The sequence below is a fragment of the Caenimonas sp. SL110 genome (assembly GCF_001044395.1).
In the GTDB taxonomy this organism is placed as follows: Bacteria; Pseudomonadota; Gammaproteobacteria; order Burkholderiales; family Burkholderiaceae_C; genus Ramlibacter.
In genome coordinates, this window is sequence record NZ_JANU01000004.1 from 1 (window position 1) to 56,378 (window position 56,378).

Genomic DNA, 56,378 nt, shown 5'->3' on the forward strand with positions numbered 1-56,378 from the left:
ACGACGGCTACCGGCACGGCGATCACCGCCTACAGCCAGGGCACCGTGGTCGGTGGCTGGAAGTGCGGCCCAGGCGCTACCAACGGCATCACCGCCAAGTACCTGCCGGGTTCTTGCCGCGGCTAAGCCAAACACTGGCAACTGTGTATGAAACGAGCGGCTTCGGCCGCTCGTTTTATTTTGGAGGCATGCTTGGCATGATGCCTTCCTCCCTGATGCTTGCTCAATGACAGCCGACGCCAACGCCGCCCCGGAACTCACCATCCTGATGCCGTGCCTGAACGAGGCGCGAACGGTCGTCCAGTGCATTCATGCGGCGCGCAGCTTTTTTGACAGCCGCGCGATCTCGGGCGAAGTTCTGGTCGCTGACAACGGCTCCAGCGATGGTTCGCGCGACCTTGCAATCGCAGCTGGCGCACGCGTCGTCGAAGTGCCGCAGCGCGGCTACGGCGCGGCGCTGATGGCTGGTATCGCCGCTGCACGCGGTCGCTATATCGTCATGGGCGATGCCGACTCCAGCTACGACTTTTCGAGCCTTGACGGATTCCTGGAGCGCCTTCGCGCCGGAGCACAGCTCGTCATGGGCAATCGCTTCCGAGGCGGCATCGAGCCTGGCGCCATGCCGTTGCTGCACCGCTACCTCGGCAACCCTGTCTTGAGCTTCATCGGACGCCTGTTTTTCCGGGTGCCTATCGGCGACTTTCATTGCGGCCTTCGCGGCTTCTCGCGCGAAGCCATCCAGTCGCTCGGACTGGTGACGCCCGGCATGGAGTTCGCCAGCGAGATGGTGGCGAAGTCGGCGATGGCGGGGCTCAGGATCGAAGAAGTGCCCACCGTGCTGCGCCCGGACGGACGCGGTCGTCCTTCTCACTTGCGCACCTGGCGCGATGGCTGGCGGCACCTTCGGTTTTTGCTTTTGTTCTGCCCGCGCTGGCTCTTTTTCTATCCGGGCTTGCTGCTTTTGGGTGTCGGACTGGCGGGCTTCCTGGTGCTGGGCCGAGGGCCGCTGAACTTTGTGGCGATCGGCTTTGACGTGCACTCGCTGCTGTACATGGGCGGCGCGACGATTCTGGGCATGCAGCTCATACAGTTGGCACTTCTCACCAAGTGGATGGGGGTGCTCGCCGGGCTGGTACCCACGCCGCGCTGGCTGGACCGGTCCCAATCGTTACTCAGTGTCGAAGCCGGCCTGATCGCTGGGGCCGTGATGCTGTTGGGCGGCCTGGCCTGGTCGGCGGGACTGGTGCTGGACTGGCGCGACTCCGGATTCGGGGCGCTGGATCCGCGAGAAATGATGCGCTCGGCAATCCCGGCCGTGACCCTGATGGTGGTGGGCATGCAGGCCGCTGCAGGCGCCTTGTTTGCAGGTGCGTTGCTGTCGTGCTGGCGCTCCGGTACACGCGCGCCATGATGCGCAACAGGCTCGCGGCCATCCGGTTCGGCGGGCCCGCGGAGATGGCGGTCATGGTCCTGCTGGCATGGCTCGCACTGGTCTCGATCCCGATCTGGTTCGCCCCCATGGGGCTGTCGTGGGACGCGCTGAACCACCACATCTACCTGGGCTGGATGGCGCAGCACTCGCGCCTTGACCAGGACTTTCTTGCGGCCGGCTACCAGACCCTGACCTATCCCTACCTGTATTGGCCTGTCTACAAACTGGCAGCTTCTGGCGCAGGGCCGCAACTGGCAGGCGCGGTGCTGGCCAGCCTTCATGTCATCACTGTGCCGGCGGTCTGGCTGATCGCACGCGCCTGCATGCCGGGCACTTCGGCGTTCGATGCCGCCATGCGTGCGATGGCCGTGCTGCTCGCCTTCCTGAGCGGCGTGATGCTGTCGCAACTGGATTCGAGCTCCAACGATCTGCTGGCCGCATCGCCCCTGGTGTGGGCTGTCGCTCTGTCCCTGGAGGCTTTGCGCCCGGAGCGCGTCGGTGCGAGGCGATCGCTGCTTCTGTTGTCGGGCCTGCTGGCCGGCGTGTCAGTGGCTTTCAAGCTGAGCAACGGACCGATCGCGATGCTCATGCCGCTGCTGTGGATCTTCGCCGGCGGCGGCATCCGCGAGCGACTGACCAACACGGCACTGGCCTGCCTGTGCACGCTGGCAGGATGCCTGATGGCGTACGGCCATTGGGGCTGGCAGCTCTGGACGCGCTATGGCAACCCGATTTATCCGTTCTACGACGCAGCCTTCACACCGCTGCGAGCCATGCAGGGGTGGACACCGTGAACCGCTTCGTGCCCGACACGCTGCGCGATGCGATCTGGCGGCCGATCTCCATGGCCGTGCCCGATGCGGGCCTGTACATCGAAATCCTCGCGCCTGACCTGCGGTTTGCCATCCTGATCGTGCTGATGGTGGTGACCGCCGTCATCGCCATCCGGCGGCGGCCCGCGCCCGGCTTTTCGCCGACGTGGCTGCTGATCGCATTCGCCTGGCTGGCCTTCATCCCCTGGCTCGCCACTACCGGGAACGGGCGCTATTTCATTGCGGTGCTGCTGCTGGCAGGGCCGCTGTGCATGGCCCTCATCCACCGGTTGCCGATGACTGCGGGATTTCGCATTTGCGCCGCATTGATCGTGATCGCCGCGCAAGTCATGGTGATCGCGCAAAGCAATCCCTGGGGGCGCTGGCCGCTCGCCTTCTGGTCGACGCCGTACTTCGACCTGCCGCTGGGCGAAGACGAGCGCAGCAAGCCGGCAGCCTACATCACCATCACCAGCATCTCCTACTCGCTGATTGCGCCCCTGTTCGCGCCCGGCTCACGCTGGATGAACATCGCGAGTCTCACCGGCGAGCCCGAGATCAATATCGACGACCGCCGTGCCCAGGCGTTCCTGCAACGCGTCCAGCGCGACGCGCTGCCCCTGAAAGTGGTCGCGCCCACCGTGCCGATGTTCAGGCAGGCCGATGGCCAGCCCACCGACGCCATGCGCAATGAGATCAACCGCCTGATCGGCCGCCACGGCATGCGGCTGGTTGCCGGCCAGCGCTGCAAGGTGGTCCTGTCGCGCACGATGGCGGCGATGGCCACGAGCAAGTACGACGAGATCGCTGCGTCCGAACTCGCCAAGTACGGCATGTGGATCTGCGACCTGGAGTATCCCGTGGAGCGCCCGCCTCGCACATCCACACAGCCTGAAAACGAACTCGCTGCGCGCGTGTTCAGCAAGCTCGAGGCTGCGTGCCCGCGCATCTTTCCGCCGGGCCAGGGCGTCAGTTCCCGAGTCGGCGATGGCGTCGCGCGCGGCTACGGAAGCTCGGACACCAAGGCCTATGTGCTCGACGACGGCACCGTGGTCTACAAATATTGGCGAGCGCTCAATCCGGCCCGTGTGGGCACGGTTGATGAAGTGCTGGCACCCGGATTCAGGATGGACTGCAACGCGATACGCGGCCGGTCGGGGCTGCCCTGGGAGAAAGAGATTTGACCTGGTGGGTTGACGTCAGCTACACCCGCACGCAAGCGGGCTCGGACATCGGCATCACGCGCACGGTGCGCCGCCTGCTGGGCGAGCTGCGCACGGCAGGGCGCGACTGCGAAGCCGTGGCGTTTCACGCATCGGGCTTCAGGCGGGTGGATTTCGACACCGCACCGCAACGTTCAAGTGCCGCCGCAACACCAGCAGGCGCCACTGCCGCACAGCCCAGGGGTCGCCTGTTCCGGCTCATCACCGGTACTGTTGCGCGGCGGCTGGTGCCGATCGCCCTGCGCATTGCACCGTGGAGCTTGTTGCGCACCCTTTGGCAACGGTCCAGCACCCTGGCCTTCAACGACCTGACGCGTCACCACGAGCCTGCGCGCTTCAGCGCGGGTGACGTCCTGCTGATGGCAGATGCGTCGTGGAACTACGCAGCCTGGGTGGCCGCGCGCCGCGCGCAGGCCAAAGGTGTGCGAGTCGTGTTGCTGGTGTACGACCTCATGCCCCTGCGGCACCCCGAGTTCTGCTTTCCGCTGGTGCCGCGCCTGTATGGCACATGGCTTGCCGAAATGCTGCTGTGCTGCGATGCGGTCGTGTGCATCTCGCGTGCGACCGAAGACGACCTGCGCCGATGGGTTCATGAAGTCGACTTGCCGATCGCCATTGCGCCGACGGGACATTTCCGGCTCGGCAGCGATCCGTCATCGACAGTTGCGACAGGCGCAATCCGCCCGTCAATCCTGTCGGTGCTCGATGGGCCTGACGCATGCTTCGCATCGGTGGGCTCGTTCGAGCCCAAGAAAAACTACGGCCTGCTGCTGAAAGCATTCGAGGAGCTGTGGTCACAAGGCTCGCAGCTCGGTCTCATCATCGCCGGGCGCCCCACCACCGACAGCGCCGATCTCATCGAAGCGATGCGGGTCCATCCACAGCAAGGGCGGCTGCTGCTCACGGTGCACGACGCCACCGATAGCGAGATCCTGGCGCTTTACGAAAACTGCCGTGCGCTGGTCTTGCCGTCACTCTTCGAGGGCTTCGGCCTTGCGCTGGTCGAGGCGCGCACGCGCGGCTGCCCGGTGATTGCAAGCAACCTGCCGGTCTTTGCTGAACTGGCCGATGGGGGCGTCACCACCTTTGATCGCACATCAGCGGGCGCGCTCGCGCGCGTGCTGGTCGACCACGCGATCAACGACAGGCGCGCAGTCGTTGCGCCCATGCACCCTTTCACCTGGGCTGACAGCGCGCGCCAGTGCGCCGCGCAGATCGAAAAGCTGCTGGCTGCGGCGCCTGAGAACTAGGCGCACCGCACGGTCAGGGCCGGCGACGCCGCACCATGGTGATGAACTGGCCGACGAAGGCCTTGCCATTGAGCACCGCCAGGCCCAGTGCCAACCTCAGTCGAGCCATCGTCGGGTAGCTGCGCGCCAGGTCCCACGCAATGCCCGTCAATTCGTGGAAGGGCATGAGCCAGGTGCGCCAGCCACTGCGAAAGATGGCGAAGATGTCGTGGGTTGCGCTGACCCCGCGCGAGCCCAGCACCACCCATCCTTCTTGCGTTCGATTCATCTTGCCGCGCGCTGCCAGGTACAGAACGACGGCCCAGTCGGCACCCAGGAAAAACCGCGAGAGATGCCGGCACTCACGCACCGCCTCGCGCCGCATCAGCGAGAAGAATCGGCCGTTGGCATGGAACGCCTCGAACATGCCGATCAGGCGCTCGGGCGCGTCACCGGTCAGGCTGCGGTCGCCCATGTTCCGCTCGTGGAAGTCGCCGTGGTCGAAGCGAACCGGCGATGTCGAGGCGACGAAATCCGGATGCGCCTGCAGGAAGGCCAGGTTGACTTCGAGAAAGTCCGGCGATCGCAGGTCGTCGCTCGCAGCCCACATGAAGAACTCGCCTTGCGCGTGATCCAGCACATATTGAAAATTGCGATTCGCGCCGATGTTTTCCGGCTGGCGGATATGGCGGATGCGTGCGTCGCGCGCGGCGTAGTCTTGCAGCACTTGCGATGTGCCATCGGTGGACGCGTTGTCGGAGATCAGCAGTTCGAAATCACGGTGTGTCTGCGCGAGCAGGCTGTCGAGCACGCGGCTGATGTCGCCGATGGCGTTGTAGACCGGCATGCCGATCGTCACCAGAGGTGCGGTCATGGCGTCACCTTGCCGGACCCTGCCGGTCGCAAGCGTGCAAGCACCCGCTGGCGTAGCAGCGGCGCCGCACTGACCGACGCCAGCAGCGACAGCAATCCCGTCACCACGAGCCACACCAATTCCACGATAGCTGATGGCCCGCTCGGCTTGATCGCGTACATGAGCACAGTGACGAGTGCGCCCGCCACTGCAGGCAATGCCACATCCGCGAAGTACCAGGCGGCCTTCTCGCCTCGCAACACCCGGCGGTGCATCAGCGCGACGCCAACGGTTAGGTAGCCCGCGTTGAGTGCGACCCACACCCACGCCGCGCCGAGTGCGCCGTAGCGCGGTGTCACCCACAGCAACGCGGGCACGAGCACCAGTGCGGCCACTGCATTGACCCGCGCCGCCAGGCTGGACCAGCCATGCGCGAGTTGCAGCATGTAGGGCATGTTCATGAAGCCGTTGAGCGCGGTTCCGATGGCCAGTGCGCACAACAGCGGCGCTGCCCGTTCGGCCAGTGCCGCATCGCCAGTCCACAGACGCAGCACGGAAGCCGGAAACACGATCAGCAGCATGGCGGCCGGCACCATCAGGGCGCAGACGATCTGCGCGCCCTCGTGATACGCGCGAACAAGCCCCGGCTCATCGCCCGAGGTGAGCAGGGCGGTGAGGCGCGGGTAGTAGGCCTGCGTTACCGGCGTCACCAGTTGCAGCAGCGCAGTTGCGACCACGCCCGCCAGCGCATACACGCCGAACGATTCGAGACTGAGCAGCTTCGACAGCAGGATCTTGTCGACCTGCGTCAACAACAGCGCCAGCGCAGTGGACGCGACCAGGCCCGCTGCAAAACGCCACAGGCCGCGCAATGATTCAAGAGAGAACGTTGCACGCTTCACGGCCCGGGGCAACAGCCGGTACAGCGCGACCGCAAACACCATGATGGCAAGCAATGAAACCGCGCCTTGCCACAAGAAAAACGCGCGGATGCTCCCGTCGACCCACAGCAAGACACCCAGCGCGCCGGCCCAGCGAAGTGTCACCAGCACCGAGTTCGCGATCGCCAGCCATACCTGCCGCTGCAGTCCCAGAATTGCGCCGTGATAGAGGCTCTCGACCAGCCGCGCCGCGACCACGAAACCCATCACCGCGATCGCTTCGGTCACGACCTCCGGCGCGAGCGCCTGCGCGCGCAACCACCCTGTTGCGAGCCAGCCCGACGCCTGCATCACGCCCAGCGCGACGAGGCCCGCAACCACCAGTGCCACGTACTCCACACTGCGCAGCAGATTGCGAATCGACTGCGCATCGTGCGCGCCTGCGCTGAACCTGGCCATCTCGCGGTTCAGAACGAAGGACATGCCCATATCCAGCAGCAGCAGCCAGGCTTGCAGCAGCGCGAAAAATCCGATGAGGCCGTAAGCCTCCATGCCGAGCAGCTGGATGTAGGCCGGTATGAATGCGAGCCCCATGAGGGCCGTCCAGGCCTGGGCAATGTAGTTGGCGACGAGATTGCGCTGGACGGACAAATGCAGGGCCTCGCGCGCGGCTGCGCGCCGCTAGTCGCCGATGACGGCGTAGGAGATGCGGGGCTCGAAATCGAATCGGCGCACGCGCAGCGTGTTGAGGTTCAGGCTTTCCATCACGGCGATGGTCTCGCCCGGAAACGCCTCTTCGTTGAGCTCGTCGAACACCAGCACCGAACCCTTGGGCATGCGCGGCAGGAATTGTTCCAGCGCCACCTTGGTTGGCTCGTAGATGTCGAAATCCAGGTAGAGGCAACTCACCACGAAATGCGGATGGTCGCGCAGGAACTGCGCCGAGGTCTGCGCGAAGTCGCCCTTGACGATCTGCACCTTGGGAAAGTGATTCAGCGGGCGGCTGATGTTGTACAGCTCGATGGCGCGCTGTATGTCTTCATACGCGCCTTCGGCCGCGAAGCCGCTTTGCTTGAGGTGCGCCGACTTGCGATCGGGCAGGCCGCGCAGGTCTTCTTCGGCGATGCTCGGGAAGCCGGTGAAGCTGTCGAAGCCGACGATGCGCCGCTGGAAGTTGTATGGCTCCAGGATGGTGCTCAGCTTGGCAAAACTCATGAGGCCGCCGCCGAACAGCACGCCGCATTCGACGATGGAGCCCTGCACGTCCTTGATTAGCTTGAAGATCTCATAGCGCGCGAGAAAGCGCGCCAGGTTCTGGCGCGGCACGTACTTGGCGAAGTTCTCCAGCTTCTCGGTGGCCGAACCGGCCCCTTCGTTGAAGTAGGACTCCAGGGCCTGGCGTGATGCGTAGTCCCACTGCGCCTGTGTGCGCGGGTCGTGCATCGTCGGGGAAATCTCACCGGTGCTGGCGTTGCTCTTGATGGTGTCGTTCATGCGGCCACGCCTTGCAGGTTGTCCTGTGGAATCGGCTGGAAGTCGCGCGCTCGCAGGAAGTCGCCCAGCGTCGTGCCGGTCGCCTTGTTGTCGATGTTGGGTGCGCCCTTGCCGCTGCGCAGATCCGACAAGCTCACGGTGCGAAAGTCGATGCTGAATCGCGTGACGCCGGACTCGTTGGGTGCCGTCGAGTGAAGCTGCGCGGCGGAAAACAACAGCATGTCGCCACGCGTGCCTGCAATGCGCACCTCGCTGTCAAGATCGACCGGCTCCTGCGGCAGCGGGTGCTTGCGGGTATCGACCTTGCCCTGCTCGGTTGCCAGCTGCCTGCCGACCTGGCACCACTCGGCGTAGTCGAACTGCGACGAGCTGTTGGCAATTGGCCTGGCCCAATAACCGGGCAGCATCGACATGGCTCTTTGAGGCGTGACGTCCAGCACCGGCATCCACCAGTTCACCTGCGCCGTCGGGCTCGAATACCAGATGTCGCGGTGCGCCTTGTAGGCGTAACTCACGCCCGACGACAGGTAGCCGCCGTGCGGCACGACGCGCAGGCGCGGCACGTCGAAGTAGGTGTCGTCCAGATCGCAGCCGAAAGAAACGAGGACGTCGCGCACCAGTGTCTTGGTGACGGCGTCATTGGTGAACCTCGACTTGAGCGGACCGACGCGCTTGATGAATTCCTCGACGCTCAGCTCGAACTGGGCACGTTCGGGCTCAGGGCCGAGTGCCTCCTGTGCCATGCGGTGTGCGTGCGCAGCCAGGGCCAGCGTCGATTCGCGGCGGCTGTACACCAGCAGGTCGCCGCCAAAGAGCTGATCGCGCGCTGCGTCCCAGGACAGGTCGTGGTTGAAGCCTATGTTCGCCATGCGACGGATGTTAAGCGATCCGCTCCAGATAGCCATCGGGTGCGACTGTCACAAGAAGTTGGTCCTGCACGCGGGTATCGATGCGCAGTTTCAGGGGCGCGCCGTCGGCCGCAAGGCGACCGGGCGACTGGAGGCGGCGCAGGTATTCGTGCACTGCGGTCTTGGGATTGTTGCCCTGGTCCCAGGGGCGCTCGGGGTACGAGCCTTGCGGCAGGTCTTCCACCACCGTATCGAAGACGCAGCAGTAGCTGCCGGGAGACGTCAGGGGTGCGTAGGCTTCGAGCTCGGCCAGCACATGGTCATGCGTGTGGTTCGAATCGAGGAACACCATCACCTTCGCGTAACCCTTCGCTGCAGCGGCCACCTGCCCAATGATCTCCGGCGCGATGGAAGAGCCTTCGATCATGTCGATGCGATGCGACAGGGGGTGCCGCTCGATGGCTTGCCGGTTGTGGGCGCGGATGTCGATGTCCAGGCCCAGCACCCGGCGGCGCGTCGCGCGCGGATCGAGCACACGGCCTTCGGTCACGGCCTCGCAGTAGTCGATCATGGCCAGCATCGACGCACTCAGGATCAGCGATCCGCCGTGGGCGATGCCCGCTTCGATGATCAGGTCGGGCTGCACCTTCCAGATCAGCTCCTGCATCGCGACCATGTCCTGCGGATACTGGATGACCGGGCGCGATAGCCAGTGAAAGTTGTACGAGTAGCCCGCTGCGATCGACGCTTCCATGAAAGCGCGGCCTGCTGCGCGCAGGGGGGCGTTGCTTGCATTGGCGGCGATACGCGCGCTCACTTCGTCTTCGAAACTCATGGCATCAAACCCTTGCGTAGTGGAACCGCGAGCGCGACTGCGCCACGATCTCGTCGAAATAATTGGGATTCATCACGAACACCAGCGCACCCGGCTCCAGCGACTGCATCGCCGTTTCGGGCGAGATGATGGGGATGCCGGTCACCGCCACGTAGCGGCCCTGCTTGGCGGTGTTGATGTCGATGACGGCGTCGAGCAACTGGCCTTGCCGTGCGAGGTAGCTGCAAAAGATCACGCCCTTGGATGAGCCGCCCCAAGCCGCGCGCGAACCTGTGTGTGCGCCAGCCCGCTCGCGGCATGCGGTCACGCCATCGAGGAAGTCGATGGGCATCTCGAACGGAACCACCGCGTCAGGTGGCGGCGCGCGCAAGGTCGAGAGGTCGGCAACGACATAGATGTATTGCCCACCAAAGAGCCGGCCGCTTTCAAGCACGGTGGAAAACATCGCCTGCAGGTCGCGCAGCCGGAAGTAGTTGACGTGCTCGTAGAAGATGTCGAACCAGGCCCGGTTGTCTGCGATCCAGTCCAGGCACGGCACCTCGATGTAGATCAGGCCCTTGCCGCCGTTGGCCCTTGCGATCGACGCCAGAAAATCAAGTGGATTGCGGATGTGCTCCAGCACATGGCGCAGCACGATGCCTTCGCCTGCGAGGCCCAGGCTCGCATCGAAAGCCGCTTTCACCACATGCGCGCTGGCGCCTTCATACGCAGGATCGACGCCCACCGCGTTCCAGCCCTTGGCGCGCATGCAGTCGAGAAAGTAGCCCTTGCCGCATCCGACTTCGAGCACGCTCGCAGCGCCCATGTGCGGCGACAGCAGCGCCATCACTTCATCGAGGTGGCGCTGGAAGGTAGGTGAGTTCGCCTGCTCGTTCTGGTAATCCTCGTCGTAGGTGAGCAGCGCGGGATCGAACGCCTCGTTGAACACCAATCCCGTCGCTTCGTCCTGCACGAGGCGCACGTCCCCGACGGTGCAGGCGATCGCCTGTTCGCGCGTGGCGTACACCCGGTTTTGCAGCGCGGGCAGACCGTGGGCTTCAAACAGGAGGCGGCTCATGATGCGCTCGCATTCAGCGACGAAAGGCGTGTGGCATCGCCCCAGAATGCCATCGCTTCGTAGGGCGGGTAGGGCAGCACGCCCAGGTTCATGCGCAGCGACGAGCCGCTCTCGCGGATGCGCTGCTCGACCAGGCTGCGCACCGAAACCGGACGCCCGCTGCAGATGTTGGTCACGCCGGTCATCCCGGGATGTTCGAGCAAGGTCGCGAGTGCGCGCGCGACCTCTTGCACCGGCAGGTAGTCACGCAACTGTTCGCCCCCCGACATGTCCAGCGACTCGCGCCCATCGGCGATGGCCTGGTCGACCAGTGCAAGCAGGCTGCGAGGGTTCTGGCCGGGGCCGAACATGTAGAACAGGCGTGCCCATTGCAAGGTGAAGTCATGCTCCTTGCGAAAGGCTTCAAGGTATTTGCGAAGGCCGTCCTTGGCAGCGGCATAAGGGAGCGTTGGCTGCGGCTCCATCGTCTCGGACAGGCAGCCCTCGTGCACGCCGTACTCAAGGCAGGTTCCGGTGACCATGACCTGTCCAAGCCCGCGCTCCACAAGGTCGCGAATGAACCTGCAATGCGCGGGCAGGGTGCGCTCCACATGACTCGCGAGCTTGTACTGGGGCAGATCGGGCCAGGCCAGATGCGCGAGTGCGTCATGGTCCGCAAGTTCGGCGTGGCGGTCCCCCGACTCGATGTCACCGACGACCCACTGCACGCGCCGATCGCTCGTCCTGCCGCGATCGTTGCGCTTGAGTGCTGTGACTGTGTGCCCGCGCGCGAGCAACTCGGCCAGCAGATGCCGCCCGACGAATCCGGTTGCGCCGGTCATGAGGATCTTCAAGGCACATCCCTCATCACAGCGCCCGCATCACAGTTCCCTCATTTCGGGAATCGCTGCGAAGAAGCGGCCGCCCCAGGCGCGCACGGATGACAGTTGTGTGGTCACTTCTGCGGCAATGTTCCACGGCAATATCAGCACGATGTCGGGCTTCTCGCTATCGAGCATCGAGGGTGCAACGATCGGTATATGCGCGCCCGGCGTGAACTTGCCCTGTTTGGAGGGCGCTGCATCGCAGATGAAGCTGACCAGGTCTTTCTTCACGCCTGCATAGTTGAGGAGCGTGTTGCCCTTGGCGGCAGCCCCGTAGGCCGCGACGCGTTTGCCCTGGCGCTTGTGCTCGATCAGGAAAACAAGCAGTGCGTCCTTGACCGCATCGGCCCGCGCCTGGAAAGCGCTGTAGGTGGCGAGATCGCGCAGGCCGCTTTGCGCTTCAGCTTCGAGCACGGATAGCACAGCGGCAGATTGCGAGCGTGCGTCATCCTCATGGCAGCCGTAGATGCGCAGGCTGCCGCCATGCGTGGGCAGCTCCTGAACATCGAACACACGCAGGCCCGCAGCCGCAAAGATCGAACAGGTCGTGTGCAGCGACAGATACGAGAAGTGCTCGTGATAGACCGTGTCGAACTGCGTTTGCTCGACAAGGCGCATGAGATGCGGAAACTCCAGCGTGATCGTGCCGCCGGGCTTGAGCACCCGCTTCATGCCGGCGGTGAAATCGTTGATGTCCGGCACATGCGCAAAGACGTTGTTGCCGATGACCAGGTCGGCTGCCCGGCCCTGTTCAACCAGCGTGGATGCGAGGGCGGCGCCGAAGAATTCGCGCAGCACCGGCACACCGATAGCTTCGGCAGCATTCGCCGTGCTGTCGGTCGGCTCAATGCCCAGGCACGGGATGCCAGCGGCCACGAAGTTCTTCAGCAGGTAGCCGTCATTGGCTGCGATCTCGATGACATGGCTGTGCGCGCCGAGCGCAAGCCGTTTCGTGATCATCTGCGAGTACGCAGCTGCATGCTCGACCCAGCTGCGCGAGGTCGATGAGAAGTAGGCGTAGTCGCTGTCGAACAGTTCTCCGGCATCCGCGTAATCGTCGGTCTGCACCAGCCAGCAGTGGGCGCAGACAAAAAGGCGCAGCGGGAAGTGCCGCTCGGGCTGGTTGAGCTTGTCGGCGGTCAGGTAAGCGTTCGACGGGGGCGCGAAGCCCAGGTCGAGGAACACATGCTCCAGGGCGTGTGCGCAGTGGCGGCAGTTCATGAAGGCAGTCCCTTGAAGTCCGCTGCCAGGGGTGCGAGGCGCGCGTCCCGATCCGACAGGCTACTCACTGCGAGCGGCCATGCGATTGCCAGCGATGGGTCCCGGCAGTCGACGCCGTCTTCGGCGGCGGGCGCATACGCTGCGGTGTGCAGGTACAGCAACTCACTGCCAGCATCCAGGACCTGGAAGCCGTGCGCGCAACCTTCGGGGATCACGAGCATCCGGTTGTTGGCGGCCGACAGTTCTTCTGCGTGCCATTTGCCGAATGTGGGCGAGCCTTCGCGAAGGTCGACCGCAACATCCCATACGCGCCCTTTCAGGCAGCGCACCAGCTTCATCTCGGCGTGCGGCGCCCGCTGGTAATGCAGCCCGCGCACGCAGCCGCGTTCGGCGGTGGCGGAGTGGTTGATCTGCATGATGCGCCGATGGCCGAGCACGGTCTTGAGTTCGTCGTCGCAAAAGAGCCGGGCAAAGCTGCCGCGTGCGTCGGTGCGTCGCTGCGTGTCCACGACGATCACGCCTTCGATACCGGTCGCCGTCATGTTCATTGCGCCCATGCGAGTCCCCTGGCGCGCGCTGCATCCGCGTACGCGCCCAGTTGCTCGTGGCTGACCACGCGCTGCTCGTTCATGAAGGTTCGATACCAGGACGAGGTCGCTTCAAGTGCCTCATCAAGCCCCCAGGCGGGAGACCACCCGAGTTGGTCGTGCGCCTTGGCGCTATCGAGCTGCAACAAGGCGGCTTCGTGCGGATGCGACTGTGCACTCAGCTTCCAGTCGAGTTCGGGCCAGTGGGGTTTGAGCTTGCCGAGCACGGCTTCCACGCTGCAGATGTCGGAGGGCGCGGGGCCGAAGTTCCATGCACTCGCGACGTTCGCGTGGCCTTCCAGCAGCCGCTGCCCGACCAGCAGGTAACCCGAAAGCGAATCGAGCACGTGTTGCCACGGACGCGTCGCACGCGGCGCGCGGATTTCAAGCGGCACGCCGTCACCGATTGCGCGCACCAGGTCGGGCAGCAGCCGGTCCAGTGACCAGTCCCCGCCGCCGACCACGTTGCCAGCCCTTGCGGTCGCGAGCAATGGAGCTCCCGCCTCATGAAAGTACGAGCGCCGGTAACTCGCGGCCACCAGTTCCGCGCCCGCCTTCGAGGCGCTGTACGGGTCGTGGCCGCCCAGGGCGTCGGTCTCCCGATACGGCTCGTGCGTCTCGCGGTTCTCATAGCACTTGTCGGAGGTGACGGCAACGATCGCGCGCACGCTTTTGACGTGTCGACAGGCTTCCAGCACATGCGCCGTGCCCATGACGTTGCTGGCCCAGGTGCCCAGTGCGTCCTGGTAGGACGGCCTCACCAGCGACTGCGCCGCCAGGTGAAAGATGATGTCCGGCTGCAGTTCGTTCACAGTGCGCAGCACCAGGTCCGCATCGCGGATATCCCCGCGCCGGTCTTCCATGCCCTGCCCCAGCAAGTCCCAATGGCTGGGTGTGCTCGATGGCGCGAGGGCCAGGCCGCTCACTTGCGCGCCGAGGCTGCCCAGCCAGAGTGACAGCCAGCTTCCCTTGAAACCCGTGTGCCCGGTGACCAGAACGCGCTTGCCGTGGTAACAGCCGCCAAACATCTCAGGACCACACCTTCCACGGTGGGTTGCCTTGCCACAGTTCTTCGAGCTGGTTCTTGTCGCGCAGCGTGTCCATCGCCTGCCAGAAGCCGCCGTGCCGGAAGGCGCGCAGCTGGTCCTGCTGGGCCAGCGCCTGCAGCGGCTCGCTCTCCCAGCTGGTCTGGTCGCCCCCGATGTGGTCGAAGACGCCGGGCTCCAGCACGAAGAAGCCGCCATTGATCCACGAGCCGTCGCCTGCGGGCTTTTCCTGGAACTGGCGCACGGCGTCACCTTCCATTCCGAGCGCGCCATAGCGGCCGGGTGGCTGTATCGCTGTGACCGTGGCCATCCGCCCATGGCTGCGATGGAAATCGATGGTCGCCCGCACATCCAGATCAGCCACGCCATCGCCGTAAGTGAAGCAGAACGTCTCGTTGCCCAGGTAGCGCCGCACCCGCGCCAGCCGGCCGCCCGTGAGCGTGTCCACGCCGGTATCGACCAGCGTGACCCGCCAGGGCTCGGCATGGCGCACATGCACTTCCATCTGGTTCTGGCTCATGTCGAAGGTCACGTCCGATGTGTGCAGGAAGTAATTGGCGAAGTACTCCTTGATCGCATAGCCGCGGTAGCCCAGGCAGATGACGAAGTCGTTGATCCCGTGGTGGGAATAGATCTTCATGATGTGCCACAGGATCGGCTTGCCGCCGATCTCGATCATGGGCTTGGGCTTGAGGTGCGACTCTTCACTGATGCGGGTGCCGAGGCCGCCGGCGAGGATGACGGCCTTCATGCCGGCCTCCGGGCGGGCGCGTCGTCACGTTTGCGTGTCGGATGCGTGATCATTGGGCGTGCGGTGAAAAGCTGCGCCGATTATGGACCGGCCCCGCATTGCCGCAAGCCAGCAGAGGTGGCAGTTATTATTGCCCCGACCACCAACCCGCACGCCCCTGAGACTCACCGAGTGACCGCGCTACTTGTTACCGGCCTGACAGGCTTTGTCGGCTCCCATCTGTCGCAACAGGCGCAGGCGGCGGACCTGTGCCTGGACGGCAAGCCGGTTGACCTGCGCGATCCTGCTGCCGTGCTGGCATCGGTGCGCAGCCTGCAACCGAAGGCCGTCGTGCACCTGGCCGCGCAAAGCTCGGTTGCGCAGTCGCTTGACGATGCGGATGAGACGTACCGGGTCAACTTCACCGGCACGCTCAACCTGTTGCGCGCGCTGCGCGATGCGGGCTTTCGCGGACGCATGCTGTTTGTCGGGTCAGGCGACGTGTACGGCAGCGTCCGGCAAGAGTTGCTCCCGGTCACCGAAGACGTTCCGCTGCGCCCGCGCAATCCCTATGGCGTGAGCAAGGTGGCTGCCGAAGCGCTTTGTTACCAATGGAGCCAGTCAGGCCCGTTCGAGATCGTCATGGCGCGGCCCTTCAATCACATCGGCCCCGGCCAGAGCAAGCAGTTCGCCATCGCAGACTTTGCCAGTCAGGTCGCCGCGTACCGCCGCAGCCAGGGCGCAGGGGGCGCCGCGCAACTGCGGGTGGGCGACATCACCGCGACCCGCGATTTCACCGACGTTCGCGACATCGTGCGCGCCTATCTGGCGCTGCTGGAATCAGGCGTCAATGGCGAGGCCTACAACGTCTGCTCCGGCGTGGAGCGCAGCCTGGGCGACATCATCGAAGCCCTGTTCGATGCGGGCGGCGTGCGCATGGACATAGCGATCGACCCTCAACGCCTGCGGCCCTCCGAACAGCGGCGCATGCTCGGAAGCTTCGCCAAACTGCGTGCGCATACCGGCTGGGAGCCACGCATCGCACTGCCCCAGACATTACGCGACATCCTTGCACACTGCGACGAAAAGGCCACAAGCTCATGACCAAGACTGCGCTCATCACCGGCATCACCGGGCAGGACGGTGCGTACCTCGCGCAGCTTCTGCTGGGCAAGGGCTACAGCGTGCATGGCGTCGTCGCCCGGCGCGCGACCGACACGCTATGGCGACTGCGCGAACTGGGCGTGCTCGATGGCGTTCGCCTGTGGGACGGCGATGTTTCCGATCTGTCGTCGGTGATCCGCATCGTGCAGGGGTCGGCCGCTGATGAAATCTACAACCTTGCGGCGCAAAGCTTCGTCGGCACCTCGTGGTCACAGCCGCTGCTCACCGGCCAGGTCACCGGGCTGGGCGCGGTCAACGTGCTGGAAGCCATCCGCATCGTCAACCCCAAGGCGCGTTTCTACCAGGCCAGCACCAGCGAGATGTACGGCCTGATCCGCGAGCCGATGCAAAGCGAGACCACGCCTTTCTATCCGCGCAGCCCCTATGGCTGCGCCAAGCTCTACGCGCACTGGATGACGGTGAATCACCGCGAGAGTTTTGGCCTGCACGCATCGAGCGGCATCCTGTTCAACCACGAGTCTCCCTTGCGCGGCATCGAGTTCGTCACGCGCAAGGTGACCGACGCTGCCGCACGCATCAAGCAGGGCCGGCAAAAGGGCTTGAAGCTGGGCAACATCGACGCCAAGCGCGACTGGGGCTTTGCCGGCGACTACGTCGAGGCGATGTGGCTCATGCTGCAGCAGGCGCAGGGCGATGACTTCGTGGTGGCGACCGGCCGCACGGCCACGGTGCGCGAGATGTGCCGCATCGCGTTCTCGCACCTGGGCATGAACTACGAAGACCACGTCGAGATCGACCCGCAGTTCTTCAGGCCTGCCGAGGTTGAAGTGCTGCTCGGCAACCCGGCCAAGGCAATCGAAAAGCTCGGCTGGCGCGCGACGACCACGCTGGAAGAACTCATCGCGATGATGGTCGATGCCGACATGAGGCGGGTCGGGCGTGAGTGATGAGGTGCCGCGTGCAACTGAAACGGCGCCTCGCGCCGTGGCCTGTGTGCACGAGTGGCTCACCGAGTGGGGCGGCTCCGAAGACTGCTTTCGACTGATCCTGCAGGCCTACCCGCAGGCGCGGGCCTACGCAACGATCGACTATCTCTCCCGCGCCGACCGCGAGCGCATGGGTTCGCGCGAGATCAAGACGACATTTCTGCAGCGCGCCCCGGGCGTGCGGACGAAGTTCTGGAACTACCTGCCTGTCACTGCGCTTGCCGTCGAAACACATGATCTGAGCGACGCGCAGATGATCATCTCCAGCTCGCACGCGTTCGCCAAAGGCGTGTTGACGCGGGCTGACCAGTTCCATGCGAGCTATGTGTACTCGCCGATGCGCTACGCGTGGGACCTGCATCACCAATACCTGCGCGACTACAAGCTCGACAAGGGCGTGAAGTCCCTGATGGCGCGCTACATGTTCCACCGGTTGCGCCGCTGGGACCGGCAGACATCGAACAACGTCGATCTGTTCATGGCGATTTCGAAGCACGTGCAGGCGCGCATCTGGCGCTGCTACCGGCGACCGGCGCGGGTGGTGTATCCGCCGGTGCGCACGCATCTCTACCAGGTCGAGACGCAAAAGCAGGATCACTACGTGACGGTTTCGCGCCTGGTTTCGTACAAGCGCATCGACATGATCGTGGAGGCATTTCGCGCCATGCCGTCGCGCAAGCTCATCGTGATCGGCGACGGCCCCGACATGCCGTCGCTGCGCGCGAAGTGTCCGCCCAACGTGACGCTGCTCGGCAGGCAAGATGATGAATCGGTGCACCAGCATCTGCGTGCTGCGCGGGCCTTCATCTTTGCGGCGCACGAGGACTTCGGCATTTCGCCGGTCGAGGCGCAGGCCTGCGGCACGCCGGTGATCGCCTACGGTGCCGGAGGTTCGCTGGAGACAGTTCGAGGGCAGGGCGACGGCATCCACGCGCCGACCGGCCTGTTCTTTCGCGAGCAGACGGCGGCCAGTCTTGTCCGTGCGGTGGAAGATTTCGAAGCGGCCGGTGCGGTGTTCGACCCGCATGCCTGCCGCGAGTGGGCCGAGCAGTTCAGCGAAGCGCAATTCACCCGCCGCTTCGCCCTGTGTGTCGAGCAAGGCTGGGACCTGTGGCAACGCAACCCGCGCGATGTGGACAGCATCGCCTTGCAGCCATGACCCTCGCTCCCGGGATGCGGATGGGTCCGATCGCACTCTTTCTTCTGCTGGTCATCCCATGGCTTTCGTCGCGCGCGGGCGGCCCGTCCACGTCTGTCGAGCCATGGCTTCTGAGTGCGATTTGCGGCGCAGCGGCCTATGGCATATCGCGATCGCGTTCGCCCGGATGGGGCGTAGTCGGTGCACTTGTGGCATTCGCGCTGTGGGCGATTTTGCGCAGCGGCGTCAATGCCGACACGGTCGCGCTCGCAGCCGCCTGCCTGCTGGTCTTCATGGCTGCGAGCATCGCGAGCGCGGGCTCGGACGACGACTCATTCTTGCGCGCCGTGGCGTGGGCCTGGCTTGCAGCAGCGGGCTTGAGCACCGCGATTGCGCTGGTCCAGTACTTCGGCTATTCGGATCGCTTCGCTCCGTTCTTCAGCGGCACGACCGCAGGCGAGGCCTACGGCAACCTGCGCCAGCGAAACCAGTTCGCATCGCTCACGGTGATCGGCATGGCGACGCTGTTCTGGCTGCGCCCGCGTCACCTCACGCGCTGGCAGGCATTTGCGGTCATCGCGTGGCTTGCAGTCGGTAACGCTGCCACCACCTCGCGCACCGGCATCGCAGAAATGATCGGCCTGGCCGTGCTGGCTTGCATCTGGCCCGGCGAACGCAAGGCGCGCGTGCAGCTGTGGTTGGTGGCGTTTGCCGCCTATGCGATCGCCGCGTTTGCATTGCCCTGGCTATTGGATGCGGCCAGCGGCTCGCCGGGCAACCGGTTGTGGGAGCGGGTTGCGTCGGTGGATTCGTGCAGCAGCCGCGCGGTGCTGTGGTCGAACGTGCTGCACCTCATCTCGCAAAAGCCGTGGACCGGCTGGGGCTGGGGCGAGCTGGACTATGCGCACTACATGACGCTCTACGACGGCGCGCGTTTTTGCGACATCCTGGACAACGCGCACAGCCTGCCGCTGCACCTGGCCGTGGAGCTCGGCGTGCCTGCGGCGGTGCTGGCCTGCCTGGCAATCATCTGGGCGGTGTTGCGCGCGCAGCCCTGGAAGGAAGCCGATGGTGCAAGGCAGATGGCCTGGGCCGTGCTCGCCGTGCTCGGGCTTCACAGCCTGCTGGAATACCCGCTCTGGTATGGACCGTTCCAGATTGCAGGCGGCCTTGCGTTGGGGGTGTTGATGGCACCGCGCAGGTTGCAGGATTGGGGTGACGCCCAAGGCGAAGCACAGCGCGGCCAGTCGCTGCCTGACTCACCCGCATTTGCGCCCGCATTCGCACCCGTATTGGCGATCGTGGCGATTGCGGGTTGCCTGTACGCAGCCTGGGACTACCGCCGCGTGAGCCAGGTGTACACGGCGCCGGAGGCGCGCGACAGCTACCTTCGCGACGACCCGCTGCCGCTGGTGCGCAACTCCTGGCTGTTTCGCAGCCAGGTGCGATTCGCGGAACTGACGCTCACGCCACTCACCCTGGGCAACAAGGAATGGACGTACGAGACGGCGCAGACTGCGCTGCACTATTCGCCCGAGCCGCGCGTGATCGAGAAGCTGATCGAAAGCGGAACACTGATGGGGCGCAACGACGAGATGGTCTTGCACCTGGCCCGGCTTCGCGCTGCGTTTCCGGATGCGTATGAGGCCTGGGTGAAGGCGAAGAAGTAGCCACGAACCATTTATGAGCGACCCTATCGAATCGTTCGCCAATCCGCAGAAGCTGCGCACCGGCTTTAATCGCGTGATGCACGCTACCGGCTATTCGCTCAACGGCTTGCGACGCGGATGGCGTGAGCCGGCCTTTCGCCTGGAAGCGATTCTGGCGATCGTGCTGGTGCCGGCGAGTCTCTGGATCGGCCGGTCCTGGGTGGAGTCTGCGGTGCTGGCCGCGACTGTGGTGTTGGTGCTGATCGTCGAGTTGCTGAACACTGCCATCGAAGTGACGGTGGATCGCATCGGTCCCGAGTGGCATGAACTCTCGGGGCGGGCGAAGGATCTCGGGAGCGCGGCGGTGTTTCTGTCGCTTGTGCTGGCGGGCTGCGTGTGGAGCGCAGCGATTGTGGTGAGGTTTGGGCTGGTGTAGCGGACCGTGGGCGAAGCGCCTACCCCGCCACCCAGTGCCCCGATTTCCCACCCTGCTTTTCCAGCAGCTTCACGCCGTTGATCGTCATGCCCCGGTCGACGGCTTTGCACATGTCATAGATCGTGAGTAGAGCCACCTGCACAGCGGTGAGCGCTTCCATCTCCACGCCCGTTTGCCCCACCGTCTCGGCCGTCACCTTGCACGCCACGCCCGCAGCGCCGCCGTTTTCCGAGCGATGAATCTCGAACTCGATCGCAACATGGGTCAGTGGCAGCGGATGGCATAGCGGGATCAGGTCGCTGGTCTTCTTGGCAGCCTGGATGCCGGCGATTCGCGCGATGCCCAGCACGTCGCCTTTTTTCGCAGTCCCTGATTCGATCAGCGCGAGCGTGGCAGGCAGCATCTCGATCCGGCCGGCAGCGACTGCGATCCGCTTGGTGGAGGCCTTGTCCCCCACATCGACCATGTGGGCCTGGCCTTGCGCGTCGAAATGGGTGAGCGGGTTGGGAGCAGTCATGTTTACGCGAGCGACATCAAGTTCGCGCATCATACGGGCCATGGTCAACTGGAACGACAGGGCGCGTGCCGCCGGCATCCACCTCGCAATCAGTCTCGTCATCGCCCTTGCCGCTGCGGCGCTCGTGTTCGCGCTCTGGTATCCGTATCCCTACCGCGAGATCTCCGGCGGACGCGAACTCTTCCTGATCCTGGTCACCGTCGACGTGATCCTGGGCCCGCTCATCACGTTTGCCGTCTTCAACCGGGCCAAGCCCCGCGCCGAGCTCAGGCGCGACCTGGCGTTTGTCGCGGTGCTGCAAATGCTGGCATTGGTCTACGGCCTTTGGACCGTCTCGGTGGCGCGGCCGGTGCACCTGGTGTTTGAGATCGACCGGTTTCGCGTGGTCCATGGCGTCGATGTGCCGGAAGACCTGCTCGACCAGGTTCCCGCCGGCATCGAGCTGGCACCTTTGGGCGGCCCGACGCTGATTGCCGTTCGGCCGTTTCGCGACCAGACCGAAAGCGCCAATGCCACCGTGGCGGCGCTGCAGGGGGTGCAGATCGGCGCGCGGCCCGATTTCTGGATTCCGTATGAGCAGGCGCGCGGGGCGGTGCAAAGTGCGGCGCGGCCGGTGTCGCAGCTGCGCACGCGCTTTGCGGGCAACACGGCCAACACCGCCGCGATCGATGCAGCGGTCGCCAAAACCGGGCGCTCTATCGACACACTTGTTTACATCCCGGTGGTGAGCCGGAAACTTTTCTGGACGGCGCTGCTCGATCAGGGCAGCCTGGCGATCGTCGGCTTCGTGCCACTGGACCCCTATTGAAATTTTCTGCCCGCTTCATTCGTTCCCGCGGCCTGATCGCGTCGTTGGCGCTGGCGTTGCTGGTGACGCCGACCCTCGCACCCGCGCAGCTTCCCACGCTGGGCGATGGCAGCGACATGACGTCGAGCGCCGAACGCAAGCTCGGCGAGAAGATCGCGGCTGAGCTGTTTCGGGACCCCGATTACATCGACGATCCGGTCATTGATGAGTACGTGCTCGGGATCTGGACGCGCCTGATGGCCGGGGCGCGTGCCCGCGGTGAACTCTCGCCCGAGCTGGACGAGCGGTTCGCGTGGCAGGTGCTGGTCGGCAAGGACCGCACGATCAATGCCTTTGCCCTGCCCGGCGGCTGGCTCGGCCTGCACCTGGGGCTGCTGAGCGTGACCGCGACCCGCGATGAACTCGCGTCGGTGCTGGCCCATGAGCTCAGCCATGTGACCCAGCGGCACATCTCGCGGATGATGACGCAGCAGTCGCGCCAGGCGCCGCTGTTGATGGCGGCGTTGATCCTGAGCGCCATCGCTGCCAGCAAGAACGCCGACATGGGTCAGGCGCTGATCGTCGGCAGCCAGGCGCTTGCTGCGCAGCAGGGCCTGAATTTCTCGCGCGACATGGAACGCGAGGCCGACCGTATCGGCCTGGGTGTCGCCACGCAAGCGGGCTATGAGCCGCAAGGCTTTGTCGGCATGTTCGAGAAGCTGCAGCAGGCGTCCCGGCTCAACGACAACGGCAGTTTTCCGTATTTGCGCACGCACCCGATGAACATCGAGCGCATCGCCGACATGCGTTCACGCTTGCCCGAAAAGGCTCGTGCGCCCGTGCCTGAGCCGGATCTCGTCCACGCCATCATGGTGGGGCGGTCTCGTGTGATGTCCAACCCCGGAGTCGATGCGCTGCGCGGACTCGTTGCTGAATCGGAGTCGTCCACATTTGCTTCGTCCGGGCGCGCGCGCCAGGCCGGCGGGCTTTATGCAGCGGCGCTTGCCCATTCCAAACTGCGCGATCCCCAGGCCGCGACCCGAGTCGCTGCGAGGCTGGCAACGGTGGTCGCTGGCGATGCCGCGGCGCTGCGCCTGGCGCGGCTGCTCACGGCGGAGATTGCTTTCCAGGCGGGCGACCCGGCACGTGCGGCGCAGCAGCTCGATGGGGCGGCACCCGGCCGACCCGAACTGATCCTTGCCTCGCAAGCGCAGGTGATGAGCGGCCGCGCAGCCGAAGCCGCGCAAAAGCTCCAGACGTGGGTGGCAGTGCATCCGAAAGATGCGCAGGCCTGGCAGGTGCTGGCCACGGCGCACACCGCGCTCGGGCAGACCTTGCGGGCGATCCGCGCCGAGGCCGAATCGCGCGTTGCGCATCTGGATTACAAGGCGGCGATGGACCGGTTCCGCTCAGCGCAGGAGATTGCTCGCCGGGGTGGCGCTGATCATATCGAGGCGTCGATCATCGACAGCCGCGCGCGGCAGGTCGAGTCACTTCTTCGAGAACAGGCTCTCGAGCGCTGATTCGACCACCACGCCAATCAGCGTGTAGATCAGCGACCCGATGAGCGCGGCGATAAAGCCTCGCACCTGGAAGCCGTCGAGCAGACCCGAGGCGGCCCAGAACATCAGCGCGTTGATGACAAAGAGAAACAGGCCCAGCGTGACGACGGTCACTGGCAAGGTGAGCAGCACGAGGATGGGCCGCACGAAGGTATTGAGCAGCCCAATGACAAGCGCCGCCAGCATGGCGGCGCCAAAACTCGTGATGACCACGCCGTTATAGACGTAGGCCACCAGCAGCAGCGCCGAGGCGCTGAGAAGCCATTTGACGATGAGTTTCAGCATGCGGCCAGCATACACCGGGCGCTGCTGAAAACTCCAGTCTCGTCTACTCGGCGGCCAGCACCAGCATGGCGCCCAGACCCGCAACAGCGCCAGGCACTTCCCACTTCGCGCCCGTTGCTGCCCGCTGGTCTTCGGTCACCGGCTCCATCGGGTGGCCGAACTTCGGACGGCGTGCGTCCAGGATGCGGCATGCGCCGTGCTTGCCGACCAGCTGGCTGCTCAGGTCGCACAGCGGCCCCTTGGCCAGCTCCATCGTGACTTCATCGCCGTCGGCGCGCAGTTGCGGAGTGACCGCTGCGAACAGCTTCTCGGACCACTTCGCGCGCCAGTTCTCGCGCGCGCTGTGGCTGACCCACTTGCTGATGCGGCGGGTCATGCGGGGCGCGCAAGCCACCAGAACCCAGTGCGTGTTCACGCCGCCGGCACGACCGGTGCGCGCGGCCAGCATGGGCGCGAGCTGCTGTTGCGCGTACTCTGCGTCATCCAGATAAACAATGATCTTTTCCATGGTGCGCTCCGTTTCTAGTGGTTAAGTGTTGGACGGTAGTTGCGGGAAGCCCAGGCGCCTGCGGCGAGGACGCCGATGACAGCCAGTGCATAGGTGGCCCAGCGAAGGACCTGTTCGTCGAAGACATCGGCCAGCAGCGGCTCGCCCACGATCATCTTGGCGGCCGTCAGTGCGAGCACTGCGGCACCGGCCTTGATGATGATGGGGAAGCGCTCGACGAGCTTCAAAACCATGGTGCTGCCGAAGACGACGATGGGCACGCTGATCAGCAGGCCGATGACGACCAGGTCGAACGAGCCGTGCGCAGCGCCGGCCACGCCCAGGACGTTGTCCACGCCCATGAGTGCATCGGCGATGACGATCGTCTTCATGGCGCCCCAGAACGTGTTGGCGACAACGCCATGTTCCTTGTCGTCGTTGGTATCGGCGAGCAGGCGGTAGGCGATCCAGAGCAGGCCGAGGCCGCCGACGAGCATGAGGCCCGGGATCTTGAGCAGCCAGACGACGCCAACGGTCATCACGGTGCGCACGACGATCGCGCCGACGGTGCCCCAGATGATGGCTTTTTTCTGTAGATCTTTGGGAAGTTGCCTTGCCGCGAGGGCAATGACGATCGCGTTATCGCCGGCGAGGACGAGATCGATCAGGATGATGGCCAGCAGCGCTGACCACCAGGCGGTGGATAAAAACTCCATGACATAGCTCCAAGTTGCTTCGAAACAACCCGGAACCGGCACGTCAACAGAGCTGTGATTCCTGAAGAATCACGAGCACGCTTCGACTGAACCGGTCCGGTTCGTAGTCGAAGGTCTTGCTCGGCATGGTGTCATGCGATATGTGCCCAACAAGCCGGAAGTAATACTTCGTAATGACGACTTGCCGATACCTGATGCGCGCGATGTCCGTTACTTCAGACACCTCCCTGTGCGGCAACAAGCGGGAGCTACTCCCCTTCGTAGCGCGATTAGAGCACAGGTTTCTCCAAAAGTGTGTGTCTGTCCGGGAGCTATCATGCCCCTCCCCCACGCCTTCCCTGTCCCGCGAACCATGGCCGCCATACACATCACAGATATAGAGGCCGCGATCAATTACTGGCGCGAGCGCAAGCCCTCGCCGGACGGCGTCACGCTCGCGCCCGAACTGCGCGCGCTCGCCGAGGTGTATGCGTTGCTGATTTACTACCACGAGGAAGAAGCCCAGGAAAAGGGCTTCCCGCCTGCCGCCTACGCCGCGTGGAAAGCCTGGTACGACACGACGCCCGACACGCCCTGCATCGCCATCTGTTCGACGAGCCAGGGCGACGATCAATGCAAGGGCTGCGGCCGCACGTTCGAGGAAGTCCAGCGTTGGCCGGAGATGAGCCCCGGTGAAAAGCGCACGACCTGGCGCCGCATCACCCTGAACAACGACGCGTGGCGCTTCAACCGCTACGCTGAACGGGTAGCCTGAAGTCTTGCTGCGTCCGCGCACCGTGACATCGTTCTTGCGCGCAGGCGCTGAAGCACGCCAGGCGAGACGAACGAATGTCTGACTGGCCGCTCATGGCTCTTATAAACAGCGGACGTCGCGTTCCTGCGGCGCAACAGACTTCAAAAGGACGTTCGCATGAAAGTCATCGGCCTGGGCCTCGCAGCCATCGCGGGCGCTCGCTATACAGAGCCCCCTTCGCCCGCTACCGGAGAACTGCCGCTCGCTCACCAGCAGAATCCCCTGGGCCGTAGGCTGCAAGGTCGGCTGTTTGGTGCTCATTTGATCGTCACCAACGATTCGTCAGTCGCGTATTTCAAGACGCCCGGACCGGCTGATGGCTGTTCGATCGACTACCCCGGCACCTATGTTTTCCTCGACAGCATCCTCAGGAATCACAACACTTTCTACGCCAACTGCGAAGTTCCTCGTGGATCCGAGAAAGTCTGGATTGACGTGTTCACGATGGACAATGGCGACGCGTACTGGGACCGAAGCGACTACCGCACAAACTTCTCGTGCGACCTCGGCAAATTTTCCGAACTCCATCCCGGGCGGGTCACGTCCTCGGGCAGCGTTTACGCGAATGAAGTTTGCACGTCGTCCCCTTCGGTGTCCCCAACTTCCGGGTTGCCGACAACCGCCCCAAGCGTCAATCCTGACGAAGAAGACCCAGCCTTTTCGGACGCGGCAATTGCCCTGATTGCAGTCGGAAGTGCAGCCGCGGTCGCCGCCCTGGGAGTCTTTGCAGGTCGCCGCCATTGCAGGCACGCGGAATCCACTGCACCTCGCACGCGGTTTTTGTCACTCGACCAAGAGGGCGCCACTGAGCTGCAAGCCGGTGTAGTTATTCATGTGCCTCCGTCCAATGCAGTCGGAGATCCTCCTGCGTACAGCGCAGCCGATGCGGACAGCTGGAAAGCTTTGCAGGCGACCTCTTCATGAAAGTCGTCGGCTCCATCTTTGTAGCGCTTGCAGCCAGCAGTGCTGATCAGCGCGAAACCGTGGCTGGCGCAAGCCGTGAACTTCCAGGAAGGAAATGGACGGGCACGCAGATATTTACCAACGAGTCGAATACCACGTACTTCACTGCGCCCGAACCGGCTCCCGAATGCGGCCTGGAATTTTCAGACCCTTATGTCTTCGGTGCGGACATCAAGGAGTTTCACCAGTTTTGGGCAAACTGCAGCGCAGCAGATGGATCTCTTGAACGCGACTCGGTAGAGGTGTTTGGCCTGCCCAATGGCGACTGGTACTACGATCGACGCGAAGGCGACCGTAGCTTGCCCTGCGAGCTCGGCAACTTCTCGGGGCTCAATCCGCGGCAGGCGATCGGGGCTCGTTCCGTCACGGCTTACGAAATCTGCACAAACGCACCGACTGCGCCCACGTTACCTACTACCCGACCCACCATGCAACCCAGCGCAGCGCCGACGGGTGTTCGAACCATGCCCGCGCAGGAAGGTCTTTCGTTGTCGCCCGAGGCGACCGTGGCCCTTTCTGTGGGTGGCGGTATAGGATTGCTTGCCGTGGGCGCTGCCGTCATTGGTGTGACCAGGCTCTGCAAGCGGCGCACCCAGCAGCAATTGAGATATGTTGAGCTCCCGGCTAACAACGCGGGCCATGAGCCTCACGCACAAGGTCAGCAGGTCGTGATTCACGTCGATCGGACGCTGCCGTCTTACGAGGAGTCCCAACAGGCGCCTCCTTATTCGATTCTGTCTTGTCTGGAGTCGCAACAGCCTCCCCCTTATCCCCCGCCGTCTTACGAGGAGTCGCAATGGCCGCCCCCTTAATCGCAATAACTGGCTGGGACACGAAAAGTCGCGCTATCGTCGACCGTATGAGTCGTCGAAGCGCACGATGTCGTCTTCGCCGAGGTAGCCGCCGGACTGAACCTCGATGATTTCCAGCGGCACATGGCCGGGGTTGGCCAGCCGGTGCTTCACGCCCATGCTGATGTAGGTGCTCTGGTTTTCGCCCAGCAGGAATGTCTTGTCGCCACAGGTGACTTCGGCCGTGCCGGACACAACGATCCAGTGTTCGGCCCGGTGGTGATGCATCTGCAGGCTCAACTGCGCGCCCGGCTTGACCATGATGCGCTTGACCTGGAAGCGCGCGCCCGCATCGACCGAGTCGTACCAGCCCCACGGACGATGCACCTTGCGCGGCTGTAGCGGCTCTGCGCGCTTGCCCTTGTTCAGCCCCGCGACAACATCCTTCACGTCCTGGCTGGCCGTGCGGTTCATCACCAGCACGGCATCGGGGGTCTCGACAACGACGACGTCATCGAGACCGACAACTGCCACCAGGCGGCTGGTGGCATGAACCATCGTGTTGCGGCTCTTGTGCAGCACCACGTCGCCCTCAACGGCATTGCCTTGCGCATCATGCGGACGCGACTGCCACACGGCATCCCAGGCGCCGAGGTCGCTCCAGCCCGCGTCCAGCGGCACCATGCAGATATCGAATTCGCTGCCGGGGCAGCGTTCCATCACGGCGTAGTCGATCGACTCGGACGGCACGCGCTCGAACTCGGGCTTGCCCGGTCGCACGAACCCGTCAGCCGACGCCCGCGCCTGCCACGAATCACGGCAGGCAGACAGGATGTCCGGGCGGAATCGCCCCAAGGCAGCCAGCCATGTCGACGCCTTCAGCACGAAGATGCCGCTGTTCCAGTGGAATTCGCCGGAGGACACGTACTTTTGCGCCGTGGCCAGATCGGGCTTCTCGACAAATTGCGCGACCTTGCGTGCGCCCGATGTGTTGGCTTCCGAGCGGATGTAGCCGTAGCCTGTTTCGGGCCGCGAGGCCGGCACGCCCAGCACGACCACAGCACCCCGTGCGGCCTCTTCGATGGCGGTGCGCAAGGTGCCTTGCATGGAGGCGATATCCGTGACGCCATGGTCGGCGGGGCACACCAGCAATACGGGATCGCCACCGCCTTCGATGGCTTGCAACGCCGCCAATGCCAGCGCAGGCGCCGTATTGCGGCCTGCGGGCTCCAGGATGACCGCCGTTTGTGCGTGCCCCGAATCGGCCAGTTGATCGCGCACCAGGAAACGGTAGTCCTCATTGGTCACGACCACCGCTGGCGCTATCGTTGTGCCGCTGCCTTCCAGGCCCACCAGCCGCAGCAGCGAATCCTGCAGCAGCGTGCGACCGGAGCCCGCAAGGCCCAGGAACTGCTTGGGGTGCCCCTGCCGCGACAGCGGCCAGAGCCGTGTGCCGCCACCGCCGGCCATGATCACGGGGCAGATCGCAACTGCGGGGTGAGTCATTTCATTTCCATCGCAAGGGTTCGAACTCGATGCTGCCTGCGGTGCTGCTGAGGGTCAGCATGCCTTCCTGCAGGGTTGCCTGCAACTGCATGCTGCGTTCGGCCAGCGCTGCCAGGGCTTGCGAAGGCACGGTCGGTATGCGCCAGACCTGCAGGTTGGACAGGCGCGACACCTTGTTCTCGATGCCCCGCCACCACACTTCGGCGGCGTGGTGAAAGCAATACACGAGCACGTTGTCGGCTTGCGAGCAGGCCTTGGAAATCGGTTTTTCTTCAGGCTGCCCGACCTCGATCCACACGCGCGTGCGACCGGTGAAGTCGCGCAGGTACACGTCCGGGTCGTCGGGATTGGAAAGCCCTGCGCCGAAGCCGAGCGTTGCATCACCGCCGCAATCGGTTTGCATGCGGTGCGCGTTGAACGCCAGCGCCGCCAGGCGAACCATCATCCGCTCGTCGGTCTCGCTCGGATGCCGCGCGAGCGTGAGGTTGTGGTCGGCGTAGTAGGCGTTGTCGATATCGGCGATCGCAACGCTCGCCTTGAAGATGGTGGACTTGATTGCCAAGATAGTTGCCGGTGGGGCCTTCAGGCCCTGCGGGCGAGCTCGGCGGCCTTGCCGACGTAACTGGCAGGCGTCATCGCCAGCAACCGGTCGCGCTCGGCTTGCGGAATTTCCAGCGAACGGATGAGCGAGTGGAGGTCTTCGGCCCGAACGGTCTTGCCGCGCGTCACTTCCTTCAACTTCTCGTACGCGCCTTGCACGCCGAATCGCCGCATCACCGTCTGGATCGGTTCGGCCAGCACTTCCCACGATGCATCCAGGTCCGCCGCGATGGCTTCCTCGTTGATCTCCAGCTTGGAAAGGCCGATGCCCATCGAGTGGTAGGCCAGGGCCGCATAGCCCAGCGCCACGCCCATGTTGCGCAGTACCGTCGAGTCGGTGAGGTCGCGTTGCCAGCGAGAAATCGGCAGCTTTTCTGACAGGTGCCGCAAGAGGGCATTGGCCAGCCCGAGGTTGCCTTCGGCGTTCTCGAAGTCGATCGGATTGACCTTGTGCGGCATCGTCGATGAGCCGATTTCGCCGTCCCGCAGCCGCTGCTTGAAATAACCCAGGCTGATGTAGCCCCACATGTCGCGCGACCAGTCGATGAGGATCGTGTTGGCGCGAGCGACCGCGTCGAACAGCTCTGCCATGTAATCGTGCGGCTCGATCTGGATGCTGTAGGGCTGGAACGTGAGGCCCAGGCCCAGCGGCTCGGGCGTTTCGATGACCTTGCGGCTGAACGCTTCCCAGTCGAAGTCGGGCCAGGCCGCCATGTGCGCGTTGTAGTTACCCACGGCGCCATTCATCTTGCCCAGCAGCTTGATGCCTGCGATCTTGTCGCGAGCCGCCGCCAGGCGAACCACGACGTTGGCGATCTCCTTGCCGACGGTGGTGGGGCTGGCGGTCTGGCCGTGCGTACGGCTGAGCATCGCCACCTCGGCGTGCGTGTGCGCCATGTCGCGCAGCTTGGAGATGACGGCGTCGAGGGCCGGCAGGATCACCTGGTCGCGCCCGCCCTTGAGTTGCAGGGCGTGGCTGGTGTTGTTGATGTCTTCACTGGTGCAGGCGAAATGGACGAACTCGCTGGCGGCTTTCAGCTCGGGCCGCGCCTCGAATTTGGACTTGATCCAGTACTCCACGGCTTTCACGTCGTGGTTGGTGGTCTTTTCGATTTCCTTGATGGCCAGTCCGTCGGCCTCGGAGAAGTTCTTCACCAGGCCCAGCAGATAGGTGCGCGCACCGGGGCTGAGCGGCTTGAACTCGGCAAAACCGGCGTCGGACAGGCCGATGAACCAGCAGACTTCGACCTGCACCCGCTTGTGCATGTAGCCCTGTTCGCTCATCAGGGGGCGCAAAGGCGCGAGGCGCGAGGCGTAGCGGCCGTCCAGAGGGGACAGCGCGGAAATCGGGGAAAGAGCCATGGAAAGGATTGTAGGCGGCACCCCGTGTCGTGCAGTTGCGACATCCCGAGGCTTGCGCCGCCCCAAAACCGTGCCGTTACAAGGGCGGGGCGCAATGGGGTCTGGCGCCAATGTGCCGCTGGCTAAAATGAATGAACGCCTCCCGCATAACTCGAACAATCCCAAGAGAGAACGCATGAGCATGAAATTGATCGGGGCCACCACCAGCCCTTACGTGCGCAAGGTGCGCATCGTCATGGCAGAGAAAAAGCTCGACTTCGAATTCGTCCTGGAGGACGTCTGGGCTGCCGACAGCACGATCGAAGAATCCAATCCGCTGCGCAAGGTGCCTTGCCTGGTGATGGAAGGTGGCGAGGCCCTGTTCGATTCGCGCGTGATCGTGGAATACCTCGACACGCTCTCGCCGGTGGGCAAGCTCATTCCTGTCATGGGTCGCGAGCGCGCCGAGGTCAAGACCTGGGAAGCGCTGGCCGATGGCGTGCTCGATGCATCCATCCTGGCCCGCCTGGAGGCCCATTGGGCGGGCCGCAGCAAGACCCAGCGCAGTCAGGCCTGGATCGACCGCCAGCTTGAGAAGGTCAACGGCGGTGTCAAGGCGATGAGCCAGGGTCTGGGTGACAAGCCCTACTGTGCCGGTATTTACCTGAGCCTGGCCGATATTGCGGTGGGCTGCGCGCTGGGCTACCTCGACTTCCGCTTTCCAGAGATCGACTGGCGCGGCCCCTACCCGAACCTGGCCAAGCTGCATGAAAAGCTCATGCAACGCCAGAGCTTTATCGACAGCAAGCCGGCCTGACGAGCGGCAGTGGGGTGAGGCGGCATGACTGCCCGCTTCACAAAAATTTACCAGCTTGCCGGGCTTTTCACTGGAACCTCGCGCCGCAATCCCCACTCTATCGGGCAGGCAGGAAAAAACCTGCTGACCGATTTTCTGGTTTTTTTGCCGCGAAGCCTTCCGGGCGCTGTTTGGTCCGGATGAAATCCTGGAACGCCTCTTCTCCTCCTCCCTCCCTCCCTCCTTCGTGACAGGGCGCTTCGCGGCAAATTTTATTGAAGCAGCTGGCTACTTCAGAGCCAGCTGCTTTTCGACTTCTTTTTCCAGTGCCTCAGGTGTGGTTGTGCTTCCCCACGACCCGATCACCTTTCCGTCGCGCGCCACCATGTACTTGTAGAAGTTCCACTTGGGCGACGTGCCGGTCGCGGCGATCAGCTGCTTGAACAGCGGATTGGCCGAATTGCCCCTGACGCTGGATGCCGCGAACATCGGGAACTTGACGCCGAACGTGTTCTCGCAGAAATCCGCGATTTCCTTGTTGCTGCCCTTTTCCTGCGCGAAGTCGTTGGACGGGAAGCCAAGGATGACCAGGCCGCGAGCCTTGTACTTGTCGTGCAGCGCCTCCAGGCCCTTGTACTGGGGCGTGAACCCGCAATAGCTCGCGGTATTCACGACCAGGACGACTTTCCCTGCGTATTGGCACAGGGACTGCGGCTTCTCATCCTGCAGGCGCAGGAAAGTGTGCGAAAGCGTGGCGGGGCATCCGTTGGTATTCGTGGTGTTTGCCACAGCCGCGGACGATACTGGTGTGACAGCGACAGCCGGCACGCTCAGCAGGCTCGCAAGGAAGGGCGCTATCAGCAGCCGGAAGGTGTCGTGCATGTTGAAAGTGGCGGTTAATTGAGCGCAATCCGCGCAAATCTTTGGAGGCGCGGGACATTGTCAAGGCTTTTTCATCTCGATGCTTAAAATGGAACGACTCGAAAGAACCGCCATGCTCTATCCAGAACTCTTCAAGCAACTCGAATCCGTCCGTTGGGACATGGACAAGGACATTCCCTGGGACAGTTTCGACGCGAGCAAGCTGTCGGATGAGCAAGCCCAGACCATCAAGATGAACGCCATCACGGAATGGGCCGCCCTGCCGGCCACCGAGATGTTCCTGCGCGACAACAAGGACGATTCGGACTTTTCTGCGTTCATGTCGATCTGGTTTTTTGAAGAGCAGAAGCACTCGCTGGTGCTGATGGAGTACCTGCGGCGGTTCCGCCCGGATCTGGCTCCCACAGAACAGGAGCTTCATGAAGTGCGGTTTGAGTTCGATCCGGCTCCTGCGCTCGAAACCCTGATGCTGCATTTTTGCGGCGAGATCCGGCTGAACCACTGGTACCGCCGCGCCAGCGAGTGGCACACCGAGCCCGTCATCAAGCAGATCTACAGCATCCTGTCGCAGGATGAAGCGCGCCACGGCGGCGCCTATCTTCGCTACATGAAGCGGGCCATCAACAAGTTCGGCAATGAGGCCAAGGCGGCCTTCGCCAAGGTCGGCGTCCTGATGGCGAGTGCCCGGCGCACTGCGCAGGCGCTGCACCCGACCAACCTGCACGTCAACCAGTCCCTGTTTCCGCGCGACACGATCCAGTCGCGCCTGCCGGACCCGGACTGGCTGGAGCACTGGCTGGACACGCAGATCAATTTCGATACCGTCTGGGAAACCAAGGTTGTCGAGCGCATCCTGCACAACATGAGCCTGCTGATGGACCGCAGCTTCAAGACCGTGCAGGAACTCAACCGCTTCCGCAAGGAAGTCGCCGCGACGATCACGACCGGCGCGACGGGTGCTGCGCCGACGGCGGCGTGATCTCTGGTCGCGCGCCGCTTCCGCTTCGCGGTGGATGCCGGATCGAGTCCGGCATGACAACTGGATTTGGCGTGGCAAAAGTGGCTGTCATTGCGGACTTGATCCGCAATCCATGTCTGATCAGGCGCAGTCGCCGCTTCGCGGTGGATGCCGGATCGAGCCCGGCATGACAGCCGGGGTGGCCCCGCCTTCATTCCTGACGAAGATCGCTTCGCGTGTTGACGCGCCAACGCGCGTCGCGCAGCTGCCTCAACCCGTCGTGTTCACCAACGGCGTCTTCGACGTCCTGCATCGCGGCCATGCGGTCTATCTGGCGCAAGCGCGCGAACTCGGCGCGAGCCTCGTTGTCGCGCTCAACACCGATGCGTCGGCGCGCCGGCTCGGCAAAGGCCCAGACCGCCCGCTCAACAACGAAGCCGACCGCGCCGCCCTGATGGCCGCACTCGAATCCGTCTCCCTGGTCACCTGGTTCGATGAAGACACACCGCTCGAACTGATCGGAGAGCTCAGGCCCGCCATCCTGTGCAAGGGCGGCGACTACGACATGTCCAAGCTCGCCGAATCCAAGCTGGTGGAAAGCTGGGGCGGCAAGGCGCTGGCCATCCCGTTTGTCGCCGGCTACTCGACGACGCAGCTGGTTCAGAAAATCCGCCAGCGCGACTGACGCTGGCAGGTGTAGATCACCTCATAGGCCTTCTCGGCCACCTTGTCGTCGGCCAGGCATGCAATGGCCTGGATGAAGTCGGCGGGTGCCTTGGCCATCACCATGTCGGTCACCCAGCGCTGCACCAATCCCTGGCGCCGGGCATCGGGCATTGACAGCAACTTCTGCAATTGCTCGTTGATCTTCGGATCGTCGCAGGCGGTGCGAAGCAAGCCGATGAACGTATCGATCTCGCCTACCGATGCCGGTGAGGCGGACATGCCGGGCGTTGCGTGGCTCATCGCCGCATTACAGCAGCATCGGGCGCTCGATACCAGTACAGGCAACTGGCACCGAGCACGCGTTGCGCGAACTATTGCGCAGATTGCAGGACGGGCTGCGCGTCCTCTGGAGGTTCGGGCGGCAGGCGGCGAACACGACGCACCGTGCGCTTGATGAAGTGCTCCAGGTCGTCCATGTAGGTGAACACCACCGGCACCACCAGCAGGCTCAACAAGGTTGACGTGATCAACCCGCCGATCACCGCAACCGTCATCGGCGAGCGAAAGCTCGGATCAGCGATGCCAAAGCCGATCGCGCTGGGCAGCATGCCTGCGCCCATCGCAATCGTCGTCATGATGATGGGCCGCGCGCGCTTGTGGCATGCATCGATCAGCGCATCGAATCGCGACAGGCCATGATCGCGACGCGCCACGATGGCGTACTCCACCAGCAGGATGGAGTTCTTCGTCGCAATGCCCATCAGCATGATGAGACCGATCAGCGACGGCATCGAAAAGCTCTTGTCCGCGACCAGCAGCCCGATGAACGCGCCGCCCAGCGACAGCGGCAGGGCGCAAAGAATCGTCACCGGATGCAGGAAGTCCTTGAACAGCAGCACCAGCACGATGTAGATGCAAAGCACGCCAGTCAGCATCGCCAGGCCGAAGCTCGCAAAGAGTTCGCCCATCACTTCTGCGTCGCCGACTTCCACCACCTTCACGCCCGGCGGCAGGTTCTTCACGGCGGGGAGCTCCTGCACCGCGGCAGCCACATCACCGAGCGGCTTGCCCGAGAGTTCGATCTCGAAGTTCACGTTACGTGAGCGGTCATAACGATCGATCACCGCCGGCCCGCCCGTCATCGACAGTGTTGCGACCTGGCCCAGCATCACGGGCCCACGCGCGCTCGGCACGGCGAGCCGTTCGAGCACGCTCAGGTCCTTGCGCGCATCGTCTTGCAGCTTGACGAGGATGGGCACCTGCCGCTGCGAGAGATTGAGTTTGGGCAAGGAGATGTCGTAGTCGCCGGACGTCGCGACGCGCAGCGTCTCCGCAATCGCGGCGCTCGTCACGCCGAGGTCGGCAGCACGCGCAAAGTCGGGACGCACGGCGATCTCGGGCCTGATCAAACTCGCCGTTGAAATCACGCTGCCCAGACCGGGAATCGTGCGGATGTCCTTCTCGACCGCCAGGGCCGCTTCGCCCAGCGCCTTCGGGTCTTCACCCGTGAGCACCAGGATGTATTTCTCTCCCGAGCCACCCAGGCCCACCTTGCTTCGCACGCCCGGCAATGGTTCCAGCGCCGTGCGAATGCGGCTCTCGATCGGCTGCTTGCGCGGCCTGTCACCGCGATCGGTCAGCAAGATGGTGAGCGTGGCCTTTCGCGTCTCTGCCGCACCCGATGGTGCGAACGGATCGCCGCCGGCGCTGCCGCCGCCGATGGTCGTGTAGATGCTCTTGACGTGATCGACCTTCATGATCATCTGCCGCGCCTGCTCGGCGACGACCTCGGTTTGCGCGAGCGTAGAGCCTGGTGGCAGCTCGATGTACACCTGCGTTTGCGAGTTGTCGTCAGGCGGAATGAAGCCCGCTGGCAACAGCGGAATCAGCGCGAGCGAGCCGACAAAAAACAGCCCCGACATGATGAACGTCGCGAGCCGGTGCGTCATGGTCCAGTTCACGCACCGCAGGTAGATCTTCATCCACGCGGCGTCGTCCTGCTTGCCATCGACGATGGGCTTGAGCATGTAGGCTGCCATCATGGGAGTGAGCACGCGCGCGACGACCAGCGAAGCAAAGACGGCAAGCGATGCCGTCCAGCCGAACTGCTTGAAGAACTTGCCCGCCACGCCGCTCATGAACGCCGTCGGCAAAAACACCGCAATCAGGGTGAACGTGGTGGCGATCACTGCAAGACCGATCTCGTCGGCCGCTTCCATCGCCGCCTGGTAGGGCGTCTTGCCCATGCGCAGGTGGCGCACGATGTTCTCCACCTCGACGATGGCGTCGTCCACCAATATGCCGACCACCAGCGACAGCGCGAGCAGCGTGATCACGTTGACCGAAAAGCCCAGCATGTGCATGCCGATAAACGCGGGGATCACCGACATCGGCAACGCAATCGCCGAAACAAAAGTGGCGCGCCAGTCGCGCAGGAACAGCCACACCACCAGCACGGCGAGGATGGCGCCTTCGTACAGCAGGTGCAGCGAGCCGTGGTATTCCTCATCAACGGGTGTGACGAAATCGAAAGCCTGCACCAGCTCCAGATCGGGATGCGCCTCTTTCAATTCGGCCAGTGCTTTTTGCACCGCCGCGCCGACGGCCACTTCACTTTCGCCCCGGCTGCGCGCCACTTCAAAGCCGACGACCTTCTTGCCGTTCAGGCGCGCCGATGCACGCGGCTCTGCGGTCGTGTCGGTCACAGTGGCCACGTCTGCAAGCTTGATGCTGCGCGCCGTGCCGTTCGCAGAGGCAGGCAATGCGATTGAAATCTCGCCGATCTCACGCGCCGTTTGCACGGTGGCGAGCGTGCGCACCGGCTGCTCGCTGCCGCCCAGGTCGGTGCGCCCGCCAGCGCTTTCGGTCTGCACCTGCTTCAACTGGCGCGAGATATCAGCCGCAGTCACGCCCAGCGCTTGCAGGCGCGACGGGTCCAGCGCCACGCGAATCTCGCGCGTCACACCGCCGACGCGATTGACGGCGCCCACGCCACGCACCGACAGCAGCTTGCGCGAAATGTCGTTATCGACAAACCACGACAGCGCCTCTTCATCCATGCGCGCCGAATACACGGTGAAGGCGAGCATCGGCTGGCTCGCCAGGTCCATCTTGGTGATGACCGGATCGCGCACATCGCCGGGCAGATCGCTGCGCACGCGTGCAATCGCAGAGCGGACATCGTCGACTGCTTCCTGCACTGGTTTTTCAAGGCGGAATTCGGCGGTCACCGTGACACTGCCGTCCTGCACCTTGGTGTAGATGTGCTTGAGGCCTTGCAGCGTGGCGATCGCGTTTTCGAGCTTGCGCGCGACATCGGTTTCGAGCTGCGCGGGTGCGGCGCCGGGCAGCGCTGCGGTCACCATCACGGTTGGCAGGTCGATGTCCGGAAAGTTCTGGATCTTCATCGCGTTGAACGACAGCAGACCCCCGAACGTCAGCAACACGAACAGCATCACGGCCGCAATCGGATTGCGGATCGACCAGGAAGAAACGTTGATCATGGTGAGAGCCGTTTCAACGCTTGGCGGTGGAGGCGGGCGCTGCAGGCGCGACCGGGGCCGAAGCCCCAGGCAGCGGCAGCGCATCGGTCACGCGCACCAGGTCGCCATCGTTGAGAAAGCCCGCGCCGTTCGCAACGATGCGCGCATCGGCGGGAAGGCCGCTGGTGATCTCGAACTGGTCGCCCACCAGCCGACCGGTCTGCACCTTGAGCTGCGACACGCGGTTGTCTGCGTTGACGCGATAGACATAGCTGAAGCCATCGCGCACCGCGACCGCTGACTGCGGCAGCGTGAGCGCCGGGCTCGCACCCAGGTCGAACTCGCCGCGAGCGAACATGCCGGCCAGCGCATTGCCGGTGCCGGGAAGTGGCGTCACATCGACATACACGAGTGCTGCGCGCGTTTGTGGATCAACCGTCGGCGCGATGGTGCGCACACGCCCCGAGAGACGTGCGCCGCTTGCTGCCGTGATCAGGGCGGTGGTGCCGGTGGTGAGGCGACCCAGTTCCGTGGCGGTGACCTCGGCACGCCATTCGAGACGGCCCTGCCTGATCAGCCGGAACAGCTCGACGCCGGGCGCGATCACGGCACCAGCCGTTGCCGTGCGCGCCGAAATGATGCCGTTGTCCGGTGAGCGAATATCGGTCTGGCCCACGCGCGCCTGCTGCGCCTGGACCAGCGCACGCGCGGCTTCCACCTTGGCCTGCGCGGTCTTCTCGGCCGTGATGTATTGATTGATCTGCGAAGCGCTCAATGCGCCGGTGTTCTGCAAGGTGCGCGCACGCTGTGCGTTGTTGGCGGCTTCTGCGGCGGCGGCTTCGGCTTCAGCCAGCGTCGCGCGGGTCTGCGCGGCTTCGGCGCGCACCGTCTCGCCTGCGAGCGTGGCCAACACCTGGCCCTGCTTGACCCGGTCGCCGACGTTGACCAGAACCTGTGCGATGCGAAGGCCCCCGGCCTCTGCGCCGATGCTGGCCTCTTGCCATGCGGTGATGTTGCCGTTGGCCGACAGCTTCATGGGCAGGCTCGCCTGCTTCGGCACAACAGTGGTCACCGTGAGCGCAGGACGCACGGCGCCCTTGTCTTTCTTTTCTTCGGGTGCCTTGGGGCTGAGGGCGAAGTAGAGGATGCTTGCAATGACGATACCCGCCACGACGATCGCGGCGACGACAGGGGGTTTGAGCTTCATTTTGTTCATGTTGTTCGCGGGTGTATTGGGCGCTGGGTATGGGCCGTTGTATCGACTCAGGGCCGCACGGCGGTTGAAGTCGCGGGATTCAGTGCCTGGTCGTCGGCCTTCCAGCCGCCACCGAGCGCGCGGTAGAGCGCAATCCAGGCCGCGCCGCGTTCACGGTGCAGGCCCACCAGCGCCGTCTGCGCAGCCAGCGCCGTGCGACGCGCATCTTCCAGTTCGACCAGGCTTGCAAGGCCGCTGCGATAGCGCGCCTCGGTCGCCACGAACGACATGCGATATCCCTCAGCGGCCACGCGCGCATCTTCATTGCGAAGCCGCGCGCTCTCCAGGTTCACGAGGGCCACTTCGACTTCGCGCACTGACTGTCGCACGCTCGCCATGTAGAGCGCCACTGCTTCGTCGTATCGTGCCTGAGCTGCATCGACATTGGCGGCGCCCCTTCCCCCGTCGAAGATCGGCAGGGTCAGCCCGACCGGGCCGATCGACCAGGTCTGCACATCCGCACTCGCACCGGAAAGGCGCGCGCGCCCGACCGCGATGGAGCCGTTGATGGACAGGCGCGGCAGGCGCGCTGCCCGCGCGGTGCCCACATCGGCGCTGGCGGCTTCGACTTCGCGCGCGGCCTGGTACACATCGGGCCGCTGCGCCAGCAACTGCGCGGGCACCGAGGCAATCGGCAGCGCGACATTCGTGCTGGGGTCCGCCCAGGCAGCCGTGAGCTTCTGGCGCAGCACGCGCTCGGGTATGGCGCTGAGCGCAACCAGTGTCTTGATCTCGATATCGCACAGCGCGCGTTGTTGCGTCGTGCGTGCGGAGGCCTCGGCTGCGCTGGCACGCGCGAGTGCGGCACTCGCAGGCGCGGCGAATCCGGCGTCGGCACTGAGCTGTGTCAGGCGCGCAGTTTCAGCGCGCGAGGCCCGGTCGTTCACCGCGACGTCCAGTTGCCGCTCGCAGCTGCGCAGGTTGAGATAACTGTTGGCGGTTTCGGCCGCCACTGATACGCGCGCGTCGTGCCAGCCGGCCTGTGCACCGGCGAGCCGCGCCCGCGCTGCTTCGGCAGCAAGCCGGTTGCCGCCGAAGAGATCAACCTCCCACGCCGCCTGCAGCCCGACCTGCGCGACCGTCGCCGTGGGTGCGGGTGGCTGCGTGTTGCCGCGCGAGACGGAAGCTTGCCCATCCAGCGTCGGAAGCAGCGCTGCTCCGGCCGCCACACGTGCAGCGCGAGCCTGCTCGATGCGCGAACGCGCAGTGGCGATGCTGGGGGCTGCCGCCTGGGAGGCGTCTATCAGTTCGACCAGCAACGGATCGCCCCACTGCTGCCACCAGGTACGTAAATCGCCCACTGATCCGTTGTGGGGCAAGGGTGCGTACCACTGCGCGGGGGCCTGCGCTTCGGTGGACTGGGGTGGTCGTGGCACTGCGCACCCTGCAATGCTCAACGCCACAACTGCCGCAGCCATTGCGGCTGCGAATCGGATTTTCTTCATGAGTCCTTCCCGGATCGGGTGCCAATAGCGGTCGGACGGAGCCCTTGTGCGGCCCTGCCCGCGCGCGCAACCCGCAAGACTACCACCGCGATGGTGTCGAGGAATGTCAGTGGGCTGCACCCCGCGACCTGCTGATCCGTAGGCTGGAGGCAAACCCGCGCCGTACGTCTCGAAGCGACCGGGTCCGGGAACAGGTCAATGGGTCCCGTTACTCAATGCCACCGGATCCACAGTACAGAGACAACCATGCGACCTTCCACCCAATCCCCCAGAAATCCCGTCCGGGTCCACCTCGGACCCCTGCAGGGGCCGATCGTTACGCCATCACTGCACGAGCTTCTTGGGCAATGGGTCGATGCCTCGCCACCAGGGGAGGTGAACTGCCGGCGGGAACTGCAATCCAGGGTGCTCGAGTGGCAGCGGACGAACCAGGGGCTCGCTCACGACCACACCTCCTGCCTGGACCTGAGCGAGCTGCAACTCGTGGAATTGCCAGCAGCCCTGGGGATGCTGGACAACCTGGTCACGCTCGACCTGTTTGGCAATCAGCTCACGGGGTTGCCGCCTGAAATGGAGCACTTGCAAAACTTGCGCTCGCTATGTTTGGGATGCAACCAACTGACGCAGCTCCCGCAAGTAGTGGGGCGGCTGGTGAACCTGGAATGCCTTGATCTGGAGAACAACCAGCTGACGCAACTCCCCCCTGAAATCGGGCGGCTGGTGAACTTGAAAAGCCTCGACGTGGATCACAACCGGCTGACGCAGCTCCCGCCCGAAATCGGGCAGCTGGCGGCCCTGCAAACTTTCACTTTGACTGGCAATCAACTGCCACAGCTGCCGCCTGCCATCGGTGGGATGGCGGACTTGCAGCAACTTTATTTGTCCAACAACGGCCTGACCGAGCTTGCGCCAGAAATCGGCCGGTTGGCTAAGCTGGAAGACCTCTACCTGGTAGGCAACGAGCTGACGCGGTTGCCGTCAGAAATCGGCAACTTGAGGAGCCTGCGAAACCTCTACCTGGGTGGCAACCAGCTCACGCGGCTGCCGGCTGAAATCGGACATTTGGCGAATTTGCGTGACATCAGCTTGGGTCGCAACCAACTGACACAGTTGCCGCCGGAAATCGGCCAGTTGACGAATCTGCTCAGCCTCTGCCTGGAGCACAACGAACTGCAGCAGCTACCGTTTGAAATCGGGCAGCTGGCGAATTTGCAGGACCTGAATCTGGGATACAACCCGCTCATGCAGCTGCCCCCTGAAATCGGGCAGTTGGTGAACCTGCAATTTCTCTATCTTGATCGCACCCGGGTATGGCAGGTGCCACCTGAAATTCGCCAGTTGCCGAATCTGGATGTCTCGAGATGCAGCGACGCTCATACAGACGCAGACGCGGAGGTAGACACAGACGCAGACACCGAGGTAGAGGACGCCGTCGCCCCCGCAGCCACGGGTCCTGCCTTCCTGATTTCACACGAGGAGCGCAGAGACCTCTGGAACGGCGAGATCGACGCGCCGGCCTTTTGGGGATGGCTGGACCAGATGCGGCAGACGCGGGACTACGGTAACCCTGCCACGCGCCCGGGTCTGGAAAGGCAGCTGGGGCAATTGCTTGATGCCATGCGGGGTGACCTGGAAGTTCGCAAGACTTGCATCGCGCTAGCCGCAGGGGCGACCGAGACTTGCGGTGATCGTGTCGCGCTTGCGCTCAATGACATGCACGAGGCTGTGCTGACAGTCCAGATGCTGCGGCCCGGCGTCGATGAGGACACGTTCATTGGTTATGCCTTTGACATGTTCGCACTCAAGCTGGTCAACAACTGTGCGCGAAGCAAGATTGCGCAGCTCGAGCATGTCGCAAACACACGGGGCGACGAGTGGCGCGAAGACATCGAAACCATGCTGTTCTTCCAGACCGAGCTGCGCAAGCGGCTGGCGCCATGGGGCATCAACGTTCCGGTGCTGACGCAGGGCATGCTCTATGCGCGTTGTGCAGGTGTCACCGAAGCGGATGTTGACGCGGCGGTCATTTCGATTCGCAGGCAATGCGGCCAGAGCGCAACCTTCACTGCGTTTCTGGCCGAATGGCCGCCACTGCTGCAGCACCTGGAGATTCGTCACGCGCAGCTGTTCAGCGAAATCCATCTGCGCTGTAACCAAGCGATGGAGGAGCTGGAAGACAAAAACGAGCTTCACGCTCTTACCGACGGTGAATACACGTCTGTAGCCAACGCACTGATGCACAGCAGAGAGACGCTGCTAGCCCAGCTGCGTACGCGTTTGGTTTCGCAGGCGCTGGAGCGGCACCTTCAGCTGGTCCCGGAAATTCAAGCTCGCAGGGTGGAGATCTTTGCAGCCTTCATGGCGCAAGACCCGCGCAGCCGTAGCCATAGCCGGAGCCCGCGCAGAGACTCAAGCGAAAGCCGAAGCCGCAGCAGGTCGCGAAGTCGCGACCGCAGCAGTGTCAGCAGCCGCAGTGCCAGCGCGCCGATCAGGAATCTTTTTCGAACAGCGCACACCGGGTAACGCACTTCATCCGAAGACCGCGCCCCACAGCCTGATCACCGCGTCACGCTCAGCCACCAGCTGATCCATCCCCACCTGCGTCGGTTCTTCATTGAGCCGCGCCCGGTGCTGGATGCGCCGCAGCTCGCGATACGCACTCGCTGCAGCTTCGCCAACGCCAGCGGGAAGCAAGCCGCAAGCCTCGGCGCGCTGCAAGAGCGCGATGTTGCCGACGTTGGCAATCAGCTCGCGGTGCTGCGCCGACTGCGACAGCACCAGGTACTGCACCGCGAACTCCGCATCGACCATGCCGCCGGTGCTGTGCTTCACGTCGAAGCGTCCCGCTTTCACCGGATGCGCCGCAGCGACTTTCTCACGCATGGCCATGATCTCGGAGCGCAGTGCAGCCGCATCGCGCGTCGCGGTGATCACCGCGACGCGCACCGCGTCAAAACGCTCGCGCAGCGGCTCTTCACCGAGCACGAAGCGCGCACGCGTCATGGCCTGGTGTTCCCAGGTCCACGCCGTGTTGCTTCCGCGTTGTTGCTGGTAGTTGGAGTAGGCCTCGAACGTCGTGATGAGCAAGCCCGAGTTGCCATTCGGGCGCAACGCCGTATCGATCTCGAACAGATCACCCTCGGCCGTCTTCACGGTCAGCCAGTTGATCATCTTGCGGACAAAGGCCGCGTAGGCCTCGGGCGAGCGCTCATCGTCGTCTTCATGGACGAAGACGATGTCCAGGTCGCTGCCGTAGCCCAGTTCCTTGCCGCCCAGCTTGCCGTAACCAATGATCGCGAACCGGGGCGTCTCGCGGTGCTTTTGTTTCAGCCGCTGCCAGCACCAGTCCGCAGTCACGCGCAGCACGGTATCGGCCAGCGCGCTCAGGTCGTCGGCCACCTGCTCGACGGTGAGCAGGCCCTCCACATCGCGGGCCAGTGTTCGAAACACTTCGGCGTGATGCGCGCGCCGCAATAGATTGAGCAGCGCCTCGTCATCGTCTTCGCCGGTGATCTGCAGCGATCGGCGGCGCGCTTCGAGCTCGCCCGCAAATTCGGCTGGCATGAATCGCTCGGCCACCAGCTGGTCGCTGGCGAGCTCGTCGATGACGCCGGGGTGCTGCAACAGATAGCGTGCGGGCCAGCGCGCCGCGCCCAGCAGCCGCAGCAGCCGTTCATGGACACCCGGGCGCTCCAGAAGCAGCGCCAGATAGCTTTCACGGCGCAGCAGCGGTTCGATCCAGTCGGCCATGCGGACGGCCGCGTCCTCGGTGACGCGGCCCTCTTCAAGCCACTGCGCAGTGCGCGAGACCAGGCGCGAAAGACGTGCGCGTGAATCTTCGCGAAGCGCCAGCACGCGCGGGTGAGATCGCCACTGCTCCACGCGTTCGCGCACTTTCGGTGGAAGGCGCGGCAGCACCGCATCGAGGTCGGGTGGCGTGGCCTTGGCGCCCTTGGGCCCGTTGCAGGATTTGCACTCACCTGCTCCCGCGCCGCCCAGCAGCTTGTCGAATTCCTGCGCGACCAGTTCGCGATGCGAGTCGAGTTCATGCAGGAAAGGGCAGCAATTGGTGAACCCCATCGTGCGTGCGATCCAGCCAAGGTCGCCGTCACCGTTCTCGGCTTCCCCGCTGTCATCGTTTCCGGGTCCTCCCATCGGCAGCACATGGGTCTGCTGGTCGTCCAGGTACTGGATGCGATGCTCGACGCGGCGCAGGAATTCGTAGGCGCGCGCAAGCGAGTCGGCGGTTGCCTGCGGCATCAGTCCCGCCTGCGCGATGCGCTGCAGCGCTTGCAGCGTGGGCCGCGTGCGCAGCTCCGGAAACTGGCCGCCGCGCACCACCTGCAGCAGTTGCACGGTGAACTCGATCTCGCGGATACCGCCGCGCGACAGCTTCACATCGTTGGCGCGTTCGGGCCGGCCGGCGCTGCGCTTGGCTGCATGTTCGCGAATCTGCCGATGCAGCACCCGCAGCGAATCGAACACGCTGTAATCCAGATAGCGACGGAACACGAAGGGCAGCACCGTGGAGCGCAGCCCCTGGGCCGAGCCGCTCGCGACATACTCGCGCGGCGCGACCACGCGGCTCTTGAGCCACGCGAAGCGTTCCCACTCGCGGCCCTGCACCTGGAAATATTCTTCCAGCGCTCCCAGCGACACGGCAGCAGGCCCTGAGTTGCCGTTGGGCCGCAGCGCCAGGTCGATGCGAAAGACAAAGCCGTGCTCGGTCGTGTCACCGACCAGCGAAAAAATGATGCGCACCGCCTTGGCGAAGTACTCATGGTTGCTGATGCGGCCACGCCCGCCATCCACGCCGGCGGTCTCGCCATCTTCGTCATAGACATAGATGAGATCGATATCGCTGGAGACGTTGAGCTCGCGCGCGCCCAGCTTGCCCATGCCGATGATCCACAGTTCGGCGCGATTGCCGTTGGCCCCGATTGGGGCGCCATGCTGCAAGTCGAGCGTCGCGCAGGCTTCACGGCACGCCACATCGAGGGCGATCTCGGCCAGTTCGGTCACTGCAGTAGTCACCACCGCAAGCGGCGCCTGCAGGTCGCAGTCGAGCGTGATGAGCCGTTCCATCACGAGTTGCCGCAGGATTCGCAGGGCAGTGCCGGCATCGTGACCCTGCGCCCGCAAGGTCTCGTAGGTGGCCGACATGGGTTCACGCGTGGGGTTGCCGGCAGGCAGCAGGGGAAGTATCGAAGCGTAACGACGGCGCAGGCGCTGCGCGAAACGCGACTGTGACGACAGGGGCTGCAAAGTGTTGTGAACCACCCCTTGCGGGGCGCTGGCGGGGGTCATAATTCCTTGGCCCTCGATGTACTCATGAACGACCTGTTGCCGACCCCATCACGCATGCTGCGCACCTACGCCACAGCGGCGAAATGGGCGCTGGGGCTGCTCGTGGCGCTCTGGCTGATCCTGATGCTGGCGTGGGGGGCACTGCATGGATTCATTGTGCCGCGAATCGGTGAGCTTCGCCCCGAGCTCGAAACCGAAGTCGGACGGGTTCTGGGGGTACCTGTTCGCATCGGCAATGTGGTTGCGAGAAGCGAAGGCCTGGTGCCCTCGTTCGAGTTCAGCGATGTCGTGCTGCTCGACCCGCAGGGCCGTCCGGCGTTGCGCCTGCCGCGCGTGGTGGCTGCACTGTCACCCCGGTCGCTGTGGAATCTGGGCTTCGAGCAGCTGCATATCGACCAGCCCGAACTGGATATTCGCCGCGCCGCCGACGGAAAAGTCTATGTCGCGGGCCTGGATTTTTCGCAGTCCAGCGACAACGACGGCCGGGCCGCCGACTGGTTTTTCAGCCAGACCGAATTCGTGATTCGCGGTGGCGCGATCCGCTGGACCGACGAGAAGCGCGGCGCGCCTGCGCTCACGCTCGAAAAGGTGGACTTCGTGATGCGCAATGGCCCGCGCCGCCATGCCATGCGGCTGGACGCGACGCCGCCTGCGGACTGGGGTGACCGTTTCACCGTCCAGGGTCAGTTTCGCCAGCCGCTGCTTTCGCGCAGGCACGGCCGGTGGCAGGACTGGGAAGGCCAGTTGCACGGCGACTTCGCGCGGGTCGATGTGTCGCAGCTGCGCCGCTACGCCGACCTGGGTTTCGAAGTGAGCCAGGGCCAGGGCGCGCTGCGGGCCTGGGTCGATGTCTCGCGCGGCTTGCTCATGGGCGGTGTCGCTGACCTGTCGCTGGTCAATGTGAACACGCGCCTGGGCAAACAGCTCACGCCACTGGCGCTGCAATCGGTGTCGGGCCGCCTGGGCGGCAAGCGGCTGGAAGGCGGCTTTGAATTCCAGACCCAGAACCTGCAGTTCACGACGCTGGAAGGCCAGCGCTGGCCGGGTGGCAATGTCTTTGTGCAGTGGATGGATGCGCAGGGGAACAGTCCGGCGCGCGGCGAAATTCGCGCCGACAAGCTGGATCTCTTTGCGGTGAGCCAGATCGCAACGCGGCTGCCGCTGGGCGAAGCAACGCACGCCGCGCTGCTGGCCTATGCGCCCAAGGGACTGGTCGAAACCGTGCAGGCGAAATGGCAGGGGCCGCTTTCCGCCTTGGAGAAATACGAGGCAAAGGGCCGTGCAGTGGGACTGGAAGTGTCGGCCCGTCCGGCATCTGCCGCAGCGCCTGCTGCGTCCGCCGCTTCCGGCGCGGGGCCTGCGACCGCCCATGCAGGCACGCCGGGCGTTCGCGGTGCGGCGCTGGACTTCGACGTCACCCAGACCGGCGGCAAGGGCAGGTTGCTGGTGCGCTCCGGCGCCATTGACGTGCCGGGCGTCTTTGAAGATCCGGTGATCCCGTTCGACGAGCTGGCCGCCGACCTCCTCTGGCAGATCGACGGCGAGGCGATCAAGGTCGATGTGACCAACCTGAAGTTCACCAATGCCGATGCGCAGGGCGACGGCCAGATCCACTGGCGCACGGGCAAGTCCGCGCAGGGCCGGTTTCCGGGCGTGCTCGATCTGCAGGCCGGCATCAGCCGCGCGAACGGCGCGCGCGTTTACCGCTACCTTCCGTTCGGGGTATCGAAAGCGGCCCGCGACTATGTGCGCGAGTCCATCTCGAAAGGCTGGGCCGGCAACGCGAAGTTCCGCGTCAAAGGCGACCTGCATGACTTCCCGTTTCGGGACCCGAAGCAGGGTGAGTTCAGCATTCGCGCGGATGTGAAGGATGTGACCTACGCGTTCGTGCCGCCAGTGCCGGGAAAGCCCGGACCTTCCTGGCCGGCATTGACCCAGTTGAGCGGCGAACTCGTCTTCCTGGGCAATGGCATGCAGGTGAAGAACGCGCAGGGCCGCTTCACCGGTGCGCCCGGACTGGCGGTGAAGACGGACGCCACGATCGCAGATTTCAAGGGCGCGACGGTCATGGTCAATGGCGACATTCGCGGGCCGCTGGCCCAGTCGCTCGCCATCGTCAACGGCTCACCGATTTCGGCGCTGGTGAACCAGTCGCTTGCCAAGGCCACGGCCACCGGCAATGCCGATGTGAAGCTCAAGCTCGAACTGCCGATCGCGACCATCGACAAGTCCAAAGTGTCGGGCTCGGTCACCCTGGCCAACAACGACATCCAGATCACGCCGGACAGTCCGGTGCTTTCGCGTGCGCGCGGCACGGTCGCCTTCAACGAGCATGGATTCACATTGACCGGCGCGCAGGCTCGCGCGTTAGGCGGCGATGTGAAGCTGGACGGCGGCAGCCGCAACGTCGCGGCCGGCAGCACCGAGCCCACCATCACCATGCGGGCGCAGGGCACGGCGACGGCAGAAGGATTGCGCGCCGCCAAAGAGCTGGGCTTTGTCTCGCGCCTGGCGAAGGACTTCACCGGCAGCGCGGCCTACAACATGGTGCTCACCTTCCGCGCCGGCCTGCCCGAGATTTCGGTCACCACCAACTTGCAGGGCGTGGCGGTGAACCTGCCTTCGCCCTTCAACAAGCCGGCCGATACCGTGCTGCCGCTGCGTTATGAAAATCTTCTCGTGCGCGAGTCGCTGGCGACGCCGGGCAAGTTGCAGGACCAGCTGTCGATCGAACTGGGCCGCCTTGCATCGGTGAACTATGTGCGCGATGTGTCCGGGCCCGAGCCCAAGGTGCTGCGCGGCAGCATCGCGGTCGGGCTCGCGCAGGGCGAGTCGGCGCCCCTACCCGCCGAGGGGGTCGTGGCCAACATCAACCTGGCGAGTGTGAACCTCGACGCGTGGGAGCGCGCGCTGGCGCAGGCCACGGCGGGCGGCGGTGCTGCCGCAACGTCCACGTCATTGCGCGCAAGCGGCGGCGGCGCCGCTGCGGCGTACCTGCCCACCACGCTCGCGGTGCGCGCCAGGGAGATGACCGTCGAAGGCCGGGTACTGCGCAATGTGGTCGTGGGCGGCTCGCGGGAAGGTCCGGTCTGGCGCGCCAACGTCGATGCCAACGAGCTCAATGGCTACATCGAGTATCGCCAGCCCTCAGGCCCCGGCGGCGGACGGCTCCATGCGCGGCTGGCCCGGCTGGTGATCGCGGCGTCCGAAGCAAAGCAGGTCGAGGCGCTGCTGGATGAACAGCCCGACGTGCTGCCCGCGCTCGACATCGTTGTCGATGATTTCGAGCTGCGTGGCAAGAAGCTGGGCAAGCTGGAGATCGAGGCGGTCAATCGCGGCGCGAGCGCGGGCAACATGCGCGAGTGGCGTCTGAACAAGCTCAATCTCACCTTGCCCGAAGCGGTGTTCAGCGCCACAGGCAATTGGGTGGCCCTCAGCGCACAGACGGCGGACAGGCGGCGCACCTCGATGAAGTTCAGGCTGGAGATCGCCGATTCGGGCCAGCTGCTCACGCGCTTTGGCATGAAGGACGTGGTCCGGCGAGGCAAGGGGCGCATGGAAGGGCAGGTGGGTTGGGTCGGCTCGCCGCTGGCGCTGAACTACCCAACGATGGACGGATCGTTCTACGTCAACATGGAGTCGGGCCAGTTCCTCAAGGCGGACCCCGGGCTTGCCAAGCTGCTGGGCGTGCTCAGCCTGCAGTCGTTGCCGCGCCGCCTTGCGCTGGATTTCCGCGATGTGTTCAGCGAAGGATTCGCCTTTGATTTCGTGCGTGGCGATGTGACGGTCGAAGATGGAATCGCGGCCACCAACAACCTGCAGATGAAGGGCGTGAATGCCGCCGTGCTGATGGACGGCAGGGCTGACATCGCGCGCGAGACGCAAGACATCAAGGTGGTGGTGGTGCCGGAGATCAATGCAGGCACCGCGTCACTGGTTGCAACCGTGATCAACCCAGCGCTGGGCCTGGGCAGCTTTCTCGCGCAGATGTTCCTGCGCCAGCCGTTGATACGCGCGGCCACGCAAGAGTTCCATATCGACGGCACCTGGTCCGATCCGCGCATCACCAAAGTCGACAAGCGCTCCGAGGCAGCCGTCACGCCGCCTGCGGAAGCACCCAAACCCGCAGGCAATTAACGCAAGGCAAGGTCACGATGAAAGTAGCCGCACTCCAGATGGTGTCGGGCACGTCGGTGCAGGGCAATCTCGACACCGCCGCAACGCTCATTCGCCAGGCCGCCGAGGCCGGCGCGCAGCTGGCCGTGTTGCCGGAATATTTTTGCCTCATGGGCCACAAGGACAGCGACAAACTCACCGTGCGCGAAGCGCCGGGCGCCGGACCTGTCCAGGAGTTTTTGGCCGCAAGCGCGCGCGAGCATGGCCTGTGGATTGCAGGCGGCACCTTGCCGTTGACGGGCAGCGACAACGACCATGTGCGCAACACCAGCCTGGTCTTCACGCCGCAGGGCGAGCCCGTGGCGCGCTACGACAAGATCCATCTCTTTCGCTACGACAACGGCACCGAGCAGTACGACGAATCGCGCGTGATCGAGCGCGGCTCGCAGCCGGCAGCGTTCGATATGACCGCGCGTGACGGCAAGCGCTGGCGCATCGGCATGAGCGTTTGCTACGACCTGCGCTTTCCGGAGTTGTATCGCTCGCTCGCGGCGGATGTGCTGCTGGTGCCCAGTGCGTTCACCTACGGCACCGGCAAGGCGCACTGGGAACTCTTGCTGCGCGCGCGTGCCGTCGAAAACCTCGCTTACGTCATTGCCGCCGCGCAAGGCGGCATGCACGAGAACGGCCGGCGCACCTGGGGCCACAGCATGGTCGTCGACCCGTGGGGCGTGGTGCTGGCGCAGCAGGCCGAGGGCGCAGGCGTGGTGCTGGCGGACCTGGATGCGGCGCGTCAGGCGCAGGTGCGCACGCAACTGCCTGCGCTGGAGCACCGTGTCCTCTGAAGAAGGATTGATGCGCGCTGCCGCCGCGCCGGTCTCGCCCGTGCGGCCGCGAGCCTCTGCACGCTTGCGCTGGACATTGTGGGTGCTGCTGATCAGCCTGGTCGCTTCGCTGCTGGTGACACTGGTGTGGCTGGCGGGCCGGTACGAGGCAAGCCAGGTGCAGACCAAGCTGGAGCGCGACACTGCCGACGCCTTGAGCGATATCCGCGCGGCGCTCACGCGCAACGTGCAGTCGCTGCAAGCCTTGCATGCACGCCACCGCTCGCCGGCTGCGTGGGATGAAGAAGCAACGCGCCTTTTGCGCGATCACCGTGAATGGCTGCGGATCGAGTGGCGCGACGCCAGCCTTGCGCCGGTCAACGACGCCGACACGCCGTACCGCCCGCCACCGTTCGCCAGGTTGGGTCGCGGCAATGCGCAGGCCGATGTTGCGCAGGCGTGCGCGGTAGCGCGGCGCGTGAGCGGTCCCGCGTACAGCAACAGTTACTTCCTGCCGCAACCCGACGGGCTGGGGATCGAAGTGATGGAGTTGTGCCTGCCGCAAGTGTCGGCTGGCGAACTGCAGGGCTACATGGTCGCCACCTATTCACTCAGCGACATCCTGGCCGGCCTGGTCGGGCCGCAGCTCACGCGCAGCCAGGACGTGTCGTTCACCGAAGCCGATGGCACACGGCTGGCCATGCAGGGCTCGACCCGGCGCGGCAATCGCGTCTTCACATCGCAGCAGTTGCTGGACCTGCCGGGCAACACGATGGTGCTGCGCATGGACAGCTGGCGCGGCGCGCCGGACCTGTTCCCCAATGTGTTGACGGCCCTTGTCACGACGATGTCGATCGCGCTGGTGGCCGTGCTGGTGCTGCTGAACAAGGACGCACGGCGGCGCCTGCGCGCCGAAGAAGACCTGGCCGATGCGCTGGCGTTTCGCAAGGCGATGGAAGATTCGCTGGTCACCGGCCTTCGCGCGCGCGACCTGGAGGGACGCATCACCTATGTGAATCCTGCGTTCTGCCAGATGGTGGGGTTTGAACCCGAAGAGTTGCTGGGCTATGCCATGCCTGCGCCCTATTGGCCGCCGGAGCTGGCCGATGAATACCAGAAGCGCCAGGATGTGCGGCTGGCCGGCCAGCATGCGCCGCCGCGTGAAGGTTTCGAATCGGTCTTCATGCGCAAGGACGGCTCGCGGTTTCCGGTGCTGATCATCGAAGCGCCGCTCATCAACCACGAGGGCGTGCAGACCGGCTGGATGAGCGCCTTTCTCGACATCAGCGAACAACGGCGCGTGGAAGAGCTGTCCCGCGCAAGCCAGGAGCGGCTGCAGGCTACTGCGCGGCTTGCGACGGTGGGCGAGATGGCGTCGTTGCTGTCCCACGAACTGAACCAGCCGCTGGCGGCGATTGCGAGTTACGCAACCGGTTCGATCAATCTCCTGAACGCGGTGGACGACGCAGACAGGCCCGGCGACGCCAGCGAACGCGCCGCCGACATCGAGCTCGCGATGCGCCGCATTGCGGAGCAGGCCGAGCGTGCCGGCAAGGTCATCAAGAGCGTGCACGACTTCGTGCGAAGGCGCGACAAGGAGCGTGAACCCGTGGCGCCTGCCAAGCTGCTCGACACCATCATGCCGCTGGTGCAGTTGCAGGCGCGCAAGCTCGGCGTGCGGGTCGAGACGCGGCTCGAATCCGGCTTGCCTGCGGTCGTGTGCGACCGCACCATGGTCGAGCAGGTGCTGCTCAATCTCGCGCGCAATGCGATGCAGGCGATGGACCATGCGTCGGTGCGCGAGCCTTCGCTGCTGATGGAAGTGCGCCGTGCGTCCGGGCCTGGCATGGCGGCCAAGGGATGGCTGGAGTTTTCAGTGGCGGACGTGGGGCCGGGCATTCCCGACGATGTGAAGCAGCAACTGTTCACGCCGTTTTTCACCACCAAGGCAGAAGGCATGGGCCTGGGTTTGTCGCTGTGCCGCACCGTGGTGGAGCAGCACGGCGGCTTTCTCGCGTTCGAGCCGCGCCTGCCAGCAGGAACGATTTTCAGGTTCACGTTGCCGGTCGATGACGCGCTGAATTAAGCTGTACACATGCAACCGTCTGCCAATGCCACCGTATTCATCGTCGATGACGATGCCAGCGTGCGCGAAGCGCTGGCCTGGCTCCTGCGCACGCGCCACCTTTTGAGCGAGTCCTTTGACGGTGCTGAAGCCTTCGATGCCATGCTGCAGGGCTTCACACTGTCGCAGCCCTGCTGCCTGCTGCTCGATGTGCGCATGCCGGGCATGAGCGGCCTGGCCCTGTTTGACAAGCTCGTCGAGCGCGGCCTTGTCACTGCGATGCCGGTCATCTTTCTCACCGGCCATGCCGACGTGCCGACGGCGGTGGACATGGTCAAGCGCGGCGCGTTCGACTTTTGCGAAAAGCCTTTTTCAGACAACGCATTGGTGGACCGTGTCGAACAGGCGCTTGCGCTGTCAACCCAGGTGCTGGCGACTCGGCGGCAATCGCAGCTGCTGAAAACCCGTTTGGGCGAGCTGACAGAGCGCGAGCGCGACGTCATGCGGCTGGTGGTCGAGGGCCTGCCCAACAAGCTGATCGCGGATCAACTGGACATCAGCGTGCGCACGGTGGAAGTCCACCGCGCGCGCGTTTTCGACAAGATGGAAGTGAAGTCGGCGGTCGAGCTCGCCAACCTGCTGCGCAAGGACCAGATCCCTGACTAACCCAGTAGCGCGCTAGCCGCCCGGCGCCACGCGCCAGATCACGTTGCCCACGTCGTCCGCCACCAGCAGCGCACCCTTGCCGTCAAGCGCCACGCCGACCGGCCGGCCGTAGGCCTTGCCTTCCTTGCTCAGAAAGCCCGACAGGAATTCCTGCGGAGGTCCCGATGGCTTGCCGCCCATGAAGGGAACGAAGACCACGTTGTAGCCAGACAGCTCCTTGCGGTTCCACGAACCGTGCTGTCCGATGAATGCGCCGTTGGCATAGCTGCCGGGCATGCGCGAGTCGGAAAACGCCAGGCCCAGCGGTGCGACGTGCGAGCCCAGGCCGTAGTCCGGTGCAATGGCTTTTGCCACCATGGCCGGGTTGGGCGGGGTCACGCGCGAATCGACGTTTTGTCCCCAATAGCTCCACGGCCAGCCATAGAACGCGCCGTCTTTCACCGAGGTGAGGTAGTCGGGCACCAGGTCGTTGCCGAGTTCATCGCGCTCATTGACCACGGTCCACAGCGCCTTCGACTGTGGCTCCCAGCCCATGCCGTTGGGGTTGCGCAGGCCGCTGGCGAACAGGCGCTTGTTGCCGGTCGCGCGGTCCACTTCCCAGATCGCGGCGCGGCCTTCTTCAGCCGCCATGCCGTTGTCGCCGATGTTGCTGTTGGAGCCCACGCTTGCATAGAGCTTGCTGCCATCGGCGCTGGCGATGATGTTCTTGGTCCAGTGGTGGTTCGCGCCCGAGGGCAGGTCGGTGACTTTCACCGGCGTGGCGGTGATGCTGGTCTGCCCGGCCTGATACGGCACCTTGATGATGGCGTCGGCGTTCGCGATGAAAAGCTCGTTGCCCACCAGCGCCATGCCGAACGGCGAGGTTAGCCCGCTCATGAAAACGGTCTTCATCTCGGCCACGCCATCGCCGTTGGCGTCGCGCAGGAGAGTGATCCTGTTCGCACTGGGCACGCCTGCGCCCGCGCGCTTCATCACGATGCCCATTGCGAAGCCACGAAGGCCCTGCCCATGCACGTTTGTCGCGCCCTCCTGCGGTGCGGGCTTGTTGCTTTCTGCGACAAGCACGTCACCGTTTGGGAGCGTGTAAATCCACCGTGGGTGATCCAGGTCCGTGGCCAGGGCGGTGACAGTAAAGCCGACGGCGGCCCCGGGCATGACGCCTTGCGGCCAGCCTTGTGCAGGTGCAATGTTGACGGTGGGAATGAAGCGGGGGTGTTCGGGCGCGGGCATGGCGGGGTTCGGACCGACGCCGGAAGTGGGCAACTGGGCGAGCGCGGCGCCAAAGGCCGCGCAAAGCACGGCGATGCAGGTGGCGCGCAGGGGGTGCAGGTTCATCCAGACAGTTTGGTTGCGCGGACGCTGTGCATCTGTAGGTGGGGGCCGCGAGCTGGAACTTTGGCACCCCAGGAGTCGCAGGGTGCGGTAAACCGAGTAGGGCTACTTGTCATCGCCCGGTGTGTCGGCCCCCGGCGGCTCGCCTTTCTTGCGTCCGGAGAACATGGTCCACCAGACAATAAAGACCAGCAGGCCCAGCGCGAGCAGGGCTTCGAGCAAAATCAGCAGCATGAAGCGTTTCCTTGTGTATGCGATTGTAGGAATGCTCGCGGCTTGCAGCAGTGTCCCCTTGCCGCCTGCGGATGAGGTCAGGCCCGCGCCACGTATCACCGGGCCGGTGGATGACTCCGCTCCCCTGCCCCCGGCCCTGACCCACGGCAAGAGCCGGTGGCAACCGGTGCGCTGGAGCGAATTGCCCGGCTTCGAGGACGATGCCATCCACGAAGCGTGGAACGCGTGGATCAAGAGTTGCGAACGCCCCGGCGCCACCTTCGCGCCGCTGTGCCCGCAGGTGCGGCAGTTGTCCATCGCTGCGCCGCACGAGCAGCGCGCGTGGATGAGGTCCCGGCTGCAGCCCTACCGTGTGGAGCCTGTTCAGGCGGGCGATCCCGGGTTGCTGACGGGCTACTACGAACCCCTGCTCGAAGGCAGCCGCCTGCCCACTGCCACCCATACCGTGCCGCTGTACCGCCCGCCCGCCACATTGGCAAGCAGGCGCCCCTGGTACACACGCCAGGAGATGGAGACCGTGCCGGAGGTTCGCGCGCAATTGCGTGGCCGCGAGATCGCATGGCTGGCTGATCCGGTCGATGCGCTGGTGTTGCAGATCCAGGGGTCCGGCCGCATGCGTGTCACTGAACCGGACGGCACACAGCGCGTGGTCCGCCTCGCGTTTGCCGCATCCAATGACCAGCCCTATCGCAGTGTGGGCTCATGGTTGCTGCAACAGGGTGCAATCCGCGATGCGTCGTGGCCCGGCATCAAGGCGTGGACCGTGCAGAACCCGCAGCGCGTCAATGAAATGCTCTGGGCCAATCCGCGCACGGTGTTCTTTCGTGAGGAGCCGCTGCCCGATCTGGACGCTGCATTCGGGCCGCGTGGCGCGCAAGGCGTGCCGCTGACGCCGGGCCGGTCGATCGCGGTGGACAAGGACAGCATTCCTTATGGCACGCCGGTATGGCTTGCTTCGGCGGGGCCGGTGACCAATTTGCAGAGGCTGGTGTTGGCCCAGGACACCGGAAGCGCCATCGTTGGATCGGTGCGGGCCGACTACTTTGCGGGATGGGGGCCGGACGCTGGTGATCTGGCGGGACGCTTGAAGCAGCCGCTACGCCTGTGGGTGCTATGGCCCAAGTGAACAAGGGCAAACCCGCGGCTACGTGATATCGCTGATATACGAACGCTCCATAGCTTCATCTGGCGGGGCGCGTTACAAACCGTCGGCGGCGGTTTGCCGCGATACACACCAGAAAGATTTCATGCCGACAGTCAAGAACGCGGTGTTCGCAGCAGCTACCGCACTCGCCTACACCGCCCTGCCCACGCAAGTTGAAGCCGAACCGGCGAACGTTCTTGCACTGCACAAGCCCACGCAGCCGGACCCCGCGCTCGAGGGTCAGCAATCCACGCTGCCGCTATCGCATGCCCGCCAGTTGCAGACGCACGCAAGAAAACCGGGCCCCATCACGACCTACACAGTTAACCGAACCGACGGGGACACGGTGGTTTTCTGGAGCGGAGACCTTCGCTGTCAACCTGTCGGAGAACGAGTGGGGAGTTACGCCGAGC

Annotated in this window: 51 protein-coding genes (1 of these 51 running past the window's edge); 25 read left to right on the top strand and 26 right to left on the bottom strand. The window is 64.5% G+C overall.

Annotation, left to right across the window (positions count from 1 at the left end; genetic code table 11):
- Window positions 1-226 precede the first annotated feature (226 nt).
- The 4 genes from AQ12_RS02425 to AQ12_RS21905 are packed head-to-tail and all read left to right on the top strand — an operon-like array spanning window position 227 to window position 4,717.
- Window positions 227-1,411 (top strand): glycosyltransferase family 2 protein, encoded by a 1,185-nt coding sequence (locus AQ12_RS02425; protein WP_048438278.1) that lies wholly within the window; start codon window positions 227-229, stop codon window positions 1,409-1,411.
- A complete protein-coding gene (locus AQ12_RS02430) occupies window positions 1,408-2,226 on the top strand; it encodes a hypothetical protein (protein ID WP_193387949.1) in 819 nt (272 codons plus the stop codon). Before AQ12_RS02425 ends, AQ12_RS02430 begins: the two co-directional genes overlap by 4 nt.
- Entirely contained in the window at window positions 2,223-3,428 is a 1,206-nt protein-coding gene (locus AQ12_RS02435) for a DUF2029 domain-containing protein (protein WP_152682644.1), read from the top strand. The genes AQ12_RS02430 and AQ12_RS02435 overlap by 4 nt, the downstream gene beginning before the upstream one ends.
- On the top strand, window positions 3,425-4,717 hold the full coding sequence (locus AQ12_RS21905) for a glycosyltransferase family 1 protein (protein WP_053076527.1): 1,293 nt from the start codon (window positions 3,425-3,427) through the stop codon (window positions 4,715-4,717). Before AQ12_RS02435 ends, AQ12_RS21905 begins: the two co-directional genes overlap by 4 nt.
- A gap of 13 nt (window positions 4,718-4,730) precedes the next feature.
- Here the strand turns inward: AQ12_RS21905 and AQ12_RS02445 are convergent, their stop codons facing one another.
- The 11 genes from AQ12_RS02445 to rfbF are packed head-to-tail and all read right to left on the bottom strand — an operon-like array spanning window position 4,731 to window position 15,132.
- Window positions 4,731-5,570 carry a glycosyltransferase family 2 protein gene (locus tag AQ12_RS02445; protein ID WP_053076528.1) on the bottom strand — a complete coding sequence of 280 codons (840 nt, stop codon included), beginning with the start codon at window positions 5,568-5,570 and terminating at the stop codon, window positions 4,731-4,733.
- Window positions 5,567-7,081, bottom strand: coding sequence for an oligosaccharide flippase family protein (locus AQ12_RS02450; RefSeq protein WP_202967487.1), 1,515 nt, complete (start codon window positions 7,079-7,081; stop codon window positions 5,567-5,569). Before AQ12_RS02450 ends, AQ12_RS02445 begins: the two co-directional genes overlap by 4 nt.
- 30 nt (window positions 7,082-7,111) lie before the next feature.
- Window positions 7,112-7,924: a TylF/MycF/NovP-related O-methyltransferase gene (locus tag AQ12_RS02455; RefSeq protein ID WP_048438282.1), complete on the bottom strand. Its 813-nt coding sequence runs from the start codon at window positions 7,922-7,924 to the stop codon at window positions 7,112-7,114.
- Window positions 7,921-8,793, bottom strand: coding sequence for a hypothetical protein (locus AQ12_RS02460; RefSeq protein ID WP_048438283.1), 873 nt, complete (start codon window positions 8,791-8,793; stop codon window positions 7,921-7,923). The genes AQ12_RS02455 and AQ12_RS02460 overlap by 4 nt, the downstream gene beginning before the upstream one ends.
- A 10-nt stretch (window positions 8,794-8,803) precedes the next feature.
- The gene (locus AQ12_RS02465) at window positions 8,804-9,607 is read right to left on the bottom strand and encodes a cephalosporin hydroxylase family protein (RefSeq protein ID WP_048438284.1); all 804 of its coding nucleotides are present in this window, start codon (window positions 9,605-9,607) and stop codon (window positions 8,804-8,806) included.
- Window positions 9,608-9,611: 4 nt separating this feature from the next.
- Window positions 9,612-10,664 carry a class I SAM-dependent methyltransferase gene (locus AQ12_RS02470; RefSeq protein WP_048438285.1) on the bottom strand — a complete coding sequence of 351 codons (1,053 nt, stop codon included), beginning with the start codon at window positions 10,662-10,664 and terminating at the stop codon, window positions 9,612-9,614.
- Entirely contained in the window at window positions 10,661-11,497 is an 837-nt protein-coding gene (locus tag AQ12_RS02475) for an NAD(P)-dependent oxidoreductase (RefSeq protein ID WP_048438286.1), read from the bottom strand. The genes AQ12_RS02470 and AQ12_RS02475 overlap by 4 nt, the downstream gene beginning before the upstream one ends.
- Before the next feature lie 27 nt (window positions 11,498-11,524).
- A complete protein-coding gene (locus AQ12_RS02480; protein ID WP_048438287.1) occupies window positions 11,525-12,748 on the bottom strand; it encodes a class I SAM-dependent methyltransferase in 1,224 nt (407 codons plus the stop codon).
- Window positions 12,745-13,305, bottom strand: a complete 561-nt coding sequence (gene rfbC, locus AQ12_RS02485) for a dTDP-4-dehydrorhamnose 3,5-epimerase (protein ID WP_369798949.1) — start codon at window positions 13,303-13,305, stop codon at window positions 12,745-12,747. The genes AQ12_RS02480 and rfbC overlap by 4 nt, the downstream gene beginning before the upstream one ends.
- Window positions 13,293-14,363: a CDP-glucose 4,6-dehydratase gene (rfbG, locus tag AQ12_RS02490; RefSeq protein ID WP_048438288.1), complete on the bottom strand. Its 1,071-nt coding sequence runs from the start codon at window positions 14,361-14,363 to the stop codon at window positions 13,293-13,295. Before rfbG ends, rfbC begins: the two co-directional genes overlap by 13 nt.
- A 1-nt stretch (window position 14,364) precedes the next feature.
- Window positions 14,365-15,132, bottom strand: a complete 768-nt coding sequence (rfbF, locus tag AQ12_RS02495) for a glucose-1-phosphate cytidylyltransferase (protein ID WP_048438289.1) — start codon at window positions 15,130-15,132, stop codon at window positions 14,365-14,367.
- 171 nt (window positions 15,133-15,303) lie between these two features.
- Here rfbF and AQ12_RS02500 point away from each other — a divergent pair, with 171 nt between their 5' ends.
- The 5 genes from AQ12_RS02500 to AQ12_RS02520 are packed head-to-tail and all read left to right on the top strand — an operon-like array spanning window position 15,304 to window position 20,445.
- The gene (locus tag AQ12_RS02500; RefSeq protein ID WP_048438290.1) at window positions 15,304-16,215 is read left to right on the top strand and encodes a GDP-mannose 4,6-dehydratase; all 912 of its coding nucleotides are present in this window, start codon (window positions 15,304-15,306) and stop codon (window positions 16,213-16,215) included.
- Window positions 16,212-17,183, top strand: a complete 972-nt coding sequence (locus AQ12_RS02505; RefSeq protein ID WP_048438291.1) for a GDP-mannose 4,6-dehydratase — start codon at window positions 16,212-16,214, stop codon at window positions 17,181-17,183. Before AQ12_RS02500 ends, AQ12_RS02505 begins: the two co-directional genes overlap by 4 nt.
- The gene (locus AQ12_RS02510) at window positions 17,176-18,381 is read left to right on the top strand and encodes a glycosyltransferase (protein ID WP_152682645.1); all 1,206 of its coding nucleotides are present in this window, start codon (window positions 17,176-17,178) and stop codon (window positions 18,379-18,381) included. The genes AQ12_RS02505 and AQ12_RS02510 overlap by 8 nt, the downstream gene beginning before the upstream one ends.
- A complete protein-coding gene (locus AQ12_RS02515; protein WP_082151374.1) occupies window positions 18,378-20,030 on the top strand; it encodes a Wzy polymerase domain-containing protein in 1,653 nt (550 codons plus the stop codon). Before AQ12_RS02510 ends, AQ12_RS02515 begins: the two co-directional genes overlap by 4 nt.
- Before the next feature lie 13 nt (window positions 20,031-20,043).
- Window positions 20,044-20,445 (top strand): diacylglycerol kinase, encoded by a 402-nt coding sequence (locus AQ12_RS02520; protein WP_048438293.1) that lies wholly within the window; start codon window positions 20,044-20,046, stop codon window positions 20,443-20,445.
- A gap of 19 nt (window positions 20,446-20,464) precedes the next feature.
- Here AQ12_RS02520 and moaC read toward each other — a convergent pair whose 3' ends face one another.
- Window positions 20,465-20,962, bottom strand: a complete 498-nt coding sequence (gene moaC, locus AQ12_RS02525) for a cyclic pyranopterin monophosphate synthase MoaC (protein ID WP_048438407.1) — start codon at window positions 20,960-20,962, stop codon at window positions 20,465-20,467.
- Between the two features lie 40 nt (window positions 20,963-21,002).
- On the opposite strand from moaC, the gene tfpZ reads away from it, so the two are divergent.
- Together tfpZ and AQ12_RS02535 are read left to right on the top strand one after the other, a co-directional pair.
- Window positions 21,003-21,770, top strand: a complete 768-nt coding sequence (gene tfpZ, locus AQ12_RS02530) for a TfpX/TfpZ family type IV pilin accessory protein (protein WP_048438294.1) — start codon at window positions 21,003-21,005, stop codon at window positions 21,768-21,770.
- 116 nt (window positions 21,771-21,886) lie between these two features.
- On the top strand, window positions 21,887-23,272 hold the full coding sequence (locus AQ12_RS02535) for a M48 family metalloprotease (protein WP_082151386.1): 1,386 nt from the start codon (window positions 21,887-21,889) through the stop codon (window positions 23,270-23,272).
- On the opposite strand, the gene AQ12_RS02540 is transcribed toward AQ12_RS02535, so the two are convergent.
- From AQ12_RS02540 to AQ12_RS02550, 3 genes are read right to left on the bottom strand one after another with little or no spacing between them, the layout of a single operon-like run.
- Window positions 23,240-23,596 carry a phage holin family protein gene (locus AQ12_RS02540; protein ID WP_369798950.1) on the bottom strand — a complete coding sequence of 119 codons (357 nt, stop codon included), beginning with the start codon at window positions 23,594-23,596 and terminating at the stop codon, window positions 23,240-23,242. The two genes, AQ12_RS02535 and AQ12_RS02540, sit on opposite strands and share 33 nt — an antisense overlap.
- Window positions 23,597-23,639: 43 nt before the next feature.
- Complete coding sequence (locus AQ12_RS02545; RefSeq protein WP_048438295.1) at window positions 23,640-24,104, bottom strand: hypothetical protein; 465 nt, start codon at window positions 24,102-24,104, stop codon at window positions 23,640-23,642.
- Between the two features lie 14 nt (window positions 24,105-24,118).
- Window positions 24,119-24,799: a TerC family protein gene (locus tag AQ12_RS02550; RefSeq protein WP_048438296.1), complete on the bottom strand. Its 681-nt coding sequence runs from the start codon at window positions 24,797-24,799 to the stop codon at window positions 24,119-24,121.
- Window positions 24,800-25,151: 352 nt separating this feature from the next.
- Between AQ12_RS02550 and AQ12_RS02560 the strand changes: the two genes are divergently transcribed.
- The 3 genes from AQ12_RS02560 to AQ12_RS02575 all read left to right on the top strand — a co-directional run bounded on the left by AQ12_RS02560 (window position 25,152) and on the right by AQ12_RS02575 (window position 27,367).
- A complete protein-coding gene (locus AQ12_RS02560; protein ID WP_048438298.1) occupies window positions 25,152-25,553 on the top strand; it encodes a DUF3717 domain-containing protein in 402 nt (133 codons plus the stop codon).
- Between the two features lie 156 nt (window positions 25,554-25,709).
- On the top strand, window positions 25,710-26,516 hold the full coding sequence (locus AQ12_RS02570) for a hypothetical protein (protein ID WP_152682646.1): 807 nt from the start codon (window positions 25,710-25,712) through the stop codon (window positions 26,514-26,516).
- A complete protein-coding gene (locus AQ12_RS02575) occupies window positions 26,513-27,367 on the top strand; it encodes a hypothetical protein (protein WP_048438301.1) in 855 nt (284 codons plus the stop codon). Before AQ12_RS02570 ends, AQ12_RS02575 begins: the two co-directional genes overlap by 4 nt.
- A 33-nt stretch (window positions 27,368-27,400) precedes the next feature.
- Here the strand turns inward: AQ12_RS02575 and AQ12_RS02580 are convergent, their stop codons facing one another.
- Genes AQ12_RS02580 through purB form a run of 3 tightly spaced genes read right to left on the bottom strand, consistent with a single transcriptional unit; the run spans window position 27,401 to window position 30,814 of the window.
- A complete protein-coding gene (locus AQ12_RS02580) occupies window positions 27,401-28,852 on the bottom strand; it encodes a mannose-1-phosphate guanylyltransferase/mannose-6-phosphate isomerase (RefSeq protein WP_048438302.1) in 1,452 nt (483 codons plus the stop codon).
- A gap of 1 nt (window position 28,853) precedes the next feature.
- Window positions 28,854-29,414, bottom strand: a complete 561-nt coding sequence (locus AQ12_RS02585; protein WP_048438303.1) for a YaeQ family protein — start codon at window positions 29,412-29,414, stop codon at window positions 28,854-28,856.
- Between the two features lie 20 nt (window positions 29,415-29,434).
- Window positions 29,435-30,814 (bottom strand): adenylosuccinate lyase, encoded by a 1,380-nt coding sequence (gene purB, locus AQ12_RS02590; protein ID WP_048438304.1) that lies wholly within the window; start codon window positions 30,812-30,814, stop codon window positions 29,435-29,437.
- A 181-nt stretch (window positions 30,815-30,995) separates the two neighbouring features.
- Between purB and AQ12_RS02595 the strand changes: the two genes are divergently transcribed.
- A complete protein-coding gene (locus AQ12_RS02595; RefSeq protein WP_048438410.1) occupies window positions 30,996-31,610 on the top strand; it encodes a glutathione S-transferase N-terminal domain-containing protein in 615 nt (204 codons plus the stop codon).
- Window positions 31,611-31,634: 24 nt separating this feature from the next.
- A complete protein-coding gene (locus AQ12_RS22925; RefSeq protein ID WP_161798975.1) occupies window positions 31,635-31,793 on the top strand; it encodes a hypothetical protein in 159 nt (52 codons plus the stop codon).
- Window positions 31,794-31,877: 84 nt separating this feature from the next.
- Here the strand turns inward: AQ12_RS22925 and AQ12_RS02600 are convergent, their stop codons facing one another.
- A complete protein-coding gene (locus AQ12_RS02600; RefSeq protein WP_048438305.1) occupies window positions 31,878-32,471 on the bottom strand; it encodes a glutathione peroxidase in 594 nt (197 codons plus the stop codon).
- A gap of 112 nt (window positions 32,472-32,583) precedes the next feature.
- On the opposite strand from AQ12_RS02600, the gene AQ12_RS02605 reads away from it, so the two are divergent.
- Window positions 32,584-33,450 (top strand): ferritin, encoded by an 867-nt coding sequence (locus tag AQ12_RS02605; RefSeq protein ID WP_048438411.1) that lies wholly within the window; start codon window positions 32,584-32,586, stop codon window positions 33,448-33,450.
- 166 nt (window positions 33,451-33,616) lie between these two features.
- On the top strand, window positions 33,617-34,114 hold the full coding sequence (locus AQ12_RS02610) for an adenylyltransferase/cytidyltransferase family protein (protein ID WP_048438412.1): 498 nt from the start codon (window positions 33,617-33,619) through the stop codon (window positions 34,112-34,114).
- Here AQ12_RS02610 and AQ12_RS02615 read toward each other — a convergent pair.
- From AQ12_RS02615 to AQ12_RS02630, 4 genes are all read right to left on the bottom strand, one after another.
- Window positions 34,090-34,395 (bottom strand): hypothetical protein, encoded by a 306-nt coding sequence (locus AQ12_RS02615; RefSeq protein ID WP_048438306.1) that lies wholly within the window; start codon window positions 34,393-34,395, stop codon window positions 34,090-34,092. The genes AQ12_RS02610 and AQ12_RS02615 overlap by 25 nt on opposite strands.
- Before the next feature lie 71 nt (window positions 34,396-34,466).
- Window positions 34,467-37,595, bottom strand: a complete 3,129-nt coding sequence (locus AQ12_RS02620; protein ID WP_048438413.1) for an efflux RND transporter permease subunit — start codon at window positions 37,593-37,595, stop codon at window positions 34,467-34,469.
- 16 nt (window positions 37,596-37,611) lie between these two features.
- Complete coding sequence (locus AQ12_RS02625; RefSeq protein WP_048438307.1) at window positions 37,612-38,793, bottom strand: efflux RND transporter periplasmic adaptor subunit; 1,182 nt, start codon at window positions 38,791-38,793, stop codon at window positions 37,612-37,614.
- 47 nt (window positions 38,794-38,840) lie between these two features.
- Window positions 38,841-40,277, bottom strand: a complete 1,437-nt coding sequence (locus tag AQ12_RS02630; protein ID WP_048438308.1) for an efflux transporter outer membrane subunit — start codon at window positions 40,275-40,277, stop codon at window positions 38,841-38,843.
- Between the two features lie 246 nt (window positions 40,278-40,523).
- Here AQ12_RS02630 and AQ12_RS21910 point away from each other — a divergent pair, with 246 nt between their 5' ends.
- The gene (locus AQ12_RS21910) at window positions 40,524-42,800 is read left to right on the top strand and encodes a leucine-rich repeat domain-containing protein (protein ID WP_161798976.1); all 2,277 of its coding nucleotides are present in this window, start codon (window positions 40,524-40,526) and stop codon (window positions 42,798-42,800) included.
- Between the two features lie 6 nt (window positions 42,801-42,806).
- Here AQ12_RS21910 and glnE read toward each other — a convergent pair whose 3' ends face one another.
- Window positions 42,807-45,584, bottom strand: a complete 2,778-nt coding sequence (gene glnE / locus AQ12_RS02640) for a bifunctional [glutamate--ammonia ligase]-adenylyl-L-tyrosine phosphorylase/[glutamate--ammonia-ligase] adenylyltransferase (RefSeq protein WP_048438309.1) — start codon at window positions 45,582-45,584, stop codon at window positions 42,807-42,809.
- Window positions 45,585-45,608: 24 nt separating this feature from the next.
- Here glnE and AQ12_RS02645 point away from each other — a divergent pair, with 24 nt between their 5' ends.
- The 4 genes from AQ12_RS02645 to AQ12_RS02660 are packed head-to-tail and all read left to right on the top strand — an operon-like array spanning window position 45,609 to window position 53,255.
- Entirely contained in the window at window positions 45,609-49,721 is a 4,113-nt protein-coding gene (locus tag AQ12_RS02645) for a YhdP family protein (protein WP_048438310.1), read from the top strand.
- 17 nt (window positions 49,722-49,738) lie between these two features.
- Complete coding sequence (locus tag AQ12_RS02650; RefSeq protein ID WP_048438311.1) at window positions 49,739-50,545, top strand: carbon-nitrogen hydrolase family protein; 807 nt, start codon at window positions 49,739-49,741, stop codon at window positions 50,543-50,545.
- 10 nt (window positions 50,546-50,555) lie between these two features.
- Window positions 50,556-52,610 (top strand): nitrogen regulation protein NR(II), encoded by a 2,055-nt coding sequence (locus AQ12_RS02655; RefSeq protein ID WP_048438312.1) that lies wholly within the window; start codon window positions 50,556-50,558, stop codon window positions 52,608-52,610.
- 9 nt (window positions 52,611-52,619) lie between these two features.
- Window positions 52,620-53,255: a response regulator transcription factor gene (locus AQ12_RS02660; RefSeq protein WP_048438313.1), complete on the top strand. Its 636-nt coding sequence runs from the start codon at window positions 52,620-52,622 to the stop codon at window positions 53,253-53,255.
- A gap of 12 nt (window positions 53,256-53,267) precedes the next feature.
- Here AQ12_RS02660 and AQ12_RS02665 read toward each other — a convergent pair whose 3' ends face one another.
- A complete protein-coding gene (locus tag AQ12_RS02665; RefSeq protein WP_082151377.1) occupies window positions 53,268-54,590 on the bottom strand; it encodes a sorbosone dehydrogenase family protein in 1,323 nt (440 codons plus the stop codon).
- 102 nt (window positions 54,591-54,692) lie between these two features.
- Window positions 54,693-54,821 (bottom strand): hypothetical protein, encoded by a 129-nt coding sequence (locus tag AQ12_RS23395; protein ID WP_255352435.1) that lies wholly within the window; start codon window positions 54,819-54,821, stop codon window positions 54,693-54,695.
- On the opposite strand from AQ12_RS23395, the gene AQ12_RS02670 reads away from it, so the two are divergent.
- A complete protein-coding gene (locus AQ12_RS02670; RefSeq protein WP_238587629.1) occupies window positions 54,820-55,947 on the top strand; it encodes a murein transglycosylase A in 1,128 nt (375 codons plus the stop codon). The two genes, AQ12_RS23395 and AQ12_RS02670, sit on opposite strands and share 2 nt — an antisense overlap.
- 121 nt (window positions 55,948-56,068) lie before the next feature.
- Window positions 56,069-56,378, top strand: the 5' end (the start) of a protein-coding gene (locus AQ12_RS02675) for a hypothetical protein (RefSeq protein ID WP_048438315.1). It continues 365 nt past the right edge of the window; the window shows 310 of its 675 coding nt (coding positions 1-310); the start codon lies at window positions 56,069-56,071; its stop codon lies off the right edge, out of view.

What these genes read in the sequence shown, in the direction of transcription:
- AQ12_RS02425 (WP_048438278.1), top strand. Translation starts at nt 227, where the DNA reads ATGACAGCCGACGCCAACGCCGCCCCGGAACTCACCATCCTGATGCCG.
- AQ12_RS02430 (WP_193387949.1), top strand. Translation starts at nt 1,408, where the DNA reads ATGATGCGCAACAGGCTCGCGGCCATCCGGTTCGGCGGGCCCGCGGAG.
- AQ12_RS02445 (WP_053076528.1), bottom strand. Translation starts at nt 5,570, where the DNA reads ATGACCGCACCTCTGGTGACGATCGGCATGCCGGTCTACAACGCCATC.
- AQ12_RS02455 (WP_048438282.1), bottom strand. Translation starts at nt 7,924, where the DNA reads ATGAACGACACCATCAAGAGCAACGCCAGCACCGGTGAGATTTCCCCG.
- AQ12_RS02460 (WP_048438283.1), bottom strand. Translation starts at nt 8,793, where the DNA reads ATGGCGAACATAGGCTTCAACCACGACCTGTCCTGGGACGCAGCGCGC.
- AQ12_RS02465 (WP_048438284.1), bottom strand. Translation starts at nt 9,607, where the DNA reads ATGAGTTTCGAAGACGAAGTGAGCGCGCGTATCGCCGCCAATGCAAGC.
- AQ12_RS02470 (WP_048438285.1), bottom strand. Translation starts at nt 10,664, where the DNA reads ATGAGCCGCCTCCTGTTTGAAGCCCACGGTCTGCCCGCGCTGCAAAAC.
- AQ12_RS02480 (WP_048438287.1), bottom strand. Translation starts at nt 12,748, where the DNA reads ATGAACTGCCGCCACTGCGCACACGCCCTGGAGCATGTGTTCCTCGAC.
- rfbC (WP_369798949.1), bottom strand. Translation starts at nt 13,305, where the DNA reads ATGGGCGCAATGAACATGACGGCGACCGGTATCGAAGGCGTGATCGTC.
- rfbG (WP_048438288.1), bottom strand. Translation starts at nt 14,363, where the DNA reads ATGTTTGGCGGCTGTTACCACGGCAAGCGCGTTCTGGTCACCGGGCAC.
- rfbF (WP_048438289.1), bottom strand. Translation starts at nt 15,132, where the DNA reads ATGAAGGCCGTCATCCTCGCCGGCGGCCTCGGCACCCGCATCAGTGAA.
- AQ12_RS02505 (WP_048438291.1), top strand. Translation starts at nt 16,212, where the DNA reads ATGACCAAGACTGCGCTCATCACCGGCATCACCGGGCAGGACGGTGCG.
- AQ12_RS02515 (WP_082151374.1), top strand. Translation starts at nt 18,378, where the DNA reads ATGACCCTCGCTCCCGGGATGCGGATGGGTCCGATCGCACTCTTTCTT.
- AQ12_RS02520 (WP_048438293.1), top strand. Translation starts at nt 20,044, where the DNA reads ATGAGCGACCCTATCGAATCGTTCGCCAATCCGCAGAAGCTGCGCACC.
- moaC (WP_048438407.1), bottom strand. Translation starts at nt 20,962, where the DNA reads ATGACTGCTCCCAACCCGCTCACCCATTTCGACGCGCAAGGCCAGGCC.
- tfpZ (WP_048438294.1), top strand. Translation starts at nt 21,003, where the DNA reads ATGGTCAACTGGAACGACAGGGCGCGTGCCGCCGGCATCCACCTCGCA.
- AQ12_RS02535 (WP_082151386.1), top strand. Translation starts at nt 21,887, where the DNA reads ATGACGTCGAGCGCCGAACGCAAGCTCGGCGAGAAGATCGCGGCTGAG.
- AQ12_RS02540 (WP_369798950.1), bottom strand. Translation starts at nt 23,596, where the DNA reads ATGCTGAAACTCATCGTCAAATGGCTTCTCAGCGCCTCGGCGCTGCTG.
- AQ12_RS02545 (WP_048438295.1), bottom strand. Translation starts at nt 24,104, where the DNA reads ATGGAAAAGATCATTGTTTATCTGGATGACGCAGAGTACGCGCAACAG.
- AQ12_RS02550 (WP_048438296.1), bottom strand. Translation starts at nt 24,799, where the DNA reads ATGGAGTTTTTATCCACCGCCTGGTGGTCAGCGCTGCTGGCCATCATC.
- AQ12_RS02560 (WP_048438298.1), top strand. Translation starts at nt 25,152, where the DNA reads ATGGCCGCCATACACATCACAGATATAGAGGCCGCGATCAATTACTGG.
- AQ12_RS02570 (WP_152682646.1), top strand. Translation starts at nt 25,710, where the DNA reads ATGAAAGTCATCGGCCTGGGCCTCGCAGCCATCGCGGGCGCTCGCTAT.
- AQ12_RS02575 (WP_048438301.1), top strand. Translation starts at nt 26,513, where the DNA reads ATGAAAGTCGTCGGCTCCATCTTTGTAGCGCTTGCAGCCAGCAGTGCT.
- AQ12_RS02580 (WP_048438302.1), bottom strand. Translation starts at nt 28,852, where the DNA reads ATGACTCACCCCGCAGTTGCGATCTGCCCCGTGATCATGGCCGGCGGT.
- purB (WP_048438304.1), bottom strand. Translation starts at nt 30,814, where the DNA reads ATGGCTCTTTCCCCGATTTCCGCGCTGTCCCCTCTGGACGGCCGCTAC.
- AQ12_RS02595 (WP_048438410.1), top strand. Translation starts at nt 30,996, where the DNA reads ATGAAATTGATCGGGGCCACCACCAGCCCTTACGTGCGCAAGGTGCGC.
- AQ12_RS22925 (WP_161798975.1), top strand. Translation starts at nt 31,635, where the DNA reads ATGACTGCCCGCTTCACAAAAATTTACCAGCTTGCCGGGCTTTTCACT.
- AQ12_RS02600 (WP_048438305.1), bottom strand. Translation starts at nt 32,471, where the DNA reads ATGCACGACACCTTCCGGCTGCTGATAGCGCCCTTCCTTGCGAGCCTG.
- AQ12_RS02605 (WP_048438411.1), top strand. Translation starts at nt 32,584, where the DNA reads ATGCTCTATCCAGAACTCTTCAAGCAACTCGAATCCGTCCGTTGGGAC.
- AQ12_RS02610 (WP_048438412.1), top strand. Translation starts at nt 33,617, where the DNA reads ATGACAGCCGGGGTGGCCCCGCCTTCATTCCTGACGAAGATCGCTTCG.
- AQ12_RS02615 (WP_048438306.1), bottom strand. Translation starts at nt 34,395, where the DNA reads ATGAGCCACGCAACGCCCGGCATGTCCGCCTCACCGGCATCGGTAGGC.
- AQ12_RS02625 (WP_048438307.1), bottom strand. Translation starts at nt 38,793, where the DNA reads ATGAACAAAATGAAGCTCAAACCCCCTGTCGTCGCCGCGATCGTCGTG.
- AQ12_RS02630 (WP_048438308.1), bottom strand. Translation starts at nt 40,277, where the DNA reads ATGAAGAAAATCCGATTCGCAGCCGCAATGGCTGCGGCAGTTGTGGCG.
- AQ12_RS21910 (WP_161798976.1), top strand. Translation starts at nt 40,524, where the DNA reads ATGCGACCTTCCACCCAATCCCCCAGAAATCCCGTCCGGGTCCACCTC.
- glnE (WP_048438309.1), bottom strand. Translation starts at nt 45,584, where the DNA reads ATGACCCCCGCCAGCGCCCCGCAAGGGGTGGTTCACAACACTTTGCAG.
- AQ12_RS02645 (WP_048438310.1), top strand. Translation starts at nt 45,609, where the DNA reads ATGAACGACCTGTTGCCGACCCCATCACGCATGCTGCGCACCTACGCC.
- AQ12_RS02650 (WP_048438311.1), top strand. Translation starts at nt 49,739, where the DNA reads ATGAAAGTAGCCGCACTCCAGATGGTGTCGGGCACGTCGGTGCAGGGC.
- AQ12_RS02655 (WP_048438312.1), top strand. Translation starts at nt 50,556, where the DNA reads ATGCGCGCTGCCGCCGCGCCGGTCTCGCCCGTGCGGCCGCGAGCCTCT.
- AQ12_RS02660 (WP_048438313.1), top strand. Translation starts at nt 52,620, where the DNA reads ATGCAACCGTCTGCCAATGCCACCGTATTCATCGTCGATGACGATGCC.
- AQ12_RS02665 (WP_082151377.1), bottom strand. Translation starts at nt 54,590, where the DNA reads ATGAACCTGCACCCCCTGCGCGCCACCTGCATCGCCGTGCTTTGCGCG.
- AQ12_RS02670 (WP_238587629.1), top strand. Translation starts at nt 54,820, where the DNA reads ATGAAGCGTTTCCTTGTGTATGCGATTGTAGGAATGCTCGCGGCTTGC.
- AQ12_RS23395 (WP_255352435.1), bottom strand. Translation starts at nt 54,821, where the DNA reads ATGCTGCTGATTTTGCTCGAAGCCCTGCTCGCGCTGGGCCTGCTGGTC.